Below are 56,686 nucleotides of genomic sequence, written 5' to 3' on the forward strand. Positions count from 1 at the left end.
CCGGTTGCGGGGGTGTCCGCGGCATGGATGCCGCGGCCAAGCCCCCATGGAAGGGTTTACGGCGTCTCCCGCAGCCGGACCCACCCCGCCATCTCACGGAATGCACGCTGTTGCTGTTGCTGTTGCTGTTGCTGTTGCTGTTGCCCTGGATCGTAGCGGGTGCAGGGCGCAGCCCTGCCAAACCCCTACCCCTTGGCCATTGCCTGCCACCACTGCGACAGCAGCTCCGGCCTGCGCAGGCGCTCGCGCCACCACCGCAGTGCCGCGCCGTCCTCGCCGGTGCGCCAGGCCAGCCAGAACGTTTCCTCCGGCTTGTGTTCCTCCACCTCGCGGATCACCAGCTGGCCACGCGCCACTGCAGCGCGCGCGCACGGCTCGGGCAGGAAGCCGAAGCCCACACCTTCGCATTGCAGCTTCAGTTTGCTGGCCATGTCAGGCACGGTCAGCATCTCCTGCCCCATCAACAGGCCCACCGTGCGCGGCAGCAACCGCCGCGCCGAATCAGAAACGGCGATCGCGCAGTGCTCGACCAGCTGCTCGCGACCGAGCACGCCCGGCACCTTGGCCAACGGATGATCCGGCGCGACCGCGAACACGAACTCCACCGTGCCCAGCGGCTCGACCACGTAACCACCGCCACTGGGCCCCTCGCCCGGCGCCCCGACCAGCAGGTCGGCGCGCCGGTCCAGCAGGGCCTCCCAGGTGCCGGACAGGGCCTCGCCGATCAGCCGCAGCCGGGTCGGCGCCTCCGCCTCACGAAACGCGGCGATGTCCGGGCCCAGCAGCCAGGTCGGGAACACCGAGTCCACCGCCAGGGTCAGTTCGGTCTCCCAGCCCGACGCCACCCGGCGCACCCGCAGCTCCAGCTCGCGGGCCGCACGCAGGAGATGGCGCCCCTCGTCCAGCAGGGCGCGTCCGGCCTCGGTCGGTTCGGCACGCGGGCCGACCCGGTCGAACAGCTGCACGCCCAGGTCCTCCTCCAGCTTGGCCACGGTGTAGGAAATGGTCGAGGGCACCTTGTGCAGGGCCTTGCCGGCGCCGGCAAAGGAGCCGCGGCGGTCGATGGCATCCAGGATCTGCAGGGCATCGAGGCTGAGCTTGAGCATTCGAATTTTTCGATGATGGCCGTCAAAACTATCCGTTTTTCAAACCCCGGGCGCAAGCGGATACTTCTCTCCAACGGGGAAACACGGCAACTACCGCCTCACCCCGCCCCATCGAAACCATCGAACAAGGAGATTCCATCATGCTGCAGATCCGCAAGAGCGCTACCCGTGGCCTGGCCGAGCATGGCTGGCTGTCCTCGCGCCATACCTTCTCCTTCGCCAACTACTACGACCCCCGCTACGTCAGCTTCGGCCCGCTGCGGGTGATCAACGAAGACAAGGTGATCGGCGGCCAGGGCTTCGGCACCCATAGCCACAGCAACATGGAGATCGTTTCCTATGTGCTGGGCGGCGCGCTGGAGCACAAGGACTCGATGGGCACCGGCTCGGTGCTGCGCTACGGCGACGTGCAGCGCATGAGTGCCGGCAGTGGTGTCAGCCACAGCGAATTCAACCACTCGGCCGACGAGACCGTGCACTTCCTGCAGATCTGGATCTTCCCGGACCGCGAGAACATCACGCCGTCCTACGAGGAGACCCACTTCGCCCCGGAGACCAAGCGCGGCCAGCTGCGCCTGATCGCTTCGCCGGACGGCGCCGACGGTTCGCTGCGCATCCACCAGGATGCCCGCATCTTCGCCACCATCCTCGATGGCGGCCAGAAGCTGCACCACGCGCTCGGCAATGGCCGTGGTGCCTATGTGCAGGTTGCCCGAGGCCAGCTGCAGGTCAATGGCATCACCCTGGAAGCCGGTGATGCACTGCAGGTCAGCGACGAAGCGCAGCTGACCCTGGAAAACGGCAACGACGCCGAAGTGCTGGTGTTCGACCTGCCGCTGTAACCACAACGCCCGCGATGCCGCAAAGCATCGCGGGCGCATTTCCGTAGAGCCGAGCCCACGCTCGGCTGCGGTGTGACAGCCAGCCGAGCGCGGGCTCGGCTCTACAGGACCCGCGTCAGAACCTGTACGTCATCGCCAGCCGCACATTGCGCGGCTCACCCCAGGTGTAGGTGCTGTACCAGCTGAAGATCGTGTAGTAGCGCTTGTCCAGCAGGTTGTTGACGTTGAGCGTGGCCGACAGGCGATCACTGAATTCATAACGCGCCATCGCATCCAGCAACCAATACGGTTGGGTGCGATGTACCACCTTGGCCTGCGTGGCCGGGTTGGTGATCTCGCCGAAGGTGGAATCCTGTCGTGCGGTGCGACGCGCCGCGCGGGCTCAGCCGCCGATGGCGGCGCAGGCCTCCAGGATCAGCGCGGTCACTTCCTTCGGCTGCGAGGCCAGCGAGGCATGGCTGGCATCCAGCTCCAGCAATCGCTTGGGCTGGATGCGCGTGGCCATGGCCTTCTGGTTGTCCGGCGCGATCATGCGGTCCTGGCGGGACAGCTGGTACCAGCTCGGCTTGTGCTTCCAGGCCGGATCGCTGACCGCATCACCGAAGGTGCTCGCCAACGGCGCCTTCTGGGTCACCGCCATCACCCGGCCCTCGTCGGCGCTCAGGTCCTGGCAGAAGCTCTCATGGAACCTGTCCGCACGCAGCCACAGGTAGCCATCGCTGTCGGGTGCCAGGTTCGGCGCTGCCTCCGGCAGGTGCTGCTGGGTGATGCCACCGGGGCTCTCGCCGGCATCAGGCGCGAAGGCAGCGATGTAGACCAGGCCCTTCACGTTGGGCTCGCTACCGGCCTGGCTGATCACCGCGCCGCCGTAGGAGTGGCCGACCAACAGCACCGGCCCGTCGATCTGCCGGATCATTTTCCGGGTGCGTCCTGCGTCGTCGGCCAGCGAGGTAAGCGGCAGTTCCACCGCCTGCACGCGGTCGTGGCCGTTGCGATGCAGTTCCAGGATCACCTTGGCCCAATGTGCGGCCCCGCCCCAGAATCCATGGACAAGGAGGATGGTCGGTCTCGTGCTCATGTACAGGTCTCCGGCAGCGGCCGGCGGAATGCCGACTGTGCAGCCACTGTCCGTGCGTGGCGTTAATCGCTGGTGACGCAATCGGGTCACTGCAATCGTATGCGTCGTTTGATGTCATGCATGGCACTTGCCGACCTGGCCTGATAACGATTTCATGGAGCTCTCCCGGAGCTTCGCATCACGCATGACGCCTTCATCCCCACGTGCCCAGCAGCACGCCACCCGCGCCGCCTTCTTCATTCCCGGATTCGCCACCGCCGCGTGGGCACCGATGGTCCCCTACGCCAAGGCCAAGGCCGGGCTGTCCGACGCCAGCCTCGGCGCCGTGCTGCTGTGCCTCGGGCTCGGCTCGCTGCTGGCGATGCCACTGGCAGGTGCGCTGACCGGACGGCTGGGATGCCGTCGGGTGATGGTGATCACCTGCGCGATGATGCTGGGCGCCCTGCCCTTGCTGGTGCTGGCACCCTCGCCCGTGGCGCTGGGCGCAGCGCTGTTCGTGTTCGGCGCCGGCGTCGGTGCATTGGATTGCGCGATGAACATGCAGGCCGTGGCGGTCGAGCGCGACGCCGGACGCGCGATGATGTCCGGCTTCCACGCCTTCTACAGCATCGGTGGGTTCGTCGGCGCCGGCTGCATGACCGGGCTGCTGATCCTCGGCACGCCGCTGTGGCTGGCCGCGCTGCTTTCGGTGGCCGCGCTGCTGCTGGTTGCCGTGCTGTCGGCACCGCACTGGCGTCCGCAACGGATCCTGCACGAAGGCCCGCTATTGGCGCTGCCGCACGGCGTGGTCCTGTTCATCGGCGTGCTGGCCTTCGTGGTGTTCCTTGCCGAGGGCTCAATGCTGGACTGGAGTGCGGTGTTCCTGGCGGAAGTGCGGCAGGTACCGCGCGACCAGGCCGGGGCCGGCTTTGCGTTGTTCACCCTGGCGATGACCGCGATGCGCCTGTTCGGCGACGGCATCGTCGAGCGCCTCGGCCGGACCCGCACGCTGGTCATCGGCGGCATCACCGCTGCGGCGGGCTTCACCCTGGCCACGCTGGTGCCCTCGTTCCCGGTGGCGTTGGCCGGCTACGTACTGGTCGGGCTGGGCTGCGCCAACATCGTGCCGGCGCTGTTCTCGATGGCGGGCCAGCAGCGGGTGATGCCGGAGAGCATCGCCATCACCGCGGTGACCACACTGGGTTACGCCGGTATCCTCGCCGGTCCGGCAGCGATCGGCGCACTGGCGCATGCCACCAGCCTCGGTTTCGCCTTCCTGTGCGTGGCCGCGCTGCTGCTCGGCGTCGCGGCGTCTGCCCGCGCACTGGCACGACGCGTGGCCTGACAGAAAAAGGGGACGGAGGGGATTAAGTCGTTTCCCGCACACCTGGCCTGGAAACGACTTAATCCCCTCCGTCCCCTTTTCTCAGCTGCGCGTCAGCCACTCCGCCTGGGCCGGCAGCTGCGGTGCCGGGCACGCGCTCTGCGGATGGTGCTCGTCGCGCGCCATCCAGTCATCGACCACGCCCGCCAGCAGGTCCAGCCGCAGCGGCAGGGTGATGTGGTCCTCGCCGCGCATTTCGATGTAGTGCGCGCGCGGGTTGGCCTGGGCCAGTTCGCGGCCCTGGCTGACCGGAATGTGCTGGTCGCCCTGCCCGTGCAGCAACAGCACGCAGGCGCGGGTATCGGCCAACGCACGCGCGACGTCCACGCGGTCCAGATCGACGTCGATGCGGCGACTGGCGGCGGCGATCACCTGGTTGATGTCCTGGCCGCCGTAGCGCCAGCGCGCGTATGAAGCCACCGCCTGCGCCTTCAGGCCTTCCGGCTGCAGCCCCATCAGGTGCGGGATCATGGTGCGGATCGCCACGCCGGCATTGGCGAACGATTCCATCGCCACCACGCCTTCGACCTGGTCACCCAGCTTGTCGGCGGTGAACACCGCCGTGGCCGCACCATAGGACACACCGAACAGGTACAGGGGCCCGGTCACTTCGCCGCGCGCGCGCAGCTCGCCGATCACATCGACCACGTCATCCGACTCATAGGTGCCATAGCCGGACGGGCCGGTGCCGGACTGGCCATGGTTGCGCAGGTCGAGCGTGACCACGCGGTAGCCGGATTCGGCCAGCTGCAGCGACCATGGCAGCATCGAATCACCGTTCATCATCCACCCATGCAGCAGCACCACGGTGCCGCGCGGCGCCTGCGCGCGGAACGGCTGCGGCACGGCCAGGCTCAGGCCGGTATCCAGCGGCAGGCCGTTCTCGTGGCGCTGCGGCAGGTAGCGGTAACGCGCGCCGTAGTCGCCCGGATCGAATACGCGCCAGAAGATCGGCACGCCATCGCGGCCCGCCGCGAAGCCATGGCGGTTGGGCAGTTCGGCGATGGCCGCGGCGATGCGCGGACGATCGAGCAGGGTCGACACGCCGCCCGGCGCGATCAGCTGATCGGCGAGTGAGGTGGACGAGGCGTTGATCGAGGATGAGCATGCGGCCAGCCACAGGCCGGCGCACGCCAGCAACAACAGCAGCAGGCGCTTCATATCACGTCATAGGGGTGAATCAGACAGATTGGGACGGTAACGCCCAATAGACCGGCCATCTATCGCGCACGGATGACGGCTTGATGACAACGCAGGAACGATTCAGTTTGGTGTAAAAGCTGTATCCGTTCAGTCATTGATCCGGATCAATGAACGCGCGCCCGGGAGTGCCCACAATGCCGCCATGCGCATCTCGTTCAAGCTCGCCATTGCCCTGGCCGCCACGGTGGCCGCCGCCTACGGCATCGCCCGCAGCACGCCCTACTGGTTCGCACCGCGACAGACCGCGCAGGTCGACATCCACGATCCGGCGCTGATCGCGCAGGGGCGCTACCTGTCACGTGCCGCCGACTGCGCGGCCTGCCACACCGCGCCGGGCGGCAAGCCGTTCGCCGGTGGCCTGGGCATGCAGACGCCGATGGGCACGATCTATTCGACCAACATCACCCCCGATCCGGACTCCGGCATTGGTGCCTACGACTACGCCGATTTCGAACGCGCGGTCCGCCGCGGCATCCGCCACGACGGCCAGCCGCTGTATCCGGCGATGCCGTATGCCTCGTACGTGATCGCCAGCGATGCCGAGATCAAGGCGCTGTATGCCTATTTCATGGGCTCGGTGAAGCCGGTGAAGCAAAGCAACGCCGACAGCACGATTCCATGGCCGGCCAACATGCGCTGGCCTTTGGCATGGTGGCAGCTGCTGTTCGCGCGCCCGCGCAGCTTCAACCCGGATCCGTCGCTGGATGTGGGCCAGCAGCGTGGCGCTGAGCTGGTTGAGGGCCTGGCCCACTGCGGCGCCTGTCATACACCACGTGGGCTGGCGTTCCAGGAGAAGGCGATGGCCGACGATGGCAGCCGCCAGTTCCTGTCCGGCTCGGTGCTGGAAGGCTGGTATGCGAAGAACCTGCGCAATGAATCGACCGGCCTGGCCAGCTGGAGCGAGGGCGAGATCGTCGACTTCCTGCGCACCGGGCGCACCGATCGATCGGCAGCCTTCGGTGGCATGGCCGACGTGGTCGAGCACAGCACGCAGTACCTGTCCGACGCTGACCTGCTGGCCATGGCGCGCTACCTGAAGCAGCTGCCGGCGCGTGAGGGACGCAGTGCGCAGTGGTCGCCTGGTACCGACACCACCACCGCCGCGCTGCGTAGTGGCGACTATCGCGTGGCCGGTTCGCTGGCCTATGCCGAGCACTGCCAGGCCTGCCACCGTGCCGACGGGCGCGGCATGCCACGCGTCTATCCGGCCCTGGCCGGCAACTCGATCGTGTTCGCCGACGACCCCAGTTCGCTGGTGCAGGTGACCCTGATCGGGGGTCGCACGCCGCATACCCCGCACGACCGCATGGCCTTCACCATGCCCGGCTTCGAGCAGCTGCCGAACGCGCAGCTGGCACAGATCCTGACCTTCATCCGCAGCAGCTGGGGCAACCAGGCCAGCGCGGTGAGCGAGGTCGAGGTGGCACGCATGCGCCGGGTGGTGCGTGACAAGCCGGTGCACTACGTTCCGCAGGAGTCCGCACGATGAAGCGTTCGCGCAAACGTTCCCGCCTGCTGCTCGGTAGTGCGATCACCGTGGTGCTGCTGGCCGGTGCGGGCACCCTCGCCTATCGTCACCTGCACCCGGGCCTGGATGCAGCCGTAGCCAGTACGATCGATATCCTCGATGCACAGGGCAAGGTGGTCGCCCACTACCACGCGCCCAGTGCCGAGGAGATCGCCGGCCTGGGCAATGCCGAATCGGTAATGCTCGGCCGGCGCATCCTCAACGAGACCGCGCGCCTGCTTCCGGACAACGTCGGCAACGATCTGAACTGCAATTCGTGCCACATGGCCGAGGGCAAGCGACCGTTCGGCAACCACTACTTCAATACCGGCGGCGGTGCCTATCCGCGTTACATGCCGCGCCCGGGCAAGGTGATCGGGCTGACCGAGCGCATCAATGGCTGCCTGCAGCGCTCGATGAACGGCAAGCCGCTGCCGAAGGACGCACCGCAGATGCGCGCGATGCTCGACTACATGGCGTGGCTGAGCAGCCCGGTGCCAGAGGGTGCAACAGTGGCCGCGCCCAGTGAGGGCCCCATCGACAGCACGCTGACTCCGGACCCGGTCCGCGGCCAGGCGCTGTATGCCGTGCAGTGCGCCGCCTGCCATGGCGACAACGGCGAAGGCCGACGCGATGCCAGCGGTGACATCGCCTTCCCGCCGCTGTGGGGCGACCACAGCTTCAACATCGGTGCCGGCATGGCGCGCCTGTACAAGGCGGCCGGTTTCATCAAGCACAACATGCCACCGGCAGTGACCCGCGCACCGCCGCTGGGGCAGCAGGTGATGCCGGACCAGGATGCGGTGGACATCGCCGGCTATTTCATCAACCAGCCGCGGCCGGACTTCGCCAACAAGGGCAAGGACTGGCCGCGTGACCCGAAGCCCAAGGACGCACGGTACTGAAGCAGGCGGCGGGTGCCGGCCGTCGCACAACACGATTCCTGCATCGCCACGTCATGCCGATGTCATTGGCGCTGCCGACACTCCGGGGCTTCCCTGCTCTGAAGGTCCGGTCTCGATGCGAACGTCTGCGCGCTTTCCCCGTGTCTCGCTGCTTGCCCTGCTGATCGCTCCCGCACTGGACGCCCTGGCCGAAGCACCGCAGGGCGATGCCGCTGAAGCGCGCAGCAGTGAGGCCCGCACCCTCGACCAGGTGCAGGTGATCGGTCAGGCCACCAGCTATGCCAAGACTTCCGTGCGTGCGGAAACGCTGAACCGGCAGACCGTGATGAGCAGCGTCAACGACGCGCTCAACGAAGTGCCCGGCGTGGTGGTCAGCGAGGCCGATGCCACCGGCTCGTCGGTGTGGGGCACGCAGATCAGCATGCGTGGCTTCGTCACCAACCGTGATACCCAGCAGATCGGCACCACCATCGACGGCCTGCCCAATGGTGGCTCGGGTTACGGCGGCGGCTCGCTGGCCAACCGCTACATCGACACCCTCGACCTGGAAACGGTGGAAGTCAGCCAGGGCACCGCCGATATCTCCTCGCGCTCGAACGAGGCCCTGGGCGGCACCCTCAACTTCCTCACCAGCGATCCGCTGCAGGACAGCCGCCTGCGCTTCGTGGTCGGCGCCGGTGACAACGAGGCACGCAAGTACTACGTGCGCTACGACACCGGCCTGCTCGGCGGCCACACCCGCGCCTGGGTCAGTGCCTCGTCGGCGCGCGTGCATGACTGGATCGATGGCAGCGGCAGGACCAGCAATGACCACATCGCCGGCAAGTTCATCACCGAACTGGATCGCTGGACCCTGACCGGCTACCTGTCCTACAACGATGCGGACGAGCCGGAGTACACCAGCGTCTCACCGAAGGGCTTCGCGACCAATCCGGATCGCGACAACCTGGTCGGTACCCTCACCGGCATTCCCTACCTGGACCAGAACTACCGTTCCGGCTCGCGTGCGCTGCGCGAGAACACCTTCGGCTACCTGCGCGCGGCCTTCGACGGTGGCAACGGCTTCAAGGCCTCGGTGGCCGCCTACGGGCACCGCATGCAAGGCCGCGGCGACTGGCTGCCACCGTATCTGGCGCAGGTCAGCGATGACGGAGCCGGTCGCCCGGAGTCGGAATACCTCGGTGGCAAGACCGTGTACGGCGGCAGCAACCGTGGCCAGATTTTCTTCGTCAATCCCGATGGCAGTGCCGCGCAGCGCCTGGCCAGCTGCAGCCCGCGCCTGGGCTTCACCGCCGAGTACGATCCGAACTGCTACGCCGGCAACGTGCTGGGCGCGCAGTCGTATCGCCACACCCACTACGACAACGACCGCATGGGCGTTACCGCCGACGTCGAATGGCGCCAGACTTTCGGCGCAGTCGACAACACGATCCGCGGCGGCCTGTGGGTGGAGAAGCTGGACCGCTCGGCGCGCCGCGACTGGCACCGCCTGCTCAACGTCGGCCAGGACATCGCCTTCGACCACCAGCCGTACTGGGTGCAGTTCGAGGACAAATACAAGGTTGACGAGCAGATGTACTACGTCGAGGACGTGGCCCGCTTCGGCCCGTTCAGCGCCCGCCTCGGCGTGAAGCAGTTCTTCGTGGACCAGTCGCGCCGCCGCGTGATCGGTGCCAGCGAGCACGTCACATCCGACTCCAGGTCCGACCCGCTGCTGTCCACCGGCTTCACCTGGGCGCCGGGCGTGGAAGGCATGGAGCTGTTCGCCGGCTTCTCGCAGAACTTCGCCGCGATTCCTTCCGGCGTGCTCGGCGAGACCGACCCGCAGCGCTTCCGCAACGTCGAGCCGGAGACCGCTGACAACATTGAAGTGGGCATGCGCATCAGCCGCTGGCCCCTGACCGCCTCGGTCACGCTGTACAACATCAAATTCGACAACCGCATCGTCTACCTGCCGGCCGGCTTCGTCAGCGGCATCGACTACCTGGGCGAGACCGACGGCGTCTACGAGAACTTCGGCGGCGTGGAAAGCAACGGCCTGGAAGCGGCGTTCGGTTACGGTTGGGACAACGGCTGGCGTCTCAACGCCGCCTACACCTACAACCGCTCCAAGTACCTGGGCAGCGGTGATGCCGCGCGTGATACCCAGCTGGGCATCGTCGACGGCGCCAAGGTGATCGGCCAACCCGAACAGACCCTCGTACTCTCGGCGGACTGGCAGGGCGAGAACTGGAACTTCGGCCTGTCCGGCCGTTACCTGGGCACCCGCTACCTCGACGCCGCCAACGTCAACAAGCTGCCCTCGGCCACCGTGTTCAACGCGAACATCGGCTTCGACCTGCAGGGCCTGTCGCCGCGCCTGAAGGGCATGGGTGCCAACCTGGTGGTGAGCAACCTCACCGACAAGCGGTATCTTGCGGGGGTGGACGGCCGCGACAACGCCTTCATCGGCGCTCCGCGCACCGTCGGCATCTCCTTCCGTGTGGACCTGTGAGTGAGCCCGTGACCGATATCGGCCGACGCCGGTTGTTGCAGGCCGGCGTTGCCGCCGGCCTTTCCCCGCTGCTGCCCAGCATCGCCCGGGCCGCCGCGATCGCCCCCGCCGCGCAAACCCGCAGCCTGGAAGACCTGCAGCACATCGTGGTGTTCATGCAGGAGAACCGTTCGTTCGACCACTACTTCGGCACGCTGCCGGGTGTGCGGGGTTTCGGCGATCGCTTCGTCGCTCCGGCGCAGGCACTGCAGGCCGGCGCCCGCGCGCGCAGCCTGTGGCTGCAGCCCGATGCCAGCGGCAAGCGCGCGATCGCGCCGTTCCCGCTGGATACCGCCGCGCACTTCGGCTACATGCGCGTGGAAGGCACGCCGCACACCTGGCCGGATGCACAGCGGGCCTGGGACCACGGACGCATGGGGCAATGGCCGAAAGCCAAGCAGAACCACTCGATGGGCTACTTCCAGCGCAGCGACCTGCCCTTCCAGTTCGCCCTGGCCGATGCCTTCACCATCTGCGACGCCTACCACTGCGCGATGCAGGCCGGAACCAACCCGAACCGGGTGTTCCTGTGGACCGGCCACAACGATGCTGCCGCCCGCGCCGGCGGCCCGGTGATCGCCAACTCGCACGACAACTTCCCCGAGCACGGCGGGCATCCTGCGTCGTACCGCTGGGCCAGCTATGTCGAACGCCTGCAGAGGGCGGGGGTATCCTGGCAGATCTACCAGGACATGGCCGACAACTTCACCGACAACCCGCTGGCCGGCTTCGAGGCGTTCCGCCAGGCCTACCGCGCTGCGCCGGGGCATGACCCGCAGCTGCGCGCACGCGGGGTCAGCACGCGTGGCCTGGCGCAGCTGCGCCAGGACGTCATCGACGGACGCCTGCCGCAGGTCAGCTTCATCATCGCCGACGCGGCCGGCAGCGAGCATCCCGGCCCCTCCAGCCCGGCCCAGGGCGCGGCCTATACCGCGCGCGTGCTGGATGCACTGACCGCCGATCCGCAGGTGTGGAGCCGCACCGCCCTGCTGCTGATGTTCGACGAGAACGACGGTTTCTTCGACCACATGCCACCACCGGCACCGCCTTCGCCTGTGGACGGTGGCTGGGCAGGTGCGTCCTCGGTCAGCACCGAAGGCGAGTACCACCGTCACCCGGCACCGGGAGATGAGAAGTACGACTTCGCCGGACTGCGCGGCCGCCCGTATGGACTGGGCCCGCGCGTGCCGCTGTACGTGATCTCGCCTTGGAGCCGCGGTGGCTGGGTCGATTCGCAGGTGTACGACCACACCTCGGTCATTCGACTGATCGAACGCCGCTTTGGTGTGTCCGCGCCGGACATCTCGCCGTGGCGCCGCGCGGTCTGCGGCGACCTCAGCACTGCGTTCGACTTTGCCCAGCGCGATACCCGCCCGTTCGTCCGCGGCCTGCCCGACGTGAGCGCGGTGGCCGCACGCGCCGCTGCTTTGCCGGGGCGCACCGTGCCCGCGCTGCCAGAGGGGCTGAAGCCAGCGAAACAGGAAAGCGGTGTACGCCCGGCGCGTGCCCTTCCCTATCGACCGCAGGCATCGATTGCTGCGGTCGACGTCGCGGGCGTTGACCTGGCGTTGTCCTGCGAGGGCGCAGCGGCAGTGCTGCATGTCTACGATCGGCTGCGGCTGGAGGCGGTGCCGCGCCGTTACACGCTGCTGCCGGGCATGCCGCTGCGCGAGCGTTGGCCGCTGGACGCCCAGGGCCGCTATGACCTGTGGCTGCTCGGTCCGAACGGCTTCCACCGCCACTTCCAGGGTGCGGCCAAGGCTCCTGCCGTGCAGGCTTCAATTGATCGCGCGGATGGCCAGCTGCGGCTGCACCTGCGCAATCTGGGTGACAGTGCGCAGCAGGTGCGCGTGCATGGCGGCGCCTATGCAGGACACATGCCCGAACAGACATTGGCGCTGCCCGCACATGCGCAGACTTCATTGGCGTGGGATGCAACGCCTACCGCCGGCTGGTATGACCTGCGCATCAGCGCGGGTGGGAGTGTGCTGCGTTTGGCCGGCCGCGCCGAGGATGGTCGCCCCGGCACCAGTGACCCGGCGATGGGCACCGAACCGCTGCGGTTCGAGCACGATTGAAGAATCCCTAAAGAGCCGAGCCCATGCTCGGCTGCTTTCGCTCCGGTCGCATTGCCCCGAAAGAAGCAGCCGAGCGTGGGCTCGGCTCTACAGCGCAGACCGGTAGACTCAGGCCTCCTGCAGCCCCGGCCGGCCGTGCTCCACCGCGTAGCGCTTCCAGCTCTGCATGGTACCGTTCGGCCGCATCACCGTATCCAGCGTCTTCATGTCACCGATCCACGCATCAGGGGTGACATCGCACAGCACATAGCCACGCTTGTCGGTGGTCGCCTTCAGATTGGGGCTGTGCGCAAGCTGGTTGCGGGCGTAAGCGTCCACGCCCTGGCCATCGGCCCCCGAAGTGATCGAAGTGGCAAGGAACTCGCTGGAGACCACGCCCGAATCACGATGGTCCTGCACCAGGTCGCTGGCGTAATGCCGGTGCGCGTCGCCACAGGCGGTCACCACGTTGCCGAAGCCGACCTTCTGGATGTGGTCGAGCAGGCGCCGACGGCTGTCCAGGTAACCCGACCATTGGTCATCGGACGACTGCACCACGCCGTCCTTCTCGCGCATGTAGTTGCCCAGCGCTACCTGGTGGGCGATGGTGTGCCAACGCGGCGCGGCATCGGCCAGGCCATCGAACAGCCAGCGCTCCTGCTTCGCACCGACGATGCTGCGCTCCGGCGATTCCACGTCCTCACGCAGCGCCATGTTCACCTGCTTGCTGCGGTACTGGCGTGTGTCGAGCAGGTGCAGGTCCATCAGCGTTCCGTAGCGTGCGCGCCGGTACAGCTGCATGTGGCCATCGCGCGGGAACGCCGAACGGCGCAGCGGCATGTTCTCGTAGTAGGCCTGGAACGCCTGTGCGCGCCGCAGCAGGAACACTTCGCTGGGCGTATCGTCCTGGTCTTCGGCGCCGGCCCAGTTGTTGTCCACTTCATGGTCATCGAAAGTGACGAACCACGGTGCCGACGCATGCGCGGCCTGCAGGTCGGCATCGCTCTTGTACTGGGCATAGCGGCGGCGGTAATCATCCAGCGTGTAGGTCTGCGGGCCGACGTGGTTGCGCAGGTTGGTGAACGGCTGGCCGTTCATCTTCCGCAGGCCAGGCTGGCTTTCACCTTCGTAGATGTAATCACCATAGTGGAAGACGAAATCCAGCGGTTCCTCGGCGATGCGCCGCCACGCGGTGTAGTGGCCTTCTTCGTAGTGCTGGCAGCCGGCCACCACAAAGCGCGCGCGATCCACCGCTGCCGCGGCTGCCGGCAGCGTGCGGGTACAACCGACTGCACTGGCGTGGCCACCCACGGTGAAGCGGTACCAGTAGGGCCGTCCGGGCGCCAATCCTTCCAGTTCCACGTGCACCGCGTGGCCGAGTTCGGGATGCGCGAGCGTCGAACCCTGGCGTACCACCTTGCGCATGCCTTCGTCCGCTGCCAGCTGCCATTCGACCACCATCGGCCGGGTCGGCATGCCACCGCCGAACGCCAGCGGCTCGGTCGCCAGACGCGTCCACAGCACCATGCCATCGGCCGTGGGATCACCCGAGGCCACGCCCAGGGTGAAGGGCGTGCTGGCAAAGCGCGGCTTGGCCAGCAGGTTGCGCGGGTTCAGCGTGGTGGCATCGGCCTGCGCGGCCAGCGCGCGTGCCGTGCCCATCCAGGCGCCGGCAGCGGACAGGCCGGCCAGGGCCAGGAATCGCCTGCGATTGATCGTCTCCACGGCTGTGCCCTCAGTTGTAGATGATGTGGAAGTAGAAGAAGCGGCCGTAGTCGTCGATCTCGGTACGGAAGCGCCCGTTCGGGCCGGTGCTGTAGGTCGGCTGGGTGTTGAACAGGTTCTTGGCTTCGTACTTCAGCGTCACGTGCCTGCTGACCTTGTGGCTGAAGGCCATGTTGAAGGTCATGTACGGGTCGTAGTACGAATCCAGCCACTGGGTGTCGCCGAAGTCGACCAGCATCCGGCTGCGGTAGGTTCCGGACAGGCGCAGTTGCGAGTTCTTCCACGGCATGCGCCAGATCACCGAACCATTGAGCGACCAGTCCGGCTGGTACAGCAGCCGGTCCAGGCGTCGCTCGGTGCCATCGGTGATGCGGTAGTTGGTCCTGCCTTCCAGCCGCGTGGCGTTGAAGTACATGTCGAAGCGCTGGCGGCCCCATTGCAGGTTGCGGTTGGCCACCGCGAACTCGACGCCGCGCAGCCTGGACTCATCGGTGTTCATCGGTTGGGTCACCCGGTAACGGGTATCGCCCACGTTCTCGAAGGTGGTCAGGGTGTAGATGTCGTCCTTGATTACCTTGTCGAACAACGCCACCGAGACCAGGCCGTTGTTGCCGTTGAAGTACAGGTCCCATGCAAGGTCGATGTTGGTGGAACGGCGCGGCTGCAGGTTCGCATTGCCCTGCTTGATGGTGCAGAAGCCCCTGCCCTCCTCGTCATCGCCACAGCTGGTGCTGGTGGCCTGGGCAATGTTGCTCGGCGTCGGCCGGCCCAGCGTGCGGCTGGCGGAGAAGCGCAGGCGCTGGTCCTCGCTCAGCTTGAACGTCGCATTCAACGAGGGCAACAGGTTGTTGTAGCCACCGCTCGTGTTGCGGAAGGCGGAGGTATAGGTGGTGCCGCCATCATTGCTGAACGGGCTGTAGGCATCGAAGCGGGTGTGGTCATAGCGCAGGCCACCGATCAGCAGCAGCCGGTCCCAGGCGTAGTGCGCGGACACGTACGCATTGGTGATGTCCTCCACGTACTTGTAGTCACTGGTGAAGTTGGCATTCGGATACGCCGCATTGTTGTTGCCCAGTTCCGGTAGCAGTTCCTCGTTCCACTTGCGGTTGTCGATCAGCGGGAAGCCCGGCACGCTGCCCAGCAGCGTCGATCCCGGATACAGGTAATCGTTGAGCGTGGCGCTGCTCCTGAAGTAGTCGAAGTCGATGTCCTGCCAGATCTTAAGGTGGCGGTATTCCGCGCCGGTGGCCAGGCCGAAGCCACGCGCATCGGCGTCGATGTTGTAGCTGAAGTCGGCGCGCAGGTTGTCGATGCTCTCCTTGGCATCGCGCGGGGAGACATAGGCCTGCGCCGGATTGAGCTTGAACGCCGAGCTGGTCAACAGGCTGGAATCGGACACCGCCACCGCGTTGGGGAAACCGTGGCTGTCGTTCTCGTAGTCGACGAACAGGCTGCTTGGGTAGGCGCGCACACCCCAGTAGACCTGGTTGTTGTGGAAAGTCTCTTCGGTATGGCCGCCACGCAGGCTCAGCCGCGAACGGTCGCCGATGTCCCAGTTGAAGCTGGCGATGGCGCCGCGGTTGCTGCGGTCCCATCGGTCGTGTCGGTTCTTGATGTAGATGCTGTTGATCTGGGTGGTGCCGCTGTCCTCGGTCTGGTTGCGAATCGGAAACTTGGCGTTGCCGTACAGGTCGGTCTTGTTCATCGTCGAGTTCTCGTAGAACCGGTACGAGTACAGCAGCAGCGATGCGTAGAACGGATCGTCCGACGGCTTCCATTCCAGCTTGGCCGAGCCGCCGAAGTTGGTGATGAAGTTGGTGTAGGTGCCGGTGCTGAAATTGCCGGGCGCACGCAGCCCGTTCCAGCCCTTGGCCTCATCCGGCCCGGTGGTGCCGTCGGTGAGGTACTTGCCGGCGTCGTTGTAGTAGTAGTTCGACTCCACCCAGCGCTTGACGCTGTTGCGCGAACGCTGCTCATAGCGTGCCACCGCGACGATGCCGAACTCCTGCCCGGCGCCGAACTGGTTGGAGAACACCATCTTGGCGCTCTTGCCGAAGTGGCCCAGGGTTTCGTGGTTGCCGCCAGCGCTGCGCTCGACGTTGGTCTCGGCCGTGGAATAGATACCTGCCACGTCGGCAAACACGTACTTGCCGGACCGGTCGAAGGCACTGCGGCTGATGATGTCGATCACGCCGCCGATCGCATCCGGTGCCTGCTCCGCACTGAAGCTCTTGTAGATGTCGGTACGGGTGCCGATGTCGCTGGGAATCAGCTGCAGGTTGTTCATGCGTTCGCCGGAGCCACTGCCACCCACGCTGGCAATCGCGATGCCATCGATGGTGGTGTAGTTGAGGTTGGCCTGTACGCCGCGCACCGTCACGTAACGTGGCTCGCCGGCATCCTCCACCGCACTCAGGCCTGGAGCGGCCATCAGGCTCTCGGCCAGGGTCTCGTCGCCGTAGCTGTCCATTTCGTCGTAGACCACCGAATCCTTGATCACCGGTGAGGTCTTCTTCTGGTCGATCACCTCGTGCGCGGCAATCACCTTCACCGTGTCCAGGGTCGGCGCCACCACCGCCTCGGCCTCGCGCGGCTTCGGTGCGGCGGGGTTCGGCGCGTTGCGTACCGGTGCCGGATCGATGGCGATGACATTGCCATCCACCACGGTGTAGCCCAGGCCGGTACCGGCCAGCAGTGCATCCAGCGCCTGCCTGACGGTGGCACCGCGCGGCACCGCACCGGCCATGCGGGCATCGCCATCGGCCGAGTACAGGAACTGCACCCCGGAACTGCGTGACAACTGCTCCAGTGCACGCGCCAACGGCTGTGCCGCGATCGGCGTGGACACACGCGCCTCCAGGCCATCGGCGGCGGCGGCGAAGGCCAATGGCATGCTGCCGGGAGACAGGGCGAGGATGATCGACAGGTAGAGCGTGTTGCGCATCACGGGTCCTTGGAAGAGAGAAGGCAGCAGGCGCCGCTGCGCGGATCGGCAGCGGCTTCTCCCAAGTAAGAGCCCGCATCCACCAAAATGGAGAACGCGGATTCAATGAATTTTTTCTGACAGTCCACGGCCACCTCGGCCTCAGCGGCTGCCAACCCGCACTGTGTCGCCCTCGCGGCTCACCACGAAGCGCGGGTCACGTTCGAGGAAGTCCTGCAGCGCACCGATGCGATGCGCATCGAGGCTGCCGGACAACCGTGCCGATGCCGCGCCCTCGTCCAGCACGCGCACCTGCACCTGGTTGTGCCGGTTGAAGGCAGCAGCCACTTCGTCCAAGCGCTCGTCAAGGAAGGACACTTTGTGCTGCTGCCAGTCCAGCAGCATCGACAGTGGCATGTCCAATGACTCCACCGCATGGCTGCGCGCGTCGACCTGCACCACCCGGCCCTGCCCCAACTGGGCCAGGCGGCGGGCGCCCGCGCCCTGGCTCCAGACCTCGACCTCGCCGGAAACCACACCGATGCGCGTGCTCTGCAGCCGTCGCGACACGTCGAAGACTGTGCCGATGTCCCGGATCTCCAGGCCGTTCACCTGCACCTCGAACGGGCGGCGGTCGCGTGCGATGTCGAACGTCGCCTCGCCCTGCAGCAGTTCCGCCTTGCGACTGAACCAGCCCATGCGTACCCGCAGGCGGCTGTCCGCGTTGAGCCGCACCTGTGTCCGGTCAGGCAGCACCAGGCCACGCAGTTCACCGTGGTCGGCGCTGTACAGCTGTTCGGTGGGCATCAACTGCGGAACCAGGCCCACGCCGAGCAGGGCGATGCAGGCTGCGGCAGCCACCCACCCGCGCGTGCGGCGGCGCAGCGGCGCAGCGTGCGGCGCGGCGGGGGCACTATCGAACAGAGGCACCACTTTGGCGGCCGCCTGCCGTGGCGGCGCCGGCGCCTCTTCCGGCAACGGCGATTGCAGTGCCTCGCCGACCTGCCGGTGCAGCGCGAGGGCGTGCATATAGGCGCGCACGTGCTCAGGCGAGCGCTTCATCCAGTCCAGGAACGCAACCCGCTCGGCCTCGTCCAGCACTCCCTCGCGATTGCGCAGGAACCAGTCCATTGCCTCGCAGGCGACCGTGTCGTCGGCCATGGGCGATGCGTTTCGGTTCATGCGTGCTCCCTGGCGCCCAGCGCCTTCCTGCAGGCCTCCAGACCCTTGCCGATGTGCTTGCGCACCATGTGCACCGACACCTGCAACTGCTGGCTGACTGCCGGGCAGTCCAGCCCGTCGCGGTAATGCAGCTCCATCACCCGTCGCGTGGTCGCCGGCAGACGAGCGATGGTGCTGCGGATATCGTTCCAGCGCTGCGCGCGCTCGAACTCGCCCTCGATGTCTTCTTCGCTTTTCAACACTTCGGCCAGCTGATCCACGTCTTCCAGCGGCGGCAGCGACAAACGCGCGCGCGCGTGCTCGCGTGCCAGGTTGGCCGCGACCGTGAACAGGTAGGCCTCCGGGTTCTCGATCGCTGCGGCATTCTCGCCGGTGGCCCGCAGCAGCCGCAGGTACACCTCCTGCGCCAGGTCCTCGGCGTCTTCGCTGGCAGAGCCGCGACGCAGGAAGAAGCCACGCAGCAGCCGTCGGCGCAGCGCGTAGCTCTTCTCCCAGATCCTCACGCTGTTCACGGCCGGCCAACCACCCCGAGGCTGGAAAGCCACGCAGGGTGACGACCATCGATGACAGTGGCGTTGCAGCAGGCGGCCATGCCAGGCACTCTCCGCCCGGCACATTCGCCCATGATATGGCGCACCGTGCCAACCCTTGCTTGCCAGAGACCCAAGCCGGGCCCGCCTATCGAAGCCGCGGGGCCGGGCCTACGCTTGCCTCCCCGGTGGCCGCGACGGTCGCCCTTCGCGTCACGGCCCCGCCATTGCGACCCCGCTCCAGTGCTGTGCGCCCTGCCGGTGTTGTCGCCCAGGCAGAGCCGGCGCCCTCTGGAGACACTCATGAACCAAGCCCTGACCCCCTTCGATACCGACCCGCTGGAAACGCGGGAGTGGCGGGAATCACTGGAGGCGGTGATGCAGGCCGGTGGCCGGCCACGCGCGCATTACCTGATCGACCAGCTCAGCGAGCTGGATGCGCAGCGGCACGGCGATCTGCATGCGCGCGCGTGGACCGCCTACGTCAACACCATCCCGCCGGAGCGCCAGCCGGCCTACCCGGGCGACCTGGCCATCGAGCGCCGCCTGAACGCGATGATCCGCTGGAATGCGATGGTGATGGTGCTGCGCGCCGGCAAGCACTCCAACGTCGGCGGCCACATCGCCACCTACCAGTCGGCGGCGGTGCTGTACGACGTGGGCTTCGACCACTTCTTCCGTGGCCGTACCGACACCTTCGACGGCGACATGATCTACATCCAGGGCCATTCCGCGCCGGGCATCTATGGCCGTGCGTACGTGGAAGGGCGCATCGATCCGGCACGGATGGACAACTTCCGCCGCGAAGCCGGTCGTGACGGCCTGTCTTCGTATCCACACCCGCGCCTGATGCCGGAGTTCTGGCAGTTCCCCACCGTGTCGATGGGGTTGGGCCCGCTGACCGCCGCCTACCAGGCGCGCTACATGCGTTACCTCGAGTACCGCGGCCTGAAGCAGCACCAGGACCGCAAGGTCTGGGCCTTCCTCGGCGACGGCGAGATGGACCAGCCCGAATCGCTGGCGGCGATTTCGCTGGCCGGCCGCGAGCGGCTGGACAACATCGTATTCGTGGTCAACTGCAACCTGCAGCGCCTGGATGGTCCGGTGCGCGGCAACGCCAAGGTCATCCAGGAACTGGAAGGCACGTTCCGCGCGGCCGGCTGGAACGTGATCAAGCTGATCTGGGGCAGTGGCTGGGACGACCTGCTGGCCCGCGACCACAGCGGCCTGCTACGCCAGCGCATGATGGAATGCGTGGATGGCGACTACCAGACCTTCAAGTCGCAGAGCGGTGCTTACGTGCGCGAGCATTTCTTCGGCCGTTACCCCGAGCTGCTGGAGCTGGTCGCGCACATGAGCGACGACGACATCTGGGCGCTGGCACGTGGCGGCCACGATCCGCATAAGGTGTACGCCGCCTACAAGCAGGCGGTGAACACCCGCGGCCGGCCGACGGTGATCCTGGCCAAGACGGTCAAGGGTTTCGGCATGGGCGAAGCCGGCGAAGGCCAGAACATCAACCACCAGCTGAAGAAGATGAGCGCCGATGCAGTACGCGCCTTCCGCGACCGCTTCAACCTGCCGGTCAGCGACGAGCAGCTGGAGGAGATGCCCTATCTGCGCCCGGAACCGGGCAGCGCCGAGGCCGCCTACTTCGCCGAACGCCGCCGCATCCAGGGTGGGCAGCTGCCGGCGCGCCTGGCCAAGGTGGATCCGCTGCCGCTGCCGCCGCTGTCGATCTTCAACACCCAGCTGCAGGGCAGTGGCGATCGCGGCCAGTCCACCACCATGGGCTTCGTGCGCATCCTCACCAGCCTGCTGAAGGACCCGGATCTGGGCAAGCTGGTGATTCCGATCGTGCCCGATGAATCGCGCACCTTCGGCATGGAAGGCCTGTTCCGCCAGATCGGCATCCACTCCTACCTGGGCCAGCTGTACACCCCGCAGGATGCCGGCCAGCTGAGCTATTACAAGGAAGCCAAGGACGGTCAGATCCTGCAGGAAGGCATCAACGAATCCGGTGCGATCTGTTCATGGATCGCCGCCGGCACTGCCTACAGCAACCACGGCCTGGCCACGATTCCGTTCTACATCTTCTATTCGATGTTCGGCCTGCAGCGCGTCGGTGACCTGGCCTGGGCCGCTGCCGACGCGCGTACCCGCGGCTTCCTGCTCGGTGCCACGTCGGGCCGCACCACGCTGATGGGCGAAGGCCTGCAGCACGACGACGGCCACAGCCACGTGCTGTCGTCGGTGATTCCGAGCTGCGTGTCCTACGACCCGACCTACAACTACGAACTGGCGGTGATCATCCACGACGGCCTGCGCCGCATGTATGTCGACCGGGAAGACATCTACTACTACATCACCGTACTCAACGAGAACTACCCGCAGCCGGCACTGCCCGAAGGCACCGAAGCCGGCATCCTGAAGGGCCTGTACCTGCTGCATCCGGCAGCCGCCGACAACGCCTTGCAGCCACGCGTGCAGCTGATGGGCAGCGGCTCGATCCTGCGCGAAGTGGAAGCCGCGGCAGACCTGCTGCAGCAGGACTTCGGCATCGCCAGCGATGTGTGGAGCGCGACCAGCCTGACCGAACTGCGCCGCGACGGGCTGTCCGCCGAGCGCTGGAACCTGCTGCATCCGGCCGAAGAACCGCGCGTGCCCTACGTGCAGCAATGCCTGCAGGGTCATGAAGGCCCGGTGGTGGTGGCCACCGACTACATGAAGATCGTCGGCGACCAGATCCGTCCCTTCATCAACGACCGCCGCTTCACCGCATTGGGCACCGATGGCTTCGGCCGCTCCGACACGCGTGAATCGCTGCGCACATTCTTCGAAGTGGATCGCCACTTCATCGTACTGGCGGCCCTGAAGTCGCTGGCCGACGAAGGCCGCATCGAACGCTCGCGGATGCAGGACGCGATCGACAAGTACGGCATCGACACCGGCAAGCGCGATCCGGCCGCCGCCGTGTAGGGCCGTTGCATTCACCACGCCTGCCCTGCGGGCGTGGTGAATGCAGCATCGCTACGGCATGCGCTTGAACAGGTTGGTCTGCAGGATCGGCGTACCGTCATGACCGTAGAACGCCTTGGTCTCGGTCATCGTCGCCTGGTCATCCGCCACGGTGTAGATGCGGGTGGAGGCCGGCGTGCCATGGTCCACCAGCTGCATCACCAGCGTGTTCGGTGCAGGCAGTTTCAGGTTGGCCTTGTCCGCGCCATAGGTGCCGGACAGGGCGCCGGGCGTGCCATCCAGGGCCAGCGTGCCGTCGGATTTCATGGTCTTGCCGTCGTTCAGGACGATGTCCACGTGCGAGCTCCAGCGGCCACCACCGGCGTCCTTGAACTCGAGCACCACGTGCTTCGGGCGCTGCGCTTCGGGTAGCGCAGACGTGGCGATATCCAGCGACCAGCGCCCCAGCAGGGGGGAAGGCGAAGTCTCCACTGCCAGCGCCGGAACGGCGGGGAGTGAAAGCGCAGACAACAACACAGCGGACAACAGCTTCATACGTTGCTCCGTTCCAGTGAAGAAGATTCTGCGTGACGCGTTGTGGGGCGCAGCGCCTCGGATCGTGCACAGCATCGGCGCCCGGCGCAAGGCGGGGCGCTGAACACGCGGCAACCTCATTCGCGCCCCCGCGATTTCGGTCTGGCGGCAAGGTCTCATCCGTCCTTGCCGATACAAAGAGTTACGTTATAACATTTCACTTCGCCTTCACGAGTCCTGCCATGCGTCGCCACCTGCTTGCTGCTGCCATTCTGTTCGCCGTCCACACCGCCCAGGCCGCGGACGAACCCACCCTCCCCACCCTCCAGGTCCAGGCCTCCCAGCCCTCGCGCATCGACAGCCGGGTCACCGTCGACAATCCGCAGGCGCAGAACCGCACCCTCGGCGGCCTGCTCGAACACGTCTCCGGCGTGCAGAGCACCGCCTTCGGGCCGAACGCGGGCGCCCCGGTCATCCGCAGCCTCAGTGGCAACCGCGTGCAGATCCTGCAGGACGGCCAGTCCATCCTCGGCATGAACGCGATCAGCGGCGACATCAACATTCCGTTCGATCCACTGTTCGTGCGCAGCGTCACCGTCAACAAGTCCTCGGACACGGTGCGCTATGGCGGCAATGCGATCGGCGGCAGCGTGGAGATCGATTCGGGCCTGATCTCGCGCAGCATGGAAGACAAGGACCAGTCGATGGAACTGGTCCTGCGCAAGGGCTTCAATGCCGCCGATGCGCAGGGCTTCCGCATGAACTTCAACAACCAGCGCAACCTCTCGACCAACCTGCAGGTCTCGCGCCAGCGCATCTCGCACTACGACATCCCCGGCAACAGCAAGGCCCGTGTCTGCAACACCCGACTGTTCCCGCCGACCGGCGGCGTCAACTCGGCGCTGGCCGACAGCTGCCAGAAGGAAGCACGCGTACAGCAGATCTACAACAAGGCCTCGCAGCCTTACATCGACCAGTTCATGACCGAGAATCCTGACTGGGCCGATGGTGAATTCTCGTTCTACACCAACAATCCGACTTCGGTCTGGCAGCGCCGCACCTACATCAATCCGGTCAACCCGGCCTACGTACCCGGCACGCCTTCGTACGTGCAGAAGCAGATCAACAACGACGTGACGCCCGATTACCATCACCGGTTGGGCAACGGCTACGCGAGAAATTCGCAGGTGGCGCTCGGGTCGACCCTGTTCTTCGACCGTGGTTACGTGGGTATCAGCATCGATGCCAAGGACAGCGAGTACGGCGTGCCGGGGTTCTCGATGCAGAACCTGTCGTTCGGTTCCAACTATGCCAACGGGCTGCCGGTGGGGGTGGTGATCAAGCAGGAACGCTATGCACTGGAAGCCCTGCTGCGCAATCCGCTGCCGTGGTTCGAGCGCGCCGAACTGCGCGTTTCCAAGCTGGACAACACCTCGGGCGAGCGGCTGGGTGCCACCCGCGCCAACGACTACGATTTCGAGAGCACCCAGGCCGAGCTGCTGCTCAGCCATCAGCGCGTCGGTCCGCTCAGCGGCATGCTGGGTTTCAGCCACCAGTCGCGTGATGTCACCGGCAGTGGCTCGCTGCGCTACCTGCCTGACGTCGACACCCGCAGCAACGCGGTGTTCCTGAAGGAGACGCTGGACTTCGGCTGGGCCAGTTTCGACGCTGGCGTGCGCCACGAGCGCGTTGACCATGACCTGCAACCAAGCCGCTTCAAGATCGCGCGCAATGCCGCCAACACGAAACTGCAGGACCGCGACTACCGGCTCAACAGCTACAGCCTCGGCTCGTACGTCGAGCTCGGTCCGTTGTTCGCCGCCAAGGTGCGCTACTCGTCCTCGCAGCGCGCACCGGAGATCAACGAGTTGTACGCGAGCAATGCTCACTATTCGGTGATGACCCAGGAAGAAGGCAACCAGAACCTCGAACCGGAGCGCGCGAAGAACCTGGAACTGACCGGCCTGTTCCACCTTGGTGGTTTCGAACTGTCGGCCACCGCGTACCGGATGCGGTACGAGAACTACCTCTACCTCGGCTATTCCGGCCTGCAGACCGCCAACCGCCTGCCGCTGAAGTACTGGAAGCAGACCGACACCACGGTGAAGGGCTTCGAGATCGACGCGTCGCAGGCATTGGACCTGGGCCGCTATGGCACGTTGAACGTCTCCGCCTTCGCCGACCTGGTGAAGAACAAGGCCGACCACCCGGATTCGCTGCGCGCCCACAACGACGGCGAGTATCTGCCGAACATGCCGACCAACCGCTACGGCGCCAACCTGCAGTGGCAGCGCGAAGGCTGGAAGGCACAACTGTCCAGCACCTACTACGACGCGCAGAAGTACCTGGGTCGCAATGTCAGTGAGGAAATTCCGCTCGACGCATTCAACCTGGTCGACCTGCAGGTCAGCCGCGAACTTCCAGTGCGCAACAGCTACATCGCAGGCGTGGAAGTGTTCGTCAATGGCAGCAACCTGCTCAATGAAGAAGCGCGGCCGCACAACTCGCCGCTGAAGTACATCGCGCCCCTGCCGGGGCGGGGCTTCCAGGTCGGCGTGACGATACGGCTCTGAAGGCCGGCCATAAAGAAAAACGCCTGCAGATCGAGGATCTGCAGGCGCTTCTTTGTATCTGGCGGAGTGAGAGGGATTCGAACCCTCGATAGAGCTTTTGACCCTATACTCCCTTAGCAGGGGAGCCCCTTCGGCCACTCGGGCATCACTCCGGGGTATTCTCCGCGTCTGGTGCGTTGCACCTCAGCGGGGCGTGAATCATAACGTTAATCGAGTGCGAAGGTAAAGCGTTATTCGGCAGAATTTTCGCTACCGGTGCCACCGGCTTCATCACCACGCTGGATGCGCTGGTAGATCTCTTCGCGATGCACAGCGACGTCCTTCGGCGCAGTGATGCCGATACGCACCTGGTTACCCTTGACGCCAAGCACGGTGACGCTCACCGAGTCACCGATCATCAGGGTTTCGCCGACGCGGCGAGTCAGGATCAACATTTTTGTAAGTCTCCATGGAACCGTGTGGAAGGGTATCCCCCACCGGCTTGACGCTCCGTCAAGAAGCGCTACCACGACAAAGGGAAAAGATTCGCAATGGTACCGTCAGCCGTCCCGCTCCTACAAGGAGGGGGACGGCGGGGTTCATCACAGGCGGGGGCTGACCCATTCGACGACTGCAGCCAGCGCAGTGGCAAGGGCGGGCCCGTCCTCGCCACCACCCTGGGCGAGGTCCGGGCGTCCGCCGCCCTTGCCCCCGATCTGACCGGCGATATGGGACAACAGTTCCCCGGCCTTGACTTTGCCCATTGCGCTGCCGTTCACACCCGCGACCAGGGCGGCCTTGCCGTCCTGGGCACCGGCCAGCACGATCACCGCGTCGCCCAGCTGCTGCTTCAGGCGGTCCATGGCGTCACGCAGGGCCTTGGCGTCGAAGCCCTCCAGGCGGGCAGCCAGCACCTTCACGCCGGCGACCTCGACGGCCTGACCGGACAGGTCGGCCGTGGCACCGGCCGCGACCTTGGCCTTCACGGCCTCCAGTTCGCGTTCCAGCTGCTTCTGGCGCTGGCCGAGGGCACGGATCTTCTCGACCACGTCGGCAGCGCTGCCACCGAGCAGTTCAGCGGCCTCGGCCAGGCGGGCCTCTTCGGCGTCCACGTAGTCCAGGGCGCCCTGGCCGGTAACCGCCTCGATGCGGCGCACGCCGGCGGAAACACCGCCCTCGGAGGTGATCTTGAACAGACCGATGTCGCCGGTACGGTTGACGTGGGTGCCACCGCACAGCTCGGTGGAGTAGTCACCCATCTTCAGCACGCGCACATGCTCACCGTACTTCTCGCCGAACAGGGCCATCGCGCCGAAGTCCAGCGCTTCCTGCATGGCCATGGTGTGCACTTCAGCGGCGTTGTTGGCACGCACCTGCTGGTTGACCTTGCGCTCGATCACCGCCAGCTCTTCCGCGCTGATCGGCTGGAAGTGCGAGAAGTCGAAACGCAGGCGGTCCGGCGCGACCAGCGAGCCCTTCTGCTGCACGTGGGTGCCCAGCACTTCGCGCAGCGCGGCGTGCAGCAGGTGGGTGGCCGAGTGGTTGAGGATGGTGGCGCCACGGCGCTCGCCATCGACCTGGCCGGACAGTACATCGCCGACCTTCAGGCCGCCTTCGGACAAGGTGCCGACGTGGCCATGGAACTGGCCGGCGAACTTCTGGGTGTCCTCCACCGCCAGGCGCACGCCGTTGCCGGCCAGCACGCCGGTGTCACCGACCTGGCCGCCGGATTCGGCATAGAACGGGGTCTGGTTGGTGATGACGATGACCGAATCACCGGCATCGGCCGACTGCACCGGACGACCGTCCTTGAGCAGGGCCAGCACGCTCAGGCCGTCGGCCTGCAGGCGGTCATAGCCCAGGAACAGGGTCGGGCTCAGCGTTGCCACCAGCTCGGCCGGCAGGGTCACGCCGCCGCCGAACTTGCCGGCCGCCCGTGCGGTTTCGCGCTGCTGTTCCATCGCGGCATCGAAGCCGGCGATGTCGACGGTCAGGTCGCGCTCGCGCGCGATGTCCTGGGTCAGGTCGAGCGGGAAGCCATAAGTGTCGTACAGGCGGAACGCGTCAACGCCCGGGATCACGCCATTGCTGGCCTTGCCGGCCACGTCCTCGAAGATCTTCATGCCGGCATCGAGGGTTTCCGCGAAACGCTCTTCCTCGGCCTGCAGCGCACGGGTGACGGTGTCCACCGCTGCCGGCAGTTCGGGATAGGCCTCGCCCATCTGCTCGACCAGGGTCGGTACCAGCTTGCTGAAGAACGGCTGGCGCACACCCAGCATCCAGCCATGGCGCAGGGCGCGGCGGATGATACGGCGCAGCACGTAACCGCGGCCTTCGTTGGACGGCAGCACGCCATCGACGATCAGGAACGAACAGGCACGGATGTGGTCGGCAATCACGCGCAGCGACTTGTTCTCCAGGTCGGCGGTGCCGGTCAGCTCGGAAGCCTTGCGGATCAGCGCCTGGAACAGGTCGATCTCATAGTTGGTGTGCACGTGCTGCAGGATCGCCGCCAGGCGCTCCAGGCCCATGCCGGTATCCACGCACGGCGCCGGCAGCGGCACCAGGGTGCCGTCGGGCTGGCGGTCGAACTGCATGAACACCAGGTTCCAGATCTCGATGAAACGGTCGCCGTCTTCGTCCGGGGAACCCGGGGGACCACCGGCAATATGATCACCGTGGTCGTAGAAGATCTCGGTGCACGGGCCGCACGGGCCGGTGTCGGCCATCTGCCAGAAGTTGTCCGAAGCGAACGGCGCGCCCTTGTTGTCGCCGATGCGTACGATGCGCTCTTCCGGAACGCCGACCATGTCGCGCCACAGTTCGTAGGCTTCGTCGTCGGTCTGGTACACGGTGACCAGCAGGCGTTCGGCCGGCAGCTTCCAGACCTGGGTCAGCAGCTCCCAGGCCCAGGCGATCGCGTCCTTCTTGAAGTAGTCGCCGAACGACCAGTTGCCCAGCATTTCGAAGAAGGTGTGGTGGCGCGCGGTGTAGCCGACCTGGTCGAGGTCGTTGTGCTTGCCGCCCGCGCGCAGGCAGCGCTGCACGTCGGCCGCGCGCACGTAGCTGCGCTTTTCCGCGCCAAGGAACACGTCCTTGAACTGCACCATGCCGGAGTTGGTGAACAGCAGGGTAGGATCATTGCCCGGCACCAGCGGCGCCGACGGCACGATGGTGTGGCCTTTACCCTTGAAGAATTCAAGGAAGTCGCTGCGGATCTGGGATGTCGTGAATTTGGCGGATGCGTTCATTGGGGGCTGGCAGTCTGCGGGCCGGCGGACCCGGACCACCGGCCGCGTTGGCCAGGGTCGCGAGGGACCGCCGAAAACCTAAAGGGTATCAGGCCCGGCGCCGCCAGTCTCAGTCATCCGGGTCGTAGCGGGTCGCGCGGCGGATGCTGTCGCCGTCGAAGCCCCGCCGGGCCAGCAGATCGGCAGCCTTGCGCCGCTGCGTCAGGTCCTGCGGGCCGGCCTCGCCAAAGCGTCGGCGGACCAGATCACGGGCGTTTTCCTGCCAGTCGCCTTCGTAGCTGTCCATCGCTGCGGCAATCGCGGCACTGTCCAGGCCATGGGTCCCCAGCTCGGCGCGGACATGGATCGGCCCATAACCGGTGTTGGCGCGCATCCTCACCAGGTTCTCGGCAAAACGGGTGTCGTCCTGCCAGCCGGCCTCGGTCAACTTGGCGACAGCGGCCTGCGCGGCTTCGTCTTCGATGCCACGGGCCGTCAGCTTGCGGGTGAGTTCCTTGCGCGAGTGCTCGCGGCGGACCAGCAGGCCCAACGCCCGTTGCACGGGGGTCTGCTCACGAGGCCGGCGCTTGCGGCCGGTCGGAATGTCTTCGGCGTCGGACATGGGTACTCCAAGGGTGGCGCCATCCGTGGCGCCCAGCCCATCCCTGGGCGATTCGAACCTGCGGGACAGGGCGACGTCACTGACGGCGCCACCCTGCCCCACAGCAAGCCTTATTCGTCTTCGCCTTCGTCGTCGCCTTCCTCGCGGGCCGCTTCGGCCGGCTGGAATTTCTCGCGCAGCTCGGCCTCGAGCTTGGCGGCGACAGTCGGGTTGTCGCGCAGGTAGCCGCGGGCGTTGTCCTTGCCCTGGCCAATGCGTTCTTCACCGTAGCTGTACCAGGCGCCAGCCTTCTCCACCAGCTTGGCATCCACACCCATGTCGATCAGCTCGCCTTCACGGCTGATGCCTTCGCCATACAGGATCTCGGTGATGACCTGCTTGAACGGAGGTGCCAGCTTGTTCTTGACGACCTTGATCTTGGTCTGGTTACCGATGATCTCGTCACCCTTCTTGATCGCGCCGATACGGCGGATGTCCAGGCGGACCGAGGCGTAGAACTTGAGCGCGTTGCCGCCGGTGGTGGTTTCCGGGCTCTGGCCCGGCATCATCACGCCGATCTTCATGCGCAGCTGGTTGATGAAGATCACCAGGGTGTTGGAGCGCTTGATGTTACCGGTCAGCTTGCGCAGCGCCTGGCTCATCAGGCGGGCCTGCAGGCCTGGCAGCTGGTCGCCCATCTCGCCTTCGATTTCGGCCTTCGGGGTCAGCGCGGCGACCGAGTCGATCACCAGGATGTCCACCGAACCCGAACGGACCAGCATGTCGGCGATTTCCAGCGCCTGCTCACCGGTGTCCGGCTGCGACAGCAGCAGGTCGTCCACGTTCACGCCCAGCTTGGCGGCGTAGATCGGGTCCAGCGCGTGCTCGGCGTCGATGAAGGCCGCGGTGCCGCCCATCTTCTGGCATTCGGCGATGGCCTGCAGGGTCAGGGTGGTCTTGCCCGAGGATTCCGGCCCGTAGATCTCAACGACACGTCCCTTCGGCAGACCACCAATGCCCAGCGCGATGTCGAGCATCAGCGAACCGGTCGGGATGGCTTCGACGGGCTCGACCACGCGGTCGCCCATGCGCATCACCGAGCCCTTGCCGAACTGCTTTTCGATCTGGCCCAGAGCTGCAGCGAGGGCGCGCTTCTTGTTCTCGTCCATCGGATTGGTCCTTGCAGAGGTCGTGTCGTTGGAGGTGCTGTCTTTGGGGGTCTTCTTTGCCATGGGTTCACTTTAAGTCGGACGTATCGCACAGGCTGAGATTCTGCCCGGCGCTCTGAAAAGAATTATCGGACATCCGTACCAACCTCAGTGGAACCAGAGAATCGCCACAAAAGACCGCGGGGTAATGCGCTACGGAACGGGTCAACGGTTGGGCCGCAACAGGCCGCAATAGAGGCCCTCGATCGCGAAGTCCTGATCCGGCAGCACCTCGATCGGCTTGTAGTCGGGATTGCGCGGCAGCAGGCGGATGCGATCCTTGGCGATCTTCAGCAGCTTGACCGTGATCTCGTCATCGATGCGGGCCACCACGATCTGCCCGGAATGGGCGTCGCGGGTGCGGTGCACGCCGATCAGGTCACCGTCGAAGATGCCCTCATCGATCATCGAGTCGCCCTGCACCTTCAGCAGGTAGTCCGGCGCCGGCGAGAAGAACACCCGGTCCAGCACCACGAAATCGTCCGAGCCGATGTCGGCACCGATCGGCAGGCCGGCCGCAACCCGGCCCAGCACCGGCAGCCGCAGCACGCTGTCGGCCAGGCCCGGCTCGGCCAGCTTCTCGACCGGCGGTGCCTGCACCAGGCGGATGCCGCGGGCCTGACCCGGGATGCGACGGATCGCACCGGCCTGCTCCAGGGCTTCCAGGTGGTACTGGGCCGCGCGCACGCCCTTGAAGCCGAATGCGCGTGCGATTTCAGTCTGCGACGGCGGTGCGCCTTCGCTCTCGATACGCTCGGCGATCAACTGCAGGATCGCCTGCTGGGTGTCGGTCAGGTCCATGGTTAGTAGTATTACTACTAATATGCGCGACTGCAAGTGCCGGGGCGATACGGGATGGTGCGTGCCTGTTGGGCCGAGGCACGCTTGGCAAGCGCGCGAACGCCCGGCCTGCGGGCAAAAGCAAATGCAGCCGACTGGCAGTCGGCGCTACAGGAATCGCTGCGCGATTCCGCGGTTCCCAGCGGGAACCGCTGCGGCAAGCACACTAGGTGTGCTTGCCGCTTCTCCATATCGAAACCAGGATCCATACGCCGCAGAAGCCGGCGCCGATGAATCCGCACACGCCCAGCGCCAGCAACCAGCGGCTGGAAACCCCGCCGACGCTGTGCATCACGATCGACGAGCCGATGATCAGCGCGGCCGTGATCACGCCCACCACCAGTCGGTTCGCGGCCCGGTTCACCTGCTCGCCAAAGCCCTGCAGCGCGGTGGTCTCCACCTTCAGCTGGAGGCGCCCACGGCGCGCCGCCTGGACCAGCTTGCGCAGGTCGCGCGGCAACTCGCCAGCGAAGTCGACCAGGCCCAACAGGCTGCGCCGGCCGCGCTTGAGCAGCGCCCTGGGCGCATAACGCTGCAGCACCACACGCTCCAGGAACGGGCGGGCGGCGCTGGCCATGTCGAAATCCGGATCCAGCTGCCGGCCCATGCCTTCCAGGGTCAGGAAGGCCTTGATCATCAGTGCCAGGTCGGCCGGCAGGGTCAGGCTGTAGCTGCGCAGCAGCTGGGTGATGTCGCCCAGCATCAGGCCGATGCGCAGGTCCTTCAGCGGCACGCCACGGTACTGGTCGACGAACTGGCTGATGTCGTGCTGCAGCCGGTTCTCGTCCACTTCCACGCCGCCGGCCCAGTCCAGCAGCACGTCGGCCACGCCCTGCGGGTCCTGCTCGACCAGGCCGTGCAGCAGTTGCGCGACCTGGAAGCGGCGCACTTCGGACAGCGCGCCGACCATGCCGAAATCGATCACGCCGATGCGGCCGTCACGCAGGTAGATGATGTTGCCGGGGTGTGGATCGGCGTGGAAGCTGCCGTCCTCCAGCACCATCTTGAGCACGATGCCGGCACCACGCCGCGCCAGCTCGCGCCGGTCCAGGCCCGCCGCATCGACGCCGGCCAGATCGCGGCCGGGAATGCCGTCGACGAAGTCCTGCACGTTCAAGCTCTCGCAGGTCCACTGCCAGTGCACCTTCGGAATCAGTATGTCGTCACGGCCGCTGAAGTTGCGCGCGATGCGTTCGGCATTGCGGCATTCGGCGGCAAAATCCAGCTCGCGGCGCAGCGATACGGTGAACTGCTGCACGACCTCGGCCGGGCGATAGCGACGCAGGTCCGGCAACCGGGCCTCGACGATCTCGGCCAGCCGCGCCAGCAGCCGCAGGTCGGCCTCGACCACGTCGCGGATGCCGGGACGCCGCACCTTCAGCACCACCTCACGACCATCATGCAGCCGCGCGCGATGGGCCTGCGCCAGCGAGGCGGCGGCCATCGGGGTTTCGTCAAGGAAGGCGAATACCTCCGCCGGCGACGCGCCCAGGTCGGCTTCGAGCTGCCCGCGGATCTCGGCGTACGGCAGCGCCGGCACCGCGTTCTGCAGTTCGGACAGCTCGGCAATCCACTCCGGCGGCAACAGGTCGACGCGCGTTGCCAGCACCTGGCCAAGCTTGACGAAGGTCGGGCCAAGATCCTGCATCGCACTGCGCACGCGCACCGGTGCGGTCATCCGCAGCAGCTCCTGCCGGTCCTCGTTCCAGTGCAACAGGCGCCCTGCCCGCTCCAGCGTGCTGGCCAGGCCGATGCGCCGCACCACGTCGCCGAAGCCGTAGCGGATCAGGACAACGGCGATTTCCTGCAGTCGGCCCAGGTCACGGACCGTGCCCAGCGTTTCCCACATCATGCGTGCTCCGGACGGTTACCGGAGCAGCATGTCACAGCTGGGCGTCGATACCGTGCAATGCCGCCGCCACGGTTTGCCGGCGGATGGCTTCGCGGTCGCCATCGAACTGGAACAGCTCGGCGCGGGCGTAACCACCGCGGCGCTTCCAGCCGATCCAGACACTGCCGACTGGCTTGTCCGGACTGCCACCGCCGGGGCCGGCGATACCGGTCACCGCCACGGCGATGCCGGCACCGGAATTGACCAGCGCACCGGACACCATCTCCAGAACGGTTTCGCGACTGACCGCGCCGAACTGTTCCAGCGTCTGCGCACGCACGCCCAGCAGGCGCTGCTTGGCTTCATAGCTGTAGACCACCATGCCGCAGTCGAAGAACGCCGAAGAACCGGCGATGTCGGTCATGCACTTGGCGATCCAGCCGCCACTGCAGCTTTCGGCCGTGACCAGCTGCAGCGAGGCCTGTTGCAGGCGCTGCCCGAGCGCGGCGGACTGGGCATTGAGATCGGCGTCGGTGGGGATGGACATCGGCATGACGGTGGGGTGAAGAACCCCGTTGTACCGCAGATGACAGCCGGATGTCGCGCCCCTCCGGCACGATTGCGTTGCCGGCCAGCGGCCGGCACCACCAGCCATGGGCCGCTAGCTCACCACTCCGGCAGTTTCTCCGGCAGCAGCGCCCGGATCGGCGCGCCATCGGCACTGGCGGCCAGCTTCTCGGCTTCGGCAATCGGCAGGTCCACCTGCAGCAGCCAGCCCTCTTCATCGGCCTGTTCGCTGCGGATCACTTCCAGCTGGTGCAGGCGCGCACGCAGGCGGCCGGCATCCGGCGGCAGGCGCAATTCACCGGTCACGTGCTGCAGGCCAAGGCGCTTGCCCAGCACTGCCTGCAGCAGCTCAAGGCCCTGCCCGTCACGCGCGGAAATCCAGACACGTTCACGACGCGACTCGTCGGGCACGCCATCCTGGCCATCGTGGCGGACGTCGGCACCGTCGATGCGATCGATCTTGTTGAACACCAGCAGCTGCGGCAGGTCACCGGCACCGACCGCGGTCAGCACCTCGTCCACCTGGGCGATGCGCTCCTCGCGGTGCGGATCGGCGGCGTCGACCACATGCAGCAGGAAATCGGCCTCGCGTGCCTCGGACAGCGTCGAGCGGAACGCGGCGACCAGATCATGCGGCAGGTCGCGGACGAAACCGACGGTGTCGGCCAGCACCACGCTGCCGCCCGGGACCGCGATGCGGCGCACGGTCGGGTCCAGCGTGGCGAACAGCTGGTCGGCGGCATAGGCCTCGGCGCCGGTCATGGCGTTGAACAGGGTCGATTTGCCGGCGTTGGTGTAGCCCACCAGGGCCACGCGCGGCAGCTCGCTGCGCACACGCGCACGGCGCATCTGGGTGCGCTGCACTTCAACCTTCTCCAGGCGCTTCTGCAGCTGCTCGACCCGCTTCTGCAACAGGCGGCGGTCGGTTTCCAGCTGGGTTTCACCCGGGCCACGCAGGCCGATCGAACCGCCGCGCTGGCGCTCCAGGTGGGTCCAGCCGCGAACCAATCGCGTAGCCAAGTGACGCAGCTGCGCCAGCTCGACCTGCAGCTTGCCCTCGTGGCTGTGTGCACGCTGGGCAAAGATGTCCAGGATCAGACCGGTGCGGTCGATCACCCGGCGCTCGAGGAAGCGTTCCAGGTTGCGCTCCTGACCCGGGCTCAGCGCATGGTTGACCAGGATCAGGTCGGCGCCACTGGCATCGGCCGCGGCCTTGATCTCGTCCAGCTTGCCGCTGCCGATCAGGGTTGACGGATTCGGACGGTCCAGGCGCGCGGTGATCGTCGCGGCGATGCTGGCCCCAGCCGAGCGGGCCAGATCACCGAACTCTTCCAGCACATCGTCTTCCAGCTTGCCGAAATGGGGCTGGATCAACAGGGCGTGTTCGCCCTTTTTCGAGCGGTCAAACATTCACCGCTCCGGTATTACTCGTCTGCTTCATCACCTGCCTGACCACCTTCACCCGACTGCACGTAACCACCGCCCGGACCGACCTTCACGTTGCGTGCCGGAACCACCGTGGAAATGGCGTGCTTGTAGACCATCTGACTGACCGTGTTGCGCAGCAGGACCACGAACTGGTCGAACGACTCGATCGTGCCCTGCAGCTTGATGCCGTTCACCAGGTACACCGAAACCGGCACGCGCTCGCGCCGCAGTGCGTTCAAGAAAGGATCCTGCAGCGATTGCCCCTTGGACATTGCACACTCCTGATTATTGTTCTTATTGGGTTGCCGACGGTTGCCACGGCCCCCGAGCCGCCCGCCGACCGATGATGTTACACGGCTGGCGGGAGTTCAGCGTGCGACGAAGGCCGACACCGCGCCGGCAAGGCGCTCCTGGTCGATATGGGGGTCGAACCAGCGCGCATCAAGCTCGCCGCGCAGCCACGTCAGCTGGCGCTTGGCCAGCTGGCGGGTGGCGAAGATCGCCTTGTCACGGAAACGGGCGGCATCACCCTCCCCGTCCAGGTACTCCCAGGCCTGGCGATAGCCGACCGCACGCACCGCCGGCAGGTCCAACGGGGCCTCCACGGCGGCCATTTCCGGCATCGCGCGCAGTGCCCGCACTTCGTCCAGGAAGCCCTGCGCCAGCATGGTGTCGAAGCGCGCCTCGATGCGCTGGTGCAGTACCGCGCGGTCACGCGGGGCCAGGATCAGCTTGAGGGTGCGCACCGGCAGCGGCGCCACGCCCGGACGGCGCTGCCATTCAGTGATGGGCGTGCCGGTCAGGCGATAGACCTCCAGTGCCCGCTGGATGCGTTGCGGGTCGGTGGCATGGATGCGTGCGGCGGCGGCCGGATCGACCTCGGCCAGCTCTGCGTGCAATGCCGCCCAGCCCCGCTCGGCCGCCTCGGTGGTGAGTGCTTCGCGCATCACCGGGTCGGCCTCCGGCATCGGCGACAGGCCCTGCAGCAGGGCCCGGAAGTACAGCCCCGTGCCACCTGCCAGGATCGGCGTTTTGCCGCGTGCCACGATGTCGGCCACGACCCGGCCGGCATCGGCGGCGAACTCGGCCGCCGAGTAGGTCTGCCACGGATCGCGCAGGTCCAGCAGATGGTGCGGCGCCTGCGCCCGCTCGGCCGCATCAGGCTTGGCCGAGCCGATGTCCAGGTGGCGGTATACCAGCGCCGAATCGACGCTGACGATTTCGCCGTCCAGTTGCTGTGCCAAAGCGATTGCGGTGGCGGTCTTGCCACTGGCGGTCGGCCCCATCACGGCGATCGCCAGCGGCCGCCGATCGACGCCCATCAGTCTTCGTCCGGCCAGCGGATCGTCGGCGCAGCGTCGGCACGCGGCGTCGGCACGGCCTCCACTGCCTGCCAGATCTTCAGCGCATCGACGGTGGCCGCCACGTCATGCACGCGCACGATGCGCGCGCCACGCTGGACCGCGATCAGGTGCGCGGCCACCGAAGCCGCCACGCGTTCGGAGGGCGTGTCGCGGCCAGTGAGTTCTCCCAGGCTGCGCTTGCGTGACAGGCCGGCCAGCACCGGCACCCCCAGTTCCAGGAAGCGCTCCGAACGCGCCAGCAGGGTCATGTTGTGGGCGGTGCTCTTGCCGAAGCCAAAACCAAGGTCGATCAGCAGGTTCTTCTTCGCAATGCCCGCCATCTCGGCAGCGAACAGGCGCTGCACCAGGAAACCATGCACCTCGGCGACCACGTCGTCGTAGTGCGGATCGGCCTGCATGTGGCCCGGCTCGCCCTGCATGTGCATCAGCACCACCGGCACGCCGGTTTCGGCGGCAGCTTCAAGCGCACCGCCCTGGCGCAGGGCGAAGATGTCGTTGATCATGCCAGCGCCAGCGGCCACCGCCGCGCGCATCACCTCCGGCTTGAAGGTATCGATGCTGATCGGCACCCGGGTGCGGGCGGCCAGCTGCTCGATTACCGGAATCACCCGGCGCAGCTCCTCCTCGACCGAGACCGGCGCAGCGCCCGGACGGGTCGATTCGCCGCCGATATCGAGCAGGTCGGCGCCCTCCTCGACCAGCTTCAGGCCATGGGCGACCGCAGCCTCGGTGGTGTCATGCGCGCCGCCATCGGAGAAGGAGTCCGGGGTGACGTTGACGATGCCCATGACCCGGGCACGGTCGAGGCGCAGGATGCGGCCGGCGCAATCGAGCTGGGGCGAGGTATCGAACATGGGCAATCCTGCAGGGACGACGGCGGGTAGTTTAGTTCGGCAGGGCGGCGCCCTGCACCCGCAGAGGCCCGGGCTACAGCAACAGCCGAAGCAACAGCCGGAGCAACAGCAGGTGTACTGAGGGATGGCGTGGGGTCAGATCCGTTTTCCTACGGAAAACGGATCTGACCCCGAATTGATTCGATATCTGACAGAGATTCATCCACGCATGGCGTGGATCTACCGTGTCGACCAAGGTCGACACCTACCAACAGCGGCCGGAATCTGTCAGAGGTGGGGCGGTGTGGGAGTGCGGGGTGTCAGCCGCGTGGATGCGGCTGCCAAGCCTACAGGGACGTACTTGCGGCGTCCCCGCCCTCCGACACCGCCCCACCAAATCGCGGAATGCAGCTGTTGCTGTTGCTGCTGAGGTTGCCGGCCAGCGGCCGGCACTACCGCGGGTGCAGGGCGCAGCCCTGCCGCGGCGCCGTCAACGCCGCCGACGCTTGCGGTCCACGTACAGGGTTCTGGCGATGCTCAGCACGATGCCGACACCGATACCCACCACGCAGCCCAGCAGCAGGTTGTCGGCGCCCAGCCCTACGCCCACGCCGACCACGGTGGCGATGATCATTTCGGCGGTGTGGGAAATCGGTTCAGGCTTCGGGGCGGACATGCAGGCTCCAGCATCAGTTCGGTTCGGAAGGGGCCGAAGGCCCGGAAACGACAAGGCCGGGTTTCCCCGGCCTCGTCTGGTGTTACGTGCAGCGGGCCGTCAATGCGATTCGGCCGGGCCTGCGATCGGCGGCAGCGGGCGGGCGTCGCCGCCCTTGTCGTTGCCACCGTCCTTGTTCGACTTGCTCCAGCCCGCCGGCGGCGGCGGATCGCGGCCTTCCATGATGGCGTCGATCTGCGGTGCGTCGATGGTCTCGTACTGCAGCAGCAGCTGCGACATCGCATGCAGCTTGTCGATGTTCTCGGTCAACAGCTGGGTCGTGCGGGCATAGGCCTTGTCGAGGATGTTGCGCACTTCCTCGTCGATCCGGCGCGCCGTGTCGTTGGACACGCTCTTGTGCTGGGTGACCGAACGCCCCAGGAACACTTCGTCGTCCTCTTCGCCATAGGCGATCGGGCCGAGCTGCTCCGACAGGCCCCACTTGGTGACCATGTTGCGGGCCATCTTGGTTGCGCGCTCGATGTCGTTGGAGGCGCCGGTGGTGACCTTGTCCTCGCCGAAGATCAGCTCTTCGGCGACACGGCCGCCGTACAGGGAGCACAGCTGCGACTGGATCGCCACGCGGTTCATCGAGTACTTGTCGCCTTCCGGCAGGTACATCGTCACGCCAAGCGCACGGCCGCGCGGAATGATGGTGACCTTGTAGACCGGATCGTGCTCGGGCACCAGGCGGCCGACGATGGCGTGACCCGCTTCGTGGTACGCGGTCAGGGTCTTCTCGTCCTCGCTCATGGCCATCGAGCGGCGCTCGGCACCCATCAGGATCTTGTCGCGGGCACGGTCGAAGTGGTCCATGCGGACTTCCTTCTCGTTGCCGCGCGCAGCGAACAGGGCCGCCTCGTTGCAGAGGTTGGCCAGGTCGGCGCCGGAGAAGCCCGGGGTACCACGTGCGATCACCATCGGCTCGACATCGTCGGCCAGCGGCAGCTTGCGCATGTGGACCTTCAGGATGTGCTCGCGGCCCTTCACGTCCGGCAGGCCGACCACCACCTGGCGGTCGAAACGGCCCGGACGCAGCAGCGCCGGATCCAGCACGTCCGGACGGTTGGTCGCGGCGATCACGATCACGCCTTCGCCGCCTTCAAAACCGTCCATCTCGACCAGCAGCTGGTTCAGGGTCTGCTCGCGCTCGTCATGACCGCCGCCCAGGCCGGCGCCACGGTGGCGACCGACGGCGTCGATTTCGTCGATGAAGATGATGCACGGGGCGTTCTTCTTGGCCTGCTCGAACATGTCACGCACGCGGCTGGCGCCCACGCCGACGAACATTTCCACGAAGTCCGAACCGGAGATCGAGAAGAACGGCACCTTGGCTTCGCCGGCAATGGCCTTGGCCAGCAGCGTCTTGCCGGTACCTGGCGGGCCCACCATCAGCACGCCGCGCGGAATCTTGCCGCCCAGCTTGGTGAACTTGGACGGGTCGCGCAGGAAGTCGACCAGCTCGCCCACTTCTTCCTTGGCCTCGTCGCAGCCGGCGACGTCGGCGAAGGTGACCTTGATCTGGTCCTCGCCCTGCAGCTTGGCGCGCGACTTGCCGAAGGACATCGCGCCCTTGGCACCGCCACCACCGCCCTGCATCTGGCGCATGATGAACAACCAGAAGCCGATGATCAGGATGACCGGAAGGAAATTCATCAGGATCGCGCCCAGGGAGATGCCGCTGGACGGCTCCTCCTGCACGATCTCCACGTTCTTGGTGCGCAGCACGTTGATCAGGTCACGATCGAACGGCGCGGTGATGGTGGACGACTGCCCACCGCGGGTGGTGTAGGTCAGCTGGCTGGTGCCGCCGCGCATGTCGCCGCCGAAGGCGACCTTCTGCACGTTGCCGCTGTCCACCTGGTCCAGGAACTGCGAGTACGACGCGCCCTGCGCGCCGGCCCCGGAGGACTTCGGCGAGAAGCTCTGGAAGACCACCATCAGCACGACGGCGACGACCACCCATAGCAGGAGGTTCTTGGTCAAGTCGTTCATCCTCATTGGCTCCGGTGTTCCTCTCAGTGCTGGCGTTGCGTGGGGGTCGAACTTGCGTACGTTGCGAGCTTACTTCATGTGGGCGCGTTTTCCCTGACCCAAGGCATACACCTCGGGAGAGCGCTTGCGCGACGCCTCCGGCTTGCGGATGGAGACCTTGTCGTAACGGCGGCGCATGTCGCGCACGTAGTCGTCAAAGCCCTCACCCTGGAACAGCTTGATCAGGAACGCCCCACCGGTCTTCAGGTGGTTGTCGGCAAAATCCAGGGCCAGCTCCGCCAGGTGCATCATCCGCGGCTGGTCGACCGCACCTACACCACTCTTATTGGGGGCCATGTCCGACAGCACAAGGTCTACCGGCTGATCCCCGAGCATGGCTTCAAACTGCGATAGGACGGCTTCTTCCCTGAAGTCACCATGAAGGAACTCCACGCCGGCCAGCGGCGGCATGTCCAGGATGTCCAGCGCCAGCACGCGACCGGTGTCCCCGATCTGTCTCCGAACCTGCTGAGACCAGCCGCCGGGGGCCGCGCCAAGGTCGACCACCACCATGTGCGGCTTCAGCAGGCGGTCACGTTCGAGCAGCTCCTCGAGCTTGTAGGCGGCGCGCGAGCGCATGCCCTCGGCCTGCGCCTTCTTCACGAAGGGGTCGGAGAAGTGTTCCTTGAGCCAGCGCTGGCTGCTTTTGCTGCGGGTAGCCATTGAAAATAGGGGCTGATGGGGTCCTCATGATACCCTGATCGTCCCATTCAACCGTGTTTTCCTGCATGTCCATCGCCCTGACCGCCTCCCAGACCCGTTTCCTGCGCGGCCAAGCCCACGACCTGAAGGCCCTGCTGCAGACCGGCGGCAAGGGTGTGACCCCAGCCTTCATCGCTGAGCTGAACGAAGTGCTGGAGCGCCACGAACTGGTCAAGGTGAAGGTCGCCGCAGAGGATCGCGACGCCCGTGACGCGATGATCGGCGAGATCGTCGAAGCCACCGAAAGCGCGCTGGTGCAACGCATCGGCCACGTCGCGGTGCTGTACCGCCCGAGCAAGGAACAGCGCCAGATCGTGCTGCCGCGCGGCTGATCGTCCTACCGTCATGCAGCTGAACCACGAACCGCCGGATTACGCCTACAGCCTGCGTGCCGCAGATGGCCGCTCGGCCAAGGTGAATGACCAGGTGCTGGGCGGCAGTTTCTTCCTCACCCCGGACCAACTGGTCACGCACTGGCCGGTGGCAAGTGCCGCCGCGCTGCAGTTGGCGGACCTGGAGCCGATCCTGGTGCTGAATCCGGCGCTGATCGTGCTCGGCACGGGAGACCGTCAGGTATTCCCGCCCGCGGTGGTGATGGCCGCCTGTCTGTCGCGTGGCATCGGCCTGGAGGTGATGAACAATCCGGCCGCCGCGCGCACCTTCAACATTCTGGCCGGCGAAGGCCGCAAGGTCGCGGCCGCCTTCATCCTGGAAGGCTGAGGTCGAGCCGCCGGGTGCGCCCGGGCGCTAGCTGCCCGAAGGTGTGCAGCGGAACGCGGAGAACGCCTGCAGCCGACCGATCAGGTTGCCACCCTGCCCCCAGCGGATATCCATGACCTTCCAGTCCGGGCCCTGCCGCTGCAGCAGGACCCGGTCGGTCCAGCGATAGTCGCCCACGGCCATGTCGACATGGACCCAGGTGGCGTCACCGCTCGATCCGGGCGCTCCCACCGTTATCGTCTCCGGCCGGTCCGGCGCCAACAGATACGGGCTCTGGTCGAGCATGTGCGGCTTCTCATCGGGCGCGGCCAGTGCGGTGCAGGCCTGTTCATATGCACGCTGCGCATCGATGGCTGAGCGGAGGGCATCACCCAGCAGCGGAGCAATCGCCGTTTCGTTCGACTGCGGCGCCTGGATGGCGTCGTAGAGGCGAGTGACCACGTCACGTGGATCGCTGGCGGCGGTCGCCAACGGCGCGGCGATGAGCAGCGCGAAAAGGGCTGTTGGGCGAGACATGCGGCACCGGATCGGGAGGCTGGTTCCGTTGAAGCATGCCGCTTCCCTGGCTTGTCGGGAAGCTTGAGATGTGCCACTCAAGGTCGCAAACGGCCACCCACGGCGGCCAGCGTACAGTGAGTCGAGCACGGCTCGACGCTACAGGTCGGGAACGCCGAGCATTGCCCGGCGCCACCCGTCCCACTACCTCAACGCGCCGGCAGGTACTGCTGCGGGTCGACCGGCTTGCCGTTGTAGCGGATCTCGAAGTGGACCATGTCGCGGTTCGCACCGGTGCGGCCCATCTCGGCGATCTGCTCACCGGCCTTCACGCTCTGCCCTTCATTCACCAGGCGCTTGCGGTTGTGGCCATAGGCCGACAGCCACTGGTCGCTGTGCTTGATGATGATCAGCTCGCCGTAGCCGACCAGGCCGGCGCCGGAGTACACCACCACACCGTTGGCGGTGGCCTTGACCGGCTGGCCGCTGGTACCGGCGATGTCCACGCCCTGCTTGGTCGCATCGCCGGCAACGTAGCGGCCGACGATCGCGCCATCGGCCGGCCAGCGCCAGGCGATGTTGCTCTTCACCGGACCGGCCGGCGCCGGAGTTGGCGCCGTGCTGCCGGCGCTGCTGCCACCCGAGCGCGGCGCGGTGACCACCGTGGTCGGCGCGCGGCCGCCGCTGGCACCGGCCGGATACAGCCGGATCACCTGCCCCGGATGGATGGTCGAGGGGTTGTCCAGGCTGTTCCAGGCAATCAGGTCGGCCGGGGTGATGTCATGGATGCGGGCCAGCGCATAGATGGTGTCGCCCTTGCGCACCACCACGGTCTGCCCGGGCTTGGGCACCGAGGTCTTCGGCGTGGTCACGCCACCACCGGTGCTGCCACCACCAGGACGAACCACAGTGGCGGTGCCGCAGGCGGCCAGGGTGGAAACCAGCAACGCCAGCGCGCCGATGCGCACTCCCTTGCTCAGACGATCAGGACTCATGCGAACTTCGACCTCCATACAAGCCAGGCGATCAGCACCACCACCAACGCGGTGGCGATCCAGCCCAGCGGTTCAATCCAGCGACGCAGTGCCGCTTCAGCACGCGCACCACCGATACAGATGACCGCAGCCAGCACGAACACGCGCTTGCCGCGACCGATCAGCATGCTCAACAGGTACTGCGGCATCGGTACGCCGACGATACCCGATGCCCACGTGAAGACCTTCATCGGGATGGGCATGAAGCCGCCCAGCACCAGGAAGGTGAACACCGCCCACGGCGATTCGGCCATCTTCGCCTGCACGGTGGTGATGCCCTGCTCGATCGCCGGCAGCATGCCCAGCACTTCAAACAGCGGCTTGATCGCCTCGAAAGCGTAGTGACCCAGCGCGTAGCCGACCAGCGCACCGACCATCGAGCCGGCCAGGCTGAGGGTGGCAAACCACCAGCCGCGCTTGGGCTGGGCCACGCACATCGGCGCCAGCATCACCTCCGGCATCACCGGGAAGATGATCGCCTCGAAGAAGCTCAACACCGTCAGATAGGTCGGCGCGCGTTCGTGCGCCGCCCACTTCATCGCCCGCTCGTACAGCGGCCCGAAAATCTTCATGCAACCCTGCTCCGTGGATTAGTCGAGCATGCCAGACAGCAGCGGCACGAACGTGACCGGCGCCAGCACGTGTTGTTCGATGCTGCCGTCGGCCTTGCGGTCCAGCTGTACCAGCGACTGCGCCCCAGGGCCACCGACCGGCGCCACCAGGCGGCCGCCTTCGGCCAGCTGCTCGATCAGGGCGTCGACCAGTGCCGGCGCCGCCGCAGTGACCACGATGGCATCGAACGGGCCGTGCTCGGCCCAGCCGACGCGGCCGTCGTCGTGCTTGGTGCGGATGTTCATGCCCAGCGCACGGAAGCGCTTGCGGGCCTGGCGCAGCAGATCACCAATGCGCTCCACGGTGTAGACCTCCAGGCCCAACGCGCCAAGGATGGCGGCCTGGTAGCCGGAACCGGTACCGACTTCCAGCACCCGCTTCGGCGCGACCTGGAGCACTGCCTCGGTCATCCGCGCAACCACCCAGGGCTGCGAGATGGTCTGGCCATGGCCGATCGGCAGCGCGGTGTCTTCATAGGCACGCGAGGCCAGGGCTTCATCGATGAACAGATGGCGCGGCACCACCCGGATCGCGTTCAAGGTCGGCTCGTCGACGATGCCGGCTTCGCGCAGGCGGTCGACCAGGCGGTCACGCACGCGCTGCGAGGTCATGCCGATACCGACGGCTTCCGGCTGCAATCGCAGGCGTGGGCTCATGCCGGCTGGTCCAGCGCGGCGCTGAGGCCGCCGACCCAGCTGGCGACCTTCTCCAGCGCCTGGTAGCGGGTGAGGTCGACCTGGATCGGGGTGATCGAGATGTGGCCGGTGCGCACCGCGTGGAAATCGGTACCTGGACCGGAATCCTGCTCACGGCCGGCAGGGCCGATCCAGTACACCTCGTTGCCGCGCGGATCCTTCTGCGCGATGCAGCCTTCGGCACGATGGCGGTTGCCGAGGCGGGTGACCTCGAAGCCCTTCACCTCGCTCCACGGCAGGTCCGGCACGTTGACGTTGAGGATGGTGTCGGCCGGCAGCGGATCGGCCTTGAGCCGGGCGACAATCTCCACCGCAGCACGCGCGGCGGTCTCGAAGTGCTTCGGATCGTGGTTGCGGCTGACCAGCGAGACCGCCACCGCCGGCAGGCCGAGGAAGCGACCTTCCATCGCCGCCGAGACGGTGCCGGAATAGATCACGTCGTCGCCGAGATTGGCAGCGTTGTTGATGCCGGACACGACAATGTCAGGCTCGAATTCAAGCAGGCCGGTCAGCGCCAGGTGCACGCAGTCGGTGGGTGTACCGGCCACCGAAACGGTGTAATGGTCGATGCGCTTGAGCCGGATCGGCAGGTCCAGGGTCAGCGAGTTGCTGGCGCCGGAGCGATCGCGGTCGGGCGCAACCACCGTGACTTCGTGACCGGCCTCGCGCAGGACCGCGGCAAGCATCCGGATGCCTGCGGCGTCGACACCATCGTCATTGCTGACCAGGATTCGCATCTTCGATTTAACCGCTTGATTTTCCAAGAATTCGATTCCATCACCGTGCAGTGTGGGCGGGACCGTCGCGCTCCCCTGCGGAAGCGGTCGACCCTGCAAGGGCATCGTCTATTGTGCCGCATGCGGGCCGCCGGTCCTACCCTGTCAGCGGTCACGGCCGACATGGAACCATCATAGGCAGACCTGCGCCGGCGGTTTACCCTGTGCGCATGTCGCACCCTGATGATGAAGATCCGGCCGCATTGTTCCGTGCGGCCATCGGCGAAGTGAAGCCGCTGCGCAAGGATGCCGAGCCGGCACCTGCCGCGCCCCGGCCGAAACCGCGTGCGCGCATGGCCGAACGTGACGAGGCCGAAGCGGCCGGCGAGTTCGCCCGGCTGCTGCGCGACAGTGCGCCACTGGAAGCCGGCGACGTGGCCAGCTATCGCCGCGACAACCTGCCACCACGCCTGTTCCAGCGCCTCAAGCGCGGCCAGTACTCGGTGCAGGACGAACTGGATCTGCACGGCGCCACCGCCGCACAGGCCGAAGCCCTGCTGCGCCAGTTCCTGCTGGAAGCGCATGCACACGAGTACGGCTGCGTGCGCATCATCCACGGCAAGGGACTGCAGTCCGATGGCGGCGCACCGGTGCTGAAGAACCTGGTCGATCGCCTGCTGCGGCTGCGCAACGACGTGCTGGCATTCCATTCGGCACCGACCGGACAAGGCGGCACCGGCGCGGTACTGGTGCTGCTGGCGCGGCGTTGAAAAGGGGACGGAGGGAATTAAGTCGTTTGTGCCACAAACGACTTAATTCCCTCCGTCCCCTTTTTTCTGTCAGGCCTGCGAGGCGTCTTCGACGGGGCCGAGTTCGTGCAGCACGGCGGTGGCGTAGCAGCCTGGCGGCAACGCGAACGACAGTTCCAGCACGTCGTCGGCCAGCCACTGGTGCTGCAGCAGCGCCGGACGCAGGCGCAACGCGCGGCGCTCCTGCTTCAGGCGCGCATCTTCCAGGCCGGCCCGCAGTGCCTTCGACTCGTCGTCGTCCAGCGCGGCCAGCTCCAGCTCACGCGCAGCGTCGGTGCTGCGCAGCTCGCCTTCGCCCCACAACGGCGCGCTGGGATGGATGTCGAAACGCGCCAGCCGCTCGGCCAGCACATCCGTGTACGGCTCGGGGCCGAACACACTGCGACTGCCATCGAGCATCCAGACTTCGCCATCGAGCGGCTGGTCCCAGCTGCCCTGCTCCACGCGCGCGGCCAGCACGCGGTTGAACAGCGCCGAACGGGCTGCAGAGAGCAGCAGCGAACGCTGGTCCTTGCGCATGCGGCGGCCACCGAACATCGCCAGTGCAGCCGGCACGTTGCCACCGTCGCGGCCGAAACGCTGTTCACCAAACCAGTTCGGCAGGCCGCGCGCGGCAATCTGCTGCAGGCGCTCGCTGATCGCGGCGGCATCGCCCTGCACCTCGCGCAGCACCAGCTTGAAGCGGTTGCCGGCCAGGGCGCCGCGCTGCAGCTTGCGGTTGTGCCAGGTTGCCTCGATGACTTCGATTTCGTCACTGGCCAACTCGGCCAGGTCCGGCGCAATGCGCTTGGGCAGGTGCACGCTGAAACGCTGGGTGGTGACCGCGTGGCGGTCTTTCATGCCGGCGTAACTCACCGCCATTTCCGGCAGGCCCGCCCATTTTGCCAGTACCTTGGCCACATGCACGGTGTTGGCGCCGCGCTTGCGGATGTGCAGCAGCAGATGCTCGCCTTCACCGCTCGCCTCGAACGCCGGCAGTTCATCCACCTGGAAATCGTCCGGCGTGGTGCGGATGCGCGCCGTCAACAACGGCGCACCAAACGCCAACGGCAGCGGGATCATGCCGCCACCAGCAACACGACCGCCTGCGCGGCGATGCCTTCACCACGGCCGGTGAAGCCCAGCTTCTCCGAGGTGGTGGCCTTGACGCTGACCGCGTCCAGCGGCAGCTGCAGCAACCCACCGATGCGCTCACGCATCGCAAGCGCATGCGGGCCGACCTTCGGCCGCTCGCAGATCACGGTGATGTCGGTGTTGCCGACGCGCCAGCCGCGCTCACGCAGCAGGCTGTCGCAGTGGCGCACGAACTCGCTGCTGTCGGCCCCCTTCCAGCGGTCGTCACTGGGCGGGAAATGCTGGCCGATATCGCCCAGCGCCAGTGCGCCGAGCATGGCATCGCAGAGGGCGTGCAGGATCACGTCGCCGTCGCTGTGTGCAAGCACGCCGCAGCTGTGCGGCACGTTCACTCCGCCAAGCATGATGTGGTCGCCTTCACCGAAGGCATGGACGTCGTAGCCCTGGCCGATGCGGACGGGCGGGAACGGTGCGGTGCTCATGGATGCAACCCTTGCTGCAGGGCCGCGCGGACGGTCAGCCGGCGCGGCGGGAAAGTACGAATTCAAACCGGTCCAGATCGGCCGGGGTGGTGACCTTGAAGTTGTCCTCGCTGCCTTCCACCAGCAGCGGGCGCTGGCCCTGGCGCTCCATGGCCATGGCCTCATCGGTGACTTCAACACCGGCGGCGGCGGCTTCGGACAGCGCGCGGCTGAGCTGGTGGCGGCGGAACAGTTGTGGTGTCAGTGCGCGCCACAGCCGCTCGCGCGGCTCGGTGCCATCGATGCCACCGTCGTCGCCCGCACGCTTGAGGGTGTCGCGTACCGGTGCGGCCAGGATCGCCCCGACCGGATCGGCACGACCGACTTCAAGCAGGCGGCCGAGATCGACCAGGGACAGGTTCGGCCGCGCGGCATCGTGGACCAGCACGAATTCATCAGCGCGCACCGTCTCCGGCAGCGCCTGCAGGCCAGCCAGCACCGAAGCGGCACGGGTCGCGCCACCGATGCAGGTCAGCACCGGCTTGCCCGCCCACTCGTTCCAGCCGGGCCAGTCGGCGTCGTCCGGGCCGATCACTACCATTGCCCCGGCTACGGCCGGATGCGCCAGCAGGGCGTCCAGGGTATGGGCGAGCAGGATCTGCCCGCCCGCCTGCAGGTACTGCTTGGGCAACGGCGCGCCAAAGCGGGTGCCACGGCCAGCAGCCGGAACCACGACCCAGATCGCCGCACTCATGGCACGTCCGCCGGGTGGTCGCCAACCTGCGCACTGACACCTGCCGCAGGCTGCGCCGGGTGCACCGGCGCATCCTCGACCACGCGATAGAACTTCTCGCCGGGCTTGATCATGCCCAGCTCGCTGCGCGCGCGTTCCTCGATGGCGGACTGGCCTTCCTTGAGGTCCTTCACTTCCGCAGCGAGCGCATCATTGCGCTGCTGCAGGCCCTCATTGTCCCGCTCCTGGTTGGCGACCTGGGCTTCGAGCATCATCACTTCACCCGAATTGCCCGGACCAAACCAGAAGCGGTACTGCAGCCAGCCCAGCAACAGGGCCAGCACCAGCAGCATCCAGCGCCAGTCGCGCATCGGCTCAGCGCTTCAGCGAAACGAACGCGTCACGACCGGCGTAACGCGCGCCGGCGCCGAGGGCTTCCTCGATGCGCAGCAGCTGGTTGTACTTGGCCACGCGATCGCTGCGGCACAGCGAACCGGTCTTGATCTGGGTGGCGGTGGTGGCCACTGCGATGTCGGCGATGGTGGTGTCTTCGGTTTCGCCCGAACGGTGCGAGACCACGGCGGCGTAGCCTGCACGATCGGCCATGGCGATCGCTTCCAGGGTTTCGCTGAGGGTGCCGATCTGGTTGACCTTGATCAGGATCGCATTGGCAGTGCCCGAGTCGATGCCTTCCTGGAAGATCTTCGGGTTGGTCACGAACAGGTCGTCGCCAACCAGCTGCACCTTCTTGCCGATGCGGTCGGTCAGCAGCTTCCAGCCGGCCCAGTCGTTCTCGGCCAGGCCATCTTCAATCGTGATGATCGGGTACTGCGCGGCCCAGTCGGCGAGGAAGTCGACGAACTGCTCGGAGGTCAGGCGCTTGTTCTCGCCGACCAGGTTGTACTTGCCGTTCTCGAAGAACTCGCTGGAGGCCACGTCCAGGCCCAGCAGCACGTCTTCACCGGCGGTGTAGCCCGCCTTGCCGATCGCTTCGAGAATGGTGTCCAGCGCTTCGACGTTGCTGCGGAAGTCCGGCGCGAAGCCACCTTCGTCGCCGACCGCGGTGCTCAGGCCGTGGCCCTTCAGCACCGACTTCAGCGAATGGAAGATTTCGGTACCGGCACGCAGCGCTTCGGAGAACGAGGTGAAGCCGACCGGCAGCACCATGAACTCCTGGAAGTCGACGTTGTTGTCGGCATGCGCGCCGCCATTGATGATGTTCATCATCGGCACCGGCAGCGCCGGGGTCACGCCGGTCCTGGCAGCCAGGTACTGCCACAGTGCCTGCTTGTTCGATGCAGCGGCGGCATGCGCGGCGGCCATCGAAACACCCAGCAGCGCGTTGGCACCCAGGCGGCCCTTGTTCTCGGTGCCGTCCAGATCGATCAGGCGACGGTCGAGGCCGGCCTGGTCGGTAGCCTCAAAGCCCTTCAGCGCGGCGGCAATCGTGGTGTTGACGTTGTCGACGGCCTTGCGCACGCCCTTGCCCAGATAACGGGTCTTGTCACCGTCACGCAGCTCGACCGCTTCCTTGGTGCCGGTCGAGGCGCCGGAGGGAACCGCGGCACGACCGAACGAACCGTCCTCCAGGATGACTTCGGCTTCCAGCGTGGGGTTGCCACGGCTGTCAAGGATTTCACGGGCGTGGATGCTGCGGATCGTACTCATGGTCGGGCCGGTTACCTGTCTGGAGAGGGGGCGACAAAACGAATGCCGCGTGATTATCCCCGGCTGCCCGCCACTTGCCAAATGGCCTGGGCGGCATCAGCCCCAGCTGGACCCGATCACGATCAGGGCCAGCGACACCAGCATCACCAGCAACGCACCGGCCACCGCCGCCGCGATGGGTCCACGACGGCGTCGCCAGGCGAGCACCATCGCCACCAGGCTGCCGACGAAAGACGCACCCAGCGCGACCAGCGCGGCCACGATCCAGTACTGCATGGCCTGGATGGCATGGTTTCCGTCACCCGGCGAGCCGAAGCTGGCCGCAAAGGCCATTACTCCCAGCAGCAGGGACGCCCAGGCGAGCACGGACAGCCCCAGCGCGACCAGGCCCCAGGGCCAGCCGCGCGCCGACGTGCTCGTATTCATCAAAGCAATCCGTAGAACAGGGCGCCGAGCCACAGCGAAAGCAGGATGATCGCAAAGCCAGCCGCCACTTTGCCGCGATTCAGCCGCCAGGCCAGCACCGCGGCCGCGAGGCAGCCCGCGGCACCGAACAGCTCAGCGACCAGCAGCGCAATGAAATACGCACGCAGATCAAGCGCGCTGCTGCCATCACCCGGGGGGCGCACCGACGCCGCACCGATCAGCACCAGGCCAAACATGCCCACGGTGAACAGCACGGCCAGGCCCAGTGCGATCAGGCCCCAGGACCACTGTTTCCAGTGCCGGCGATGACGCTGGGCTTCCAGCGCCACCCTCGGGTCACGACTCACGCGAAGCGCGAGAAGCCGTGCTTCTTGGTCACCGCGTCGAGCTCCATCAGGGTCTCGAGCAGCGCTTCCATCTGGTCCAGCGGCCACGCGTTGGGGCCATCGGACAGGGCCTTGGACGGATCCGGATGGGTCTCGGCGAACAGGCCGGAGATGCCCACCGCGACGGCAGCACGGGCCAGCACCGGCACGTGCTCACGCTGGCCACCGGAACTGGTGCCCTGCCCGCCCGGCAACTGCACCGAGTGGGTGGCATCGAACACCACCGGGCAACCGGTATCGCGCATCACCGCCAGCGAGCGCATGTCGCTGACCAGGTTGTTGTAGCCGAAGCTGGCACCGCGCTCGCAGACCATGATCTGCTCGTTGCCGGTGGCCTTGGCCTTCTCCACGACCGGCTTCATGTCCCAGGGCGCCAGGAACTGGCCCTTCTTGATGTTGACCGGCTTGCCGGCCGAGCACACCTTGCGGATGAAGTCGGTCTGGCGGACCAGGAACGCCGGGGTCTGCAGCACATCCACCACCGAGGCCACTTCGTCCATCGGGGTGTACTCATGGACGTCGGTCAGCACCGGCACGCCGATCTGCTTCCTGACCTCGGCCAGGACCTTCAGGCCCTCTTCCATGCCCGGGCCGCGGAACGCGGTGCCCGAGGTGCGGTTGGCCTTGTCGAAGCTGGACTTGAAGATGAAGTTGACGCCGAGCTTGTCGGTGACTTCCTTCAGCTTGCCGGCGGTATCGAGCTGCAGCTGCATCGACTCGATCACGCAGGGGCCGGCGATCAGGAACAGGGGCTGGTCCAGCCCGACCTCGAATCCACACAGTTTCATGGCGTTTCCTTGTTGTCCGCAGCACCGGCCGGGCCGGTGCGCTGGGGGTTGAAGCATGCAGGATGGGGGCCGAAGCCCCCATTCACAAGTCAGGCGCGCGCTTCGGAAAGCAGCTTGCCGCCGGCCTTGCGCTCGCGCGCGGCACGGATGAAACCGATGAACAGCGGGTGGCCATCACGCGGCGTGGACAGGAATTCCGGGTGCGCCTGGCAGGCCAGGAACCACGGATGCGCGTCGCGCGGCAGTTCGACCACTTCCACCAGGGTGTCGTCCATCGACTTGCCGGCGATCACCAGGCCGGCATCTTCCAGCTGGGTGCGGTAACGGTTGTTGAACTCGTAGCGGTGGCGGTGGCGCTCGGCGACGACGTCCTTGCCGTACAGCTCACGGGCCAGCGTGCCCGGCTTCAGGCGCTGTTCCTGCAGGCCCAGGCGCATGGTGCCGCCGAGGTCGCTCTTGTCGTCACGCTTCTCGACATCGCCGGTGGCGGTGCGCCATTCGGTGATCAGGCCGATCACCGGGTTCGGCGACTGGCGGTCGTTCTCGGTGCTGTTGGCGCCTTCCAGGCCGACCACGTTGCGCGCGTAATCGACGACGGCCGCCTGCATGCCGTAGCAGATGCCGAAGTACGGCACGTGCTGCTCGCGGGCGAACTTCGAGGTCAGCACCTTGCCTTCGAAACCACGGTCACCGAAGCCACCCGGCACCAGGATGCCGTCGACATCGGCCAGTGCGGCCATGTCGGTGCCTTCCAGATCCTGTGCTTCCAGCCACTTCAGGTTGACCTTGGTGCGCTGGCGCAGGCCGCCGTGCTTCAGTGCTTCGCCGACCGACTTGTAGGCATCCTGGTGATCCACGTACTTGCCGACCACGGCGATGGTCACTTCATCCAGCGGATGCAGGGTCGCATCGACTGCGTCCTCCCACATCGACAGATCGACCGGACCGGCCTTGTCGGCCAGCTTCAGCTGGTTGACCACGATCTCGTCCAGGCCCTGCGCGTGCAGGCCCGACGGAATGCGATACAGCACGTCCACGTCCGGCACGCTGATCACTGCGCGCTCGGAGACGTTGGTGAACTGGGCGATCTTGCGGCGCTCCGAATCCGGCACGGCCTGCTCGGAACGGCACAGCAGCACGTCCGGCTGGATGCCGATCGAACGCAGTTCCTTCACCGAATGCTGGGTCGGCTTGGTCTTCAGCTCACCGGCGGCGCCGATGTACGGCACCAGGGTGAGGTGCATGAACAGCGCCTTCTCCGGGCCACGCTCGGTGCGCACCTGGCGGATCGCTTCCAGGAACGGCAGCGACTCGATGTCGCCGACGGTGCCACCGATCTCGACCAGCGCCACGTCGTAGCCTTCGGTGGCTTCGTCGATGCAGCGACGGATCTCGTCGGTGATGTGCGGAATGACCTGCACGGTCGCGCCCAGGTAGTCGCCGCGGCGCTCCTTGCGGATCACGTTCTCGTAGATGCGGCCGGTGGTGACCGAGTTCTTGCGGCTCAGGCGGGTGCGCACGAAGCGCTCGTAGTGGCCCAGGTCGAGGTCGGTCTCGGCGCCGTCGTCGGTGACATACACCTCACCGTGCTGGAACGGGCTCATGGTGCCCGGGTCGACGTTGATGTACGGGTCGAGCTTCATCATCGTGACCTTCAGGCCACGGGCTTCGAGAATGGCGGCCAGCGACGCGGCGGCAATGCCTTTGCCGAGCGAGGACACCACGCCGCCGGTTACGAAAATCAAGGGAGTCATGGCTGCAAGCATCCTGTCTGGAAATGGAAAACGGCAACACCACGCGCACCCGGAGGGCGGGCATGGTGCTCGGAGGGGGTTTTCCGGTTCGCTGGGACAGCGAGGGAGGTGCGGATCCGTGCGGCGGCAGGCGCCGGACGGGGACCATCGTGCGAGGTCGGGGCGGCCGTGCCGGCCAAATCGACCGTCACCTGCGACCCGCCATGCTGGAAGCCACGCTTGGCCGCTCCAGCCCATTCGCAAAGGGTGGACACGCACTTACTCCCGGAAAGCCATAGTTTACAGATTGATGGCCGCCAACCCAAGGGGCAGACGCCACGTTCCTAAAAAGAAACGCCCCGCTGAGCGGGGCGTTCCGTTGCGCACCCCTTGTCGCAAGGGCGCTTGGCAGGTTGCGGGATCAGCGCTTCTTGCGCGCTTCTTCCTCTTCTTCCTTCTGCGGGGCCGGCTGGCCCTGCGCCTTCATTTCGGCATTGGCCTGGGCACGACGCTTGGCCTTGGCATCGGCCTCGGCCTGCGCCTTGTCGGCCTGGTCACCCTGCTGCGGGGCCGGCTGGCCCGCGTTCTGCGCCACCACCAGCGGCACTGCAACGGCGGCAGCGGCCAGGATTGCAACGGTCAGCAACTTCTTCATGAGGTCCTCCTCGCGGTATGGCTTGGATGTTTCGACCCGATGGGGCCGCCGGCGTTCAGATTCCAGCGGCTGCCATTTTACCCCCTCCCCGGCGCCGAGGCTGAACCGCAGGCGTGCAAAATCGCCGTCCAGACCGCACACTTGCGCGTCGCTCCGCGCTTTAGAAGATAGATGAACGCCCGCTATAACGCCGCCGATATTGAAGTCCTGTCCGGCCTTGACCCGGTCAAGCGCCGTCCCGGCATGTATACCGACACCGCGCGCCCGAACCACCTGGCGCAGGAAGTGATCGACAACTCGGTGGACGAGGCCCTCGCCGGCCATGCCCGCTCGATCGAGATCACCCTGTACAAGGACGGCAGCGTGGAGGTCAGCGATGACGGCCGCGGCATGCCGGTGGACATCCATCCGGAAGAGAATATCCCGGGCGTCGAACTGATCCTCACCCGCCTGCATGCAGGCGGCAAGTTCAGCAACAACAACTACACCTTCTCCGGCGGCCTGCATGGCGTCGGCGTCAGCGTGGTCAACGCGCTGTCGACCCTGGTGGAGGTGCACATCAAGCGCGAAGGTGCCGAACACCGCATCACCTTCCGCAATGGCGACCGCGCCACGCCGCTGGAGGTGGTCGGCACCGTCGGCAAGAAGAACACCGGTACCCGCGTGCGCTTCTGGCCGGACCCGAAGTACTTCGACACGCCCAAGTTCGCGGTGCGCGCGTTGAAGCACCTGCTGCGCGCCAAGGCCGTGCTGTGCCCGGGCCTGACCGTCAAGCTGACCGACGAAGCCACCGGTGAAGTCGATACCTGGCACTACGAAGACGGCCTGCGCGACTACCTGAAGCTGGAACTGGGCGATCGCGAATCGCTGCCGGCCGACCTGTTCGTCGGCAACCTCAAGAAGGACACCGAGGTGGTGGACTGGGCCGTGGCCTGGCTGCCGGAAGGTGAGCTGGTCCAGGAAAGCTATGTCAACCTGATTCCGACCGCCCAGCATGGCACCCACGTCAACGGCCTGCGTACCGGCCTGACCGAGGCGCTGCGCGAGTTCTGCGACTTCCGCAACCTGCTGCCACGCGGCGTCAAGCTGGCCCCGGAAGACGTGTGGGACCGGGTGTCGTTCGTGCTGTCGCTGAAGATGACCGACCCGCAGTTCAGCGGCCAGACCAAGGAACGCCTGTCCTCGCGCCAGGCCGCCGGCTTTGTAGAGGGCGCCGCGCACGATGCGTTCAGCCTGTTGCTGAACCAGAACGTGGAGCTGGGCGAGAAGATCGCGCAGATCGCCATCGAGCGCGCCAGTGCGCGCCTGAAGACCGAGAAGCTGGTCGTCCGCAAGAAGGTCACGCAGGGCCCGGCCCTGCCCGGCAAGCTGGCCGACTGCATCAGCCAGGACCTGTCGCGCACCGAGCTGTTCCTGGTGGAAGGTGACTCGGCAGGCGGCAGCGCCAAGCAGGCGCGCGACAAGGATTTCCAGGCGATCCTGCCGCTGCGCGGCAAGATCCTCAACACCTGGGAAGTGTCGTCCAACAGCGTGCTGGCCTCCGAAGAAGTGCACAACCTGGCCGTGGCCATCGGCTGCGACCCCGGCAAGGACGACATCACCGGCCTGCGCTACGGCAAGGTGGTGATCCTGGCCGACGCGGACTCCGACGGCCTGCATATCGCCACCCTGCTGACCGCGCTGTTCCTCAGGCATTTCCCGGCGCTGGTCGATGCCGGCCACGTGTTCGTGGCAATGCCGCCGCTGTTCCGCATCGACGTGGGCAAGCAGGTGTTCTACGCCCTGGATGAGGAAGAGAAGCGTTCGATGCTGGACAAGATCGAGCGCGAGAAGATCAAGGGCGCAGTCAACGTCACCCGCTTCAAGGGCCTGGGCGAGATGAACCCGAACCAGCTGCGCGAGTCGACCATCCATCCGGATACGCGCCGCCTGGTGCAACTGACCGTGGACGATGGCGAGCAGACCCGTTCGCTGATGGACATGCTGCTGGCCAAGAAGCGCGCGTCCGACCGCAAGGGCTGGCTGGAGTCGAAGGGCGATCTGGCTTCGCTGGAAGTCTGATCCGGAGCGGGGTCGGATCCCTTTCCGCAGGAAAGGGCTCTGACCCGGTTGGCGGCAGTGGGGTCAGAGCCGTTTCCTGTCAGGAAACGGATCCGACCCCATGCGCTCCGACCCCATCCGCCCCCATCGGCAAACCCGGCAGCGCCATAATGCGCGTCCACCCGTGTGGACCATCGTATTGGCCAGCCACTCGCTGCTGTTCCCCGGCCTGCCGCTGCACAGTGCACGGCTGGTCCTGAGCCCGATCCGTCGTGACGACGCCGCCGCGCTGTTCACGCTGCAGTCCAACCCGGATGTCATGCGATGGTGGAACCATCCAGCCTGGACGCGACTGGCCGAAGCGCGCGAGCAGATCGACGATGACCTCGCCGCCCATGCCATCGGCACCCAGCTGAAGCTGGCCGTGCGCGAGTCGCTGGAAGGTCCGCTGCTGGGCATCTGCGTGGTATTCGCGGTGGACCGCGATGCGGCGCGCGCCGAGATCGGCTACCTGCTGGCACCCGATCGCCAGGGCCAGGGCTATATGCACGAGGCCCTGCAACAGGTACTGGCCTACCTGTTCCGCACCCTGCACCTGCATCGGGTGGAAGCCGAGATCGACCCGCGCAATGCGCCGTCCGCGCACGTGTTGGAACGCCTGGGCTTCCACCGCGAGGGGGTGCTGCGCCAGCGCTGGCGCATCCAGGGGCAGCTGGCCGACTCGGCCGTCTACGGCCTGCTGGCCGATGACGACGCCGCAGCCACCCTCCCCGCTTGACCCAATCTGGCCAGTAGCGGGCTCAACGCACGGCCATGCCTTTGGACACATACGGCATGGCCCGCCACCGGCCTAGCATCGGAACCCCCTTCCGCTGCCGAACCGGTGCCATGAAGTCCCTGCTGCACACTGCCGCGCTCTGCGTCGGCCTGCTCATCGCCCCTGCCAGCGTGCTGGCCGCGCCCGACGCCGAGGGCAAGCCCGACCCGAAAGACGACAAGACCGAAGCGCCTGCGCTGCCCGCCGACGCCTCGGCCCGCCAGAGCATGCGCCTGGCCGGCCGCACCCTGGACTACACCGCCACCGTCGGCACCCTGCCGGTACGCGATGCCAAGGGCAAGGTGATCGCCGATGTGGTGTTCACCGCCTACACGATGCCGGGCAAGGACCGGCCGGTGACCTTCGCGCTCAATGGCGGCCCCGGTGCGTCGTCGGTGTACCTCAACATGGGCGCGATCGGGCCCAAGGTGGTGACCTTCGGCTCCGAGGGTGACAGCGCATCGGCGCCGGCC

Annotated in this window: 51 protein-coding genes, 1 tRNA gene and 1 pseudogene (1 of these 53 cut by a window edge); 14 read left to right on the top strand and 39 right to left on the bottom strand. The window is 66.5% G+C overall.

All coding sequences use genetic code 11. The features are described 5' to 3' along the window. Positions 1 to 185 precede the first annotated feature (185 nt). Entirely contained in the window at positions 186 to 1,106 is a 921-nt protein-coding gene (locus AC5JLE_RS10860) for a LysR family transcriptional regulator (protein WP_046429929.1), read from the bottom strand. Positions 1,107 to 1,246: 140 nt separating this feature from the next. Here AC5JLE_RS10860 and AC5JLE_RS10865 point away from each other — a divergent pair, with 140 nt between their 5' ends. Next, a complete protein-coding gene (locus tag AC5JLE_RS10865; RefSeq protein WP_014646736.1) occupies positions 1,247 to 1,948 on the top strand; it encodes a pirin family protein in 702 nt (233 codons plus the stop codon). 115 nt (positions 1,949 to 2,063) lie between these two features. Here AC5JLE_RS10865 and AC5JLE_RS10870 read toward each other — a convergent pair. Next, positions 2,064 to 2,306, bottom strand: a pseudogene (locus tag AC5JLE_RS10870) (TonB-dependent receptor domain-containing protein); the annotation flags it as partial. 24 nt (positions 2,307 to 2,330) lie between these two features. Further along, the gene (locus tag AC5JLE_RS10875) at positions 2,331 to 3,026 is read right to left on the bottom strand and encodes an alpha/beta hydrolase (protein ID WP_496065296.1); all 696 of its coding nucleotides are present in this window, start codon (positions 3,024 to 3,026) and stop codon (positions 2,331 to 2,333) included. Positions 3,027 to 3,210: 184 nt separating this feature from the next. Here AC5JLE_RS10875 and AC5JLE_RS10880 point away from each other — a divergent pair, with 184 nt between their 5' ends. Then, positions 3,211 to 4,350: an MFS transporter gene (locus AC5JLE_RS10880; RefSeq protein WP_032957729.1), complete on the top strand. Its 1,140-nt coding sequence runs from the start codon at positions 3,211 to 3,213 to the stop codon at positions 4,348 to 4,350. 81 nt (positions 4,351 to 4,431) lie between these two features. Here the strand turns inward: AC5JLE_RS10880 and AC5JLE_RS10885 are convergent, their stop codons facing one another. Then, complete coding sequence (locus AC5JLE_RS10885) at positions 4,432 to 5,550, bottom strand: alpha/beta fold hydrolase (RefSeq protein ID WP_241884380.1); 1,119 nt, start codon at positions 5,548 to 5,550, stop codon at positions 4,432 to 4,434. 184 nt (positions 5,551 to 5,734) lie between these two features. Between AC5JLE_RS10885 and AC5JLE_RS10890 the strand changes: the two genes are divergently transcribed. From AC5JLE_RS10890 to AC5JLE_RS10905, 4 genes are all read left to right on the top strand, one after another. Beyond that, entirely contained in the window at positions 5,735 to 7,081 is a 1,347-nt protein-coding gene (locus AC5JLE_RS10890; protein ID WP_049407093.1) for a c-type cytochrome, read from the top strand. Further along, on the top strand, positions 7,078 to 8,004 hold the full coding sequence (locus AC5JLE_RS10895; RefSeq protein WP_053495081.1) for a c-type cytochrome: 927 nt from the start codon (positions 7,078 to 7,080) through the stop codon (positions 8,002 to 8,004). Before AC5JLE_RS10890 ends, AC5JLE_RS10895 begins: the two co-directional genes overlap by 4 nt. Before the next feature lie 115 nt (positions 8,005 to 8,119). Continuing rightward, entirely contained in the window at positions 8,120 to 10,498 is a 2,379-nt protein-coding gene (locus tag AC5JLE_RS10900) for a TonB-dependent receptor domain-containing protein (protein WP_414934644.1), read from the top strand. An 8-nt stretch (positions 10,499 to 10,506) separates the two neighbouring features. Beyond that, positions 10,507 to 12,615, top strand: coding sequence for a phosphocholine-specific phospholipase C (locus tag AC5JLE_RS10905; protein ID WP_032957739.1), 2,109 nt, complete (start codon positions 10,507 to 10,509; stop codon positions 12,613 to 12,615). A gap of 108 nt (positions 12,616 to 12,723) precedes the next feature. Here the strand turns inward: AC5JLE_RS10905 and AC5JLE_RS10910 are convergent, their stop codons facing one another. From AC5JLE_RS10910 to AC5JLE_RS10925, 4 genes are all read right to left on the bottom strand, one after another. Continuing rightward, positions 12,724 to 14,319, bottom strand: coding sequence for an alkaline phosphatase D family protein (locus AC5JLE_RS10910; protein WP_496065297.1), 1,596 nt, complete (start codon positions 14,317 to 14,319; stop codon positions 12,724 to 12,726). 10 nt (positions 14,320 to 14,329) lie between these two features. Continuing rightward, complete coding sequence (locus AC5JLE_RS10915; RefSeq protein WP_496065298.1) at positions 14,330 to 17,263, bottom strand: TonB-dependent receptor; 2,934 nt, start codon at positions 17,261 to 17,263, stop codon at positions 14,330 to 14,332. Between the two features lie 141 nt (positions 17,264 to 17,404). Beyond that, positions 17,405 to 18,424, bottom strand: coding sequence for a FecR family protein (locus AC5JLE_RS10920; RefSeq protein WP_496065299.1), 1,020 nt, complete (start codon positions 18,422 to 18,424; stop codon positions 17,405 to 17,407). Continuing rightward, positions 18,421 to 18,936 carry an RNA polymerase sigma factor gene (locus AC5JLE_RS10925; RefSeq protein ID WP_041863300.1) on the bottom strand — a complete coding sequence of 172 codons (516 nt, stop codon included), beginning with the start codon at positions 18,934 to 18,936 and terminating at the stop codon, positions 18,421 to 18,423. The genes AC5JLE_RS10920 and AC5JLE_RS10925 overlap by 4 nt, the downstream gene beginning before the upstream one ends. Positions 18,937 to 19,257: 321 nt before the next feature. Between AC5JLE_RS10925 and aceE the strand changes: the two genes are divergently transcribed. Beyond that, positions 19,258 to 21,933, top strand: coding sequence for a pyruvate dehydrogenase (acetyl-transferring), homodimeric type (aceE, locus tag AC5JLE_RS10930; RefSeq protein WP_496065300.1), 2,676 nt, complete (start codon positions 19,258 to 19,260; stop codon positions 21,931 to 21,933). A gap of 51 nt (positions 21,934 to 21,984) precedes the next feature. Here aceE and AC5JLE_RS10935 read toward each other — a convergent pair whose 3' ends face one another. After that, positions 21,985 to 22,467 carry a LuxR family transcriptional regulator gene (locus AC5JLE_RS10935; RefSeq protein ID WP_075076276.1) on the bottom strand — a complete coding sequence of 161 codons (483 nt, stop codon included), beginning with the start codon at positions 22,465 to 22,467 and terminating at the stop codon, positions 21,985 to 21,987. 221 nt (positions 22,468 to 22,688) lie between these two features. Here AC5JLE_RS10935 and AC5JLE_RS10940 point away from each other — a divergent pair, with 221 nt between their 5' ends. Further along, entirely contained in the window at positions 22,689 to 25,019 is a 2,331-nt protein-coding gene (locus AC5JLE_RS10940; protein WP_241884374.1) for a TonB-dependent receptor, read from the top strand. A 59-nt stretch (positions 25,020 to 25,078) separates the two neighbouring features. Here the strand turns inward: AC5JLE_RS10940 and AC5JLE_RS10945 are convergent. From AC5JLE_RS10945 to rlmE, 15 genes are all read right to left on the bottom strand, one after another. Then, positions 25,079 to 25,171: transfer RNA gene (locus AC5JLE_RS10945), tRNA-Ser, on the bottom strand. Between the two features lie 78 nt (positions 25,172 to 25,249). Further along, the gene (csrA, locus tag AC5JLE_RS10950) at positions 25,250 to 25,453 is read right to left on the bottom strand and encodes a carbon storage regulator CsrA (RefSeq protein ID WP_004152909.1); all 204 of its coding nucleotides are present in this window, start codon (positions 25,451 to 25,453) and stop codon (positions 25,250 to 25,252) included. A gap of 147 nt (positions 25,454 to 25,600) precedes the next feature. After that, positions 25,601 to 28,249, bottom strand: coding sequence for an alanine--tRNA ligase (alaS, locus tag AC5JLE_RS10955; protein WP_014646721.1), 2,649 nt, complete (start codon positions 28,247 to 28,249; stop codon positions 25,601 to 25,603). 109 nt (positions 28,250 to 28,358) lie between these two features. Further along, entirely contained in the window at positions 28,359 to 28,850 is a 492-nt protein-coding gene (gene recX, locus AC5JLE_RS10960; RefSeq protein WP_005409024.1) for a recombination regulator RecX, read from the bottom strand. Positions 28,851 to 28,960: 110 nt separating this feature from the next. Further along, complete coding sequence (gene recA / locus AC5JLE_RS10965) at positions 28,961 to 29,998, bottom strand: recombinase RecA (protein ID WP_005412937.1); 1,038 nt, start codon at positions 29,996 to 29,998, stop codon at positions 28,961 to 28,963. A 204-nt stretch (positions 29,999 to 30,202) separates the two neighbouring features. Then, a complete protein-coding gene (gene lexA, locus AC5JLE_RS10970; protein WP_032962190.1) occupies positions 30,203 to 30,838 on the bottom strand; it encodes a transcriptional repressor LexA in 636 nt (211 codons plus the stop codon). Between the two features lie 205 nt (positions 30,839 to 31,043). Further along, the gene (gene ubiB, locus AC5JLE_RS10975; RefSeq protein WP_032962195.1) at positions 31,044 to 32,726 is read right to left on the bottom strand and encodes a 2-polyprenylphenol 6-hydroxylase; all 1,683 of its coding nucleotides are present in this window, start codon (positions 32,724 to 32,726) and stop codon (positions 31,044 to 31,046) included. Between the two features lie 34 nt (positions 32,727 to 32,760). Then, the gene (locus tag AC5JLE_RS10980; protein WP_329857532.1) at positions 32,761 to 33,255 is read right to left on the bottom strand and encodes a CinA family protein; all 495 of its coding nucleotides are present in this window, start codon (positions 33,253 to 33,255) and stop codon (positions 32,761 to 32,763) included. A 119-nt stretch (positions 33,256 to 33,374) separates the two neighbouring features. Beyond that, the gene (hflX, locus tag AC5JLE_RS10985) at positions 33,375 to 34,685 is read right to left on the bottom strand and encodes a ribosome rescue GTPase HflX (protein WP_049405705.1); all 1,311 of its coding nucleotides are present in this window, start codon (positions 34,683 to 34,685) and stop codon (positions 33,375 to 33,377) included. A 14-nt stretch (positions 34,686 to 34,699) separates the two neighbouring features. Beyond that, on the bottom strand, positions 34,700 to 34,975 hold the full coding sequence (gene hfq / locus AC5JLE_RS10990; RefSeq protein ID WP_004152891.1) for an RNA chaperone Hfq: 276 nt from the start codon (positions 34,973 to 34,975) through the stop codon (positions 34,700 to 34,702). A gap of 96 nt (positions 34,976 to 35,071) precedes the next feature. Next, positions 35,072 to 36,025 (bottom strand): tRNA (adenosine(37)-N6)-dimethylallyltransferase MiaA, encoded by a 954-nt coding sequence (gene miaA / locus AC5JLE_RS10995; RefSeq protein ID WP_053495072.1) that lies wholly within the window; start codon positions 36,023 to 36,025, stop codon positions 35,072 to 35,074. Continuing rightward, positions 36,025 to 36,921 carry a dihydropteroate synthase gene (folP, locus tag AC5JLE_RS11000; RefSeq protein WP_049405700.1) on the bottom strand — a complete coding sequence of 299 codons (897 nt, stop codon included), beginning with the start codon at positions 36,919 to 36,921 and terminating at the stop codon, positions 36,025 to 36,027. The genes miaA and folP overlap by 1 nt, the downstream gene beginning before the upstream one ends. Before the next feature lie 469 nt (positions 36,922 to 37,390). Next, entirely contained in the window at positions 37,391 to 37,576 is a 186-nt protein-coding gene (locus AC5JLE_RS11005; protein WP_014646713.1) for a hypothetical protein, read from the bottom strand. Positions 37,577 to 37,675: 99 nt separating this feature from the next. Further along, positions 37,676 to 39,610 carry an ATP-dependent zinc metalloprotease FtsH gene (gene ftsH, locus AC5JLE_RS11010; RefSeq protein WP_496065301.1) on the bottom strand — a complete coding sequence of 645 codons (1,935 nt, stop codon included), beginning with the start codon at positions 39,608 to 39,610 and terminating at the stop codon, positions 37,676 to 37,678. Between the two features lie 69 nt (positions 39,611 to 39,679). Further along, positions 39,680 to 40,312, bottom strand: coding sequence for a 23S rRNA (uridine(2552)-2'-O)-methyltransferase RlmE (rlmE, locus tag AC5JLE_RS11015; RefSeq protein WP_005409014.1), 633 nt, complete (start codon positions 40,310 to 40,312; stop codon positions 39,680 to 39,682). Between the two features lie 65 nt (positions 40,313 to 40,377). On the opposite strand from rlmE, the gene yhbY reads away from it, so the two are divergent. After that, positions 40,378 to 40,683: a ribosome assembly RNA-binding protein YhbY gene (gene yhbY, locus AC5JLE_RS11020; RefSeq protein WP_014646711.1), complete on the top strand. Its 306-nt coding sequence runs from the start codon at positions 40,378 to 40,380 to the stop codon at positions 40,681 to 40,683. A 13-nt stretch (positions 40,684 to 40,696) separates the two neighbouring features. After that, positions 40,697 to 41,071, top strand: coding sequence for an Mth938-like domain-containing protein (locus AC5JLE_RS11025; protein WP_049404586.1), 375 nt, complete (start codon positions 40,697 to 40,699; stop codon positions 41,069 to 41,071). Positions 41,072 to 41,098: 27 nt separating this feature from the next. Here AC5JLE_RS11025 and AC5JLE_RS11030 read toward each other — a convergent pair whose 3' ends face one another. The 5 genes from AC5JLE_RS11030 to surE form a co-directional block, all read right to left on the bottom strand. After that, a complete protein-coding gene (locus tag AC5JLE_RS11030; protein WP_032959178.1) occupies positions 41,099 to 41,587 on the bottom strand; it encodes a YqhG/Tai3 family protein in 489 nt (162 codons plus the stop codon). Between the two features lie 188 nt (positions 41,588 to 41,775). Further along, positions 41,776 to 42,561, bottom strand: coding sequence for a peptidoglycan DD-metalloendopeptidase family protein (locus AC5JLE_RS11035; protein ID WP_032959180.1), 786 nt, complete (start codon positions 42,559 to 42,561; stop codon positions 41,776 to 41,778). Beyond that, entirely contained in the window at positions 42,558 to 43,172 is a 615-nt protein-coding gene (locus AC5JLE_RS11040; RefSeq protein ID WP_496065302.1) for a YqaA family protein, read from the bottom strand. The genes AC5JLE_RS11035 and AC5JLE_RS11040 overlap by 4 nt, the downstream gene beginning before the upstream one ends. 18 nt (positions 43,173 to 43,190) lie before the next feature. Beyond that, positions 43,191 to 43,868, bottom strand: a complete 678-nt coding sequence (locus AC5JLE_RS11045; protein WP_010485977.1) for a protein-L-isoaspartate(D-aspartate) O-methyltransferase — start codon at positions 43,866 to 43,868, stop codon at positions 43,191 to 43,193. After that, complete coding sequence (surE, locus tag AC5JLE_RS11050; RefSeq protein ID WP_032959183.1) at positions 43,865 to 44,644, bottom strand: 5'/3'-nucleotidase SurE; 780 nt, start codon at positions 44,642 to 44,644, stop codon at positions 43,865 to 43,867. The genes AC5JLE_RS11045 and surE overlap by 4 nt, the downstream gene beginning before the upstream one ends. A 209-nt stretch (positions 44,645 to 44,853) precedes the next feature. Here surE and AC5JLE_RS11055 point away from each other — a divergent pair, with 209 nt between their 5' ends. Beyond that, entirely contained in the window at positions 44,854 to 45,393 is a 540-nt protein-coding gene (locus AC5JLE_RS11055) for a Smr/MutS family protein (protein ID WP_032959185.1), read from the top strand. Between the two features lie 69 nt (positions 45,394 to 45,462). Here AC5JLE_RS11055 and truD read toward each other — a convergent pair whose 3' ends face one another. The 10 genes from truD to AC5JLE_RS11105 all read right to left on the bottom strand — a co-directional run bounded on the left by truD (position 45,463) and on the right by AC5JLE_RS11105 (position 53,356). Then, positions 45,463 to 46,494 carry a tRNA pseudouridine(13) synthase TruD gene (gene truD, locus AC5JLE_RS11060; protein ID WP_049405814.1) on the bottom strand — a complete coding sequence of 344 codons (1,032 nt, stop codon included), beginning with the start codon at positions 46,492 to 46,494 and terminating at the stop codon, positions 45,463 to 45,465. Next, positions 46,491 to 46,988 (bottom strand): 2-C-methyl-D-erythritol 2,4-cyclodiphosphate synthase, encoded by a 498-nt coding sequence (gene ispF / locus AC5JLE_RS11065; protein ID WP_014646702.1) that lies wholly within the window; start codon positions 46,986 to 46,988, stop codon positions 46,491 to 46,493. Before ispF ends, truD begins: the two co-directional genes overlap by 4 nt. A 34-nt stretch (positions 46,989 to 47,022) precedes the next feature. Further along, positions 47,023 to 47,721 carry a 2-C-methyl-D-erythritol 4-phosphate cytidylyltransferase gene (gene ispD, locus AC5JLE_RS11070; RefSeq protein ID WP_049405812.1) on the bottom strand — a complete coding sequence of 233 codons (699 nt, stop codon included), beginning with the start codon at positions 47,719 to 47,721 and terminating at the stop codon, positions 47,023 to 47,025. Further along, positions 47,718 to 48,071, bottom strand: coding sequence for a cell division protein FtsB (gene ftsB / locus AC5JLE_RS11075; protein WP_005412924.1), 354 nt, complete (start codon positions 48,069 to 48,071; stop codon positions 47,718 to 47,720). Before ftsB ends, ispD begins: the two co-directional genes overlap by 4 nt. Before the next feature lie 4 nt (positions 48,072 to 48,075). Further along, positions 48,076 to 49,368, bottom strand: coding sequence for a phosphopyruvate hydratase (eno, locus tag AC5JLE_RS11080; protein ID WP_014646700.1), 1,293 nt, complete (start codon positions 49,366 to 49,368; stop codon positions 48,076 to 48,078). A 96-nt stretch (positions 49,369 to 49,464) separates the two neighbouring features. Further along, the gene (locus AC5JLE_RS11085) at positions 49,465 to 49,794 is read right to left on the bottom strand and encodes a hypothetical protein (protein ID WP_134967098.1); all 330 of its coding nucleotides are present in this window, start codon (positions 49,792 to 49,794) and stop codon (positions 49,465 to 49,467) included. After that, positions 49,794 to 50,141: a hypothetical protein gene (locus AC5JLE_RS11090; RefSeq protein ID WP_496065303.1), complete on the bottom strand. Its 348-nt coding sequence runs from the start codon at positions 50,139 to 50,141 to the stop codon at positions 49,794 to 49,796. Before AC5JLE_RS11090 ends, AC5JLE_RS11085 begins: the two co-directional genes overlap by 1 nt. After that, complete coding sequence (gene kdsA / locus AC5JLE_RS11095; RefSeq protein ID WP_005408999.1) at positions 50,138 to 50,968, bottom strand: 3-deoxy-8-phosphooctulonate synthase; 831 nt, start codon at positions 50,966 to 50,968, stop codon at positions 50,138 to 50,140. Before kdsA ends, AC5JLE_RS11090 begins: the two co-directional genes overlap by 4 nt. 89 nt (positions 50,969 to 51,057) lie before the next feature. After that, the gene (gene pyrG / locus AC5JLE_RS11100; protein ID WP_014646697.1) at positions 51,058 to 52,722 is read right to left on the bottom strand and encodes a CTP synthase; all 1,665 of its coding nucleotides are present in this window, start codon (positions 52,720 to 52,722) and stop codon (positions 51,058 to 51,060) included. 400 nt (positions 52,723 to 53,122) lie between these two features. Continuing rightward, complete coding sequence (locus tag AC5JLE_RS11105; protein ID WP_014646695.1) at positions 53,123 to 53,356, bottom strand: hypothetical protein; 234 nt, start codon at positions 53,354 to 53,356, stop codon at positions 53,123 to 53,125. Positions 53,357 to 53,527: 171 nt separating this feature from the next. On the opposite strand from AC5JLE_RS11105, the gene parE reads away from it, so the two are divergent. The 3 genes from parE to AC5JLE_RS11120 all read left to right on the top strand — a co-directional run. Then, a complete protein-coding gene (gene parE, locus AC5JLE_RS11110) occupies positions 53,528 to 55,417 on the top strand; it encodes a DNA topoisomerase IV subunit B (protein ID WP_496065304.1) in 1,890 nt (629 codons plus the stop codon). 178 nt (positions 55,418 to 55,595) lie between these two features. Beyond that, complete coding sequence (locus AC5JLE_RS11115) at positions 55,596 to 56,174, top strand: GNAT family N-acetyltransferase (RefSeq protein ID WP_041864133.1); 579 nt, start codon at positions 55,596 to 55,598, stop codon at positions 56,172 to 56,174. Positions 56,175 to 56,284: 110 nt separating this feature from the next. Continuing rightward, a protein-coding gene (locus tag AC5JLE_RS11120; RefSeq protein WP_014646692.1) for a S10 family peptidase crosses the window boundary here: on the top strand, positions 56,285 to 56,686 show its beginning. It continues 1,095 nt past the right edge of the window; the window shows 402 of its 1,497 coding nt (coding positions 1–402); it begins with the start codon at positions 56,285 to 56,287; its stop codon lies off the right edge, out of view.

The organism is Stenotrophomonas sp. (assembly GCF_059505245.1).

Excerpts from the sequence above, each read along its gene's own strand:
- AC5JLE_RS10860 (WP_046429929.1), bottom strand. The coding sequence starts at position 1,106 with ATGCTCAAGCTCAGCCTCGATGCCCTGCAGATCCTGGATGCCATCGAC.
- AC5JLE_RS10865 (WP_014646736.1), top strand. The coding sequence starts at position 1,247 with ATGCTGCAGATCCGCAAGAGCGCTACCCGTGGCCTGGCCGAGCATGGC.
- AC5JLE_RS10875 (WP_496065296.1), bottom strand. The coding sequence starts at position 3,026 with ATGAGCACGAGACCGACCATCCTCCTTGTCCATGGATTCTGGGGCGGG.
- AC5JLE_RS10880 (WP_032957729.1), top strand. The coding sequence starts at position 3,211 with ATGACGCCTTCATCCCCACGTGCCCAGCAGCACGCCACCCGCGCCGCC.
- AC5JLE_RS10885 (WP_241884380.1), bottom strand. The coding sequence starts at position 5,550 with ATGAAGCGCCTGCTGCTGTTGTTGCTGGCGTGCGCCGGCCTGTGGCTG.
- AC5JLE_RS10890 (WP_049407093.1), top strand. The coding sequence starts at position 5,735 with ATGCGCATCTCGTTCAAGCTCGCCATTGCCCTGGCCGCCACGGTGGCC.
- AC5JLE_RS10895 (WP_053495081.1), top strand. The coding sequence starts at position 7,078 with ATGAAGCGTTCGCGCAAACGTTCCCGCCTGCTGCTCGGTAGTGCGATC.
- AC5JLE_RS10900 (WP_414934644.1), top strand. The coding sequence starts at position 8,120 with ATGCGAACGTCTGCGCGCTTTCCCCGTGTCTCGCTGCTTGCCCTGCTG.
- AC5JLE_RS10915 (WP_496065298.1), bottom strand. The coding sequence starts at position 17,263 with ATGCGCAACACGCTCTACCTGTCGATCATCCTCGCCCTGTCTCCCGGC.
- AC5JLE_RS10920 (WP_496065299.1), bottom strand. The coding sequence starts at position 18,424 with ATGAACCGAAACGCATCGCCCATGGCCGACGACACGGTCGCCTGCGAG.
- aceE (WP_496065300.1), top strand. The coding sequence starts at position 19,258 with ATGAACCAAGCCCTGACCCCCTTCGATACCGACCCGCTGGAAACGCGG.
- AC5JLE_RS10935 (WP_075076276.1), bottom strand. The coding sequence starts at position 22,467 with ATGAAGCTGTTGTCCGCTGTGTTGTTGTCTGCGCTTTCACTCCCCGCC.
- AC5JLE_RS10940 (WP_241884374.1), top strand. The coding sequence starts at position 22,689 with ATGCGTCGCCACCTGCTTGCTGCTGCCATTCTGTTCGCCGTCCACACC.
- csrA (WP_004152909.1), bottom strand. The coding sequence starts at position 25,453 with ATGTTGATCCTGACTCGCCGCGTCGGCGAAACCCTGATGATCGGTGAC.
- alaS (WP_014646721.1), bottom strand. The coding sequence starts at position 28,249 with ATGAACGCATCCGCCAAATTCACGACATCCCAGATCCGCAGCGACTTC.
- recX (WP_005409024.1), bottom strand. The coding sequence starts at position 28,850 with ATGTCCGACGCCGAAGACATTCCGACCGGCCGCAAGCGCCGGCCTCGT.
- recA (WP_005412937.1), bottom strand. The coding sequence starts at position 29,998 with ATGGACGAGAACAAGAAGCGCGCCCTCGCTGCAGCTCTGGGCCAGATC.
- lexA (WP_032962190.1), bottom strand. The coding sequence starts at position 30,838 with ATGGACCTGACCGACACCCAGCAGGCGATCCTGCAGTTGATCGCCGAG.
- ubiB (WP_032962195.1), bottom strand. The coding sequence starts at position 32,726 with ATGTGGGAAACGCTGGGCACGGTCCGTGACCTGGGCCGACTGCAGGAA.
- AC5JLE_RS10980 (WP_329857532.1), bottom strand. The coding sequence starts at position 33,255 with ATGTCCATCCCCACCGACGCCGATCTCAATGCCCAGTCCGCCGCGCTC.
- hflX (WP_049405705.1), bottom strand. The coding sequence starts at position 34,685 with ATGTTTGACCGCTCGAAAAAGGGCGAACACGCCCTGTTGATCCAGCCC.
- hfq (WP_004152891.1), bottom strand. The coding sequence starts at position 34,975 with ATGTCCAAGGGGCAATCGCTGCAGGATCCTTTCTTGAACGCACTGCGG.
- miaA (WP_053495072.1), bottom strand. The coding sequence starts at position 36,025 with ATGGGCGTCGATCGGCGGCCGCTGGCGATCGCCGTGATGGGGCCGACC.
- folP (WP_049405700.1), bottom strand. The coding sequence starts at position 36,921 with ATGTTCGATACCTCGCCCCAGCTCGATTGCGCCGGCCGCATCCTGCGC.
- AC5JLE_RS11005 (WP_014646713.1), bottom strand. The coding sequence starts at position 37,576 with ATGTCCGCCCCGAAGCCTGAACCGATTTCCCACACCGCCGAAATGATC.
- ftsH (WP_496065301.1), bottom strand. The coding sequence starts at position 39,610 with ATGAACGACTTGACCAAGAACCTCCTGCTATGGGTGGTCGTCGCCGTC.
- rlmE (WP_005409014.1), bottom strand. The coding sequence starts at position 40,312 with ATGGCTACCCGCAGCAAAAGCAGCCAGCGCTGGCTCAAGGAACACTTC.
- yhbY (WP_014646711.1), top strand. The coding sequence starts at position 40,378 with ATGTCCATCGCCCTGACCGCCTCCCAGACCCGTTTCCTGCGCGGCCAA.
- AC5JLE_RS11025 (WP_049404586.1), top strand. The coding sequence starts at position 40,697 with ATGCAGCTGAACCACGAACCGCCGGATTACGCCTACAGCCTGCGTGCC.
- AC5JLE_RS11030 (WP_032959178.1), bottom strand. The coding sequence starts at position 41,587 with ATGTCTCGCCCAACAGCCCTTTTCGCGCTGCTCATCGCCGCGCCGTTG.
- AC5JLE_RS11035 (WP_032959180.1), bottom strand. The coding sequence starts at position 42,561 with ATGAGTCCTGATCGTCTGAGCAAGGGAGTGCGCATCGGCGCGCTGGCG.
- AC5JLE_RS11040 (WP_496065302.1), bottom strand. The coding sequence starts at position 43,172 with ATGAAGATTTTCGGGCCGCTGTACGAGCGGGCGATGAAGTGGGCGGCG.
- AC5JLE_RS11045 (WP_010485977.1), bottom strand. The coding sequence starts at position 43,868 with ATGAGCCCACGCCTGCGATTGCAGCCGGAAGCCGTCGGTATCGGCATG.
- surE (WP_032959183.1), bottom strand. The coding sequence starts at position 44,644 with ATGCGAATCCTGGTCAGCAATGACGATGGTGTCGACGCCGCAGGCATC.
- AC5JLE_RS11055 (WP_032959185.1), top strand. The coding sequence starts at position 44,854 with ATGTCGCACCCTGATGATGAAGATCCGGCCGCATTGTTCCGTGCGGCC.
- truD (WP_049405814.1), bottom strand. The coding sequence starts at position 46,494 with ATGATCCCGCTGCCGTTGGCGTTTGGTGCGCCGTTGTTGACGGCGCGC.
- ispF (WP_014646702.1), bottom strand. The coding sequence starts at position 46,988 with ATGAGCACCGCACCGTTCCCGCCCGTCCGCATCGGCCAGGGCTACGAC.
- ispD (WP_049405812.1), bottom strand. The coding sequence starts at position 47,721 with ATGAGTGCGGCGATCTGGGTCGTGGTTCCGGCTGCTGGCCGTGGCACC.
- ftsB (WP_005412924.1), bottom strand. The coding sequence starts at position 48,071 with ATGCGCGACTGGCGCTGGATGCTGCTGGTGCTGGCCCTGTTGCTGGGC.
- eno (WP_014646700.1), bottom strand. The coding sequence starts at position 49,368 with ATGAGTACGATCCGCAGCATCCACGCCCGTGAAATCCTTGACAGCCGT.
- AC5JLE_RS11085 (WP_134967098.1), bottom strand. The coding sequence starts at position 49,794 with ATGAATACGAGCACGTCGGCGCGCGGCTGGCCCTGGGGCCTGGTCGCG.
- kdsA (WP_005408999.1), bottom strand. The coding sequence starts at position 50,968 with ATGAAACTGTGTGGATTCGAGGTCGGGCTGGACCAGCCCCTGTTCCTG.
- pyrG (WP_014646697.1), bottom strand. The coding sequence starts at position 52,722 with ATGACTCCCTTGATTTTCGTAACCGGCGGCGTGGTGTCCTCGCTCGGC.
- AC5JLE_RS11105 (WP_014646695.1), bottom strand. The coding sequence starts at position 53,356 with ATGAAGAAGTTGCTGACCGTTGCAATCCTGGCCGCTGCCGCCGTTGCA.
- parE (WP_496065304.1), top strand. The coding sequence starts at position 53,528 with ATGAACGCCCGCTATAACGCCGCCGATATTGAAGTCCTGTCCGGCCTT.